The following is a 57,488-nucleotide window of genomic DNA, read 5'->3' as shown; positions in this document are numbered from 1 at the left end:
TCAGGCCGGTCTCCTGACCTCCGCGTTCGCGGTCGGAATGGTCATCGGCGCGCCGGTGATGGCCGCTAGCGGCCGGAGGCTATCGCCGCGGTGGACCATGACCGGGTTCCTCGCCGTCTTCGTGGTCGCACATGTCGTCGGTGCCGTCACTGGGTCGTTCGTCATTCTCATCCTGACCCGGTTTGTCGCTGCGTTGGCGAACGCCGGGTTCCTTGCCGTCGCTTTGTCGACGGTCGGCCAGATCGTTCCCGCCCACCGGCGCGCACGCGCCCTGGCTGTGATCCTCGCTGGCACCACGCTCGCGCTGATCGCCGGTGTTCCTCTCGGGGCTCTTGTCGGTGAGGCATTGGGATGGCGCACGACCCTGTGGGCCATCGCTATCATCTGCGTACCCGCACTTATCGCGGTGGTCACGGCGACGCCGACCCGGCCTGACCCGACTGCAGTAGCCACCGCACCGACAACGTTGGGTGCAGAGCTCTCGGTCTTGCGTCGGCGCCCGCTACAAGTCGTCGTGGTCCTGGCGATCTTGGTCAACGGAGCGACGTTCTGCACGTTCACCTACTTGGCTGTGATCGCCGCTGGACCGGGTGGCATCGGTGACCGGGCGGTGCCGGCGCTCCTGGCATTGTTCGGCATCGGCGCCTTTGCTGGTGTCACCTTGGCCGGCCAGCTCGGAGACCGTCACTGGCGCCCGCTGATCGCGATAGCGAGTCCGCTCCTGCTTGTCGGCTGGGCGACTCTCGCCCTGGCACCGACGAGCCCCGCTCTGCTGTGGGTTCTAGCCTTCACACAAGGCGCTCTTTCCTTCACCGTCGGCAGCGCGCTGATCGCCCGGATCATGGCCGAGGCGGAAGCAGCCCCAACGATGTCTGGGTCGTTCTCTACTGCGGCACTCAACATCGGGGCGATCATCGGCCCCATTGCTGGCGGTCTCGCCCTCAACCTCGCCGGAACACGCGGCATCGCTCTGACCAGTGCCATATTCGTCGGCCTCGCTCTGCTTCTGTGGTGGTACCGCACGAGGGCGCATCGGGAGCGTGTCAACTAGGACGGTGGGTCGTCGGACGACACGCATCACTGGGATTCGACAGCGTGATGTCTCCCCGTCGCAGTGGAGCACTCTGGTTCGAGCCGGTCATTGCTCGAACCAGAGTGCTCCGTGCTGCCGTCGTACCGTCGGCCTATGACTGTGTGACCATAACGATCGTCCGTGACGGCGGCGCGGTCTTGGTCGGTGAGTTCGGGAAGCAACTAGTCAATGCCGGTGACGTGATCCTGCTCGGTCCGAACACGCTGTGCGGTGGTGAGCCCGAAGGCCGTATCACGATGACGACAATCTATGCCGACACCGACTATGTGGTCGATCAAGTGTTCTGGCAGTACGTCGGGATGCTGCAAGATCGTCTCGATGCGCAGGTTTTTTACGCCGCCACCTATGTTGAGCCCGCCCAGATTCTTCGACTCGGCGAGGATCGGGCGGAGTCGTTAACGCCGTGGCTGGACGAACTGGTCGCGCTAAGTATCGAAGGCCGGCCAGTGGAGAACTTCTACCGAATGCAGGCGCTCTGGTTCTCGATCACGCACGTCATCGCCCCCTTCATCAAGACCTCTCCGATCCGAACATCCTCAACGCAGCAAGCGACAACGTGGCCCACGTTGCCTCGGCATCGCCGGTTCACCCCGCTGCGCATGGAGGCGCGGAGAGCCGCGGAACTGCTGCGCGCGGACATTGAGCGCCGTTGGTCGGTGTCGGACCTTGCCGATGAAGTCCATTTGTCTAAGTCGCAGATGGGGCGGGTGTTTGTGGAAGCGTACGGCAAGTCGCCCATCGCTTACCTAACAATGCTCCGCACAGAACGGATGGCTCATCTTCTCCGCACTACCGACCGGCCACTTTCCGCTATTGCTCGCGAAGTCGGCTGGCGTGATTCAGACTTCGCTGCGCGACAGTTTCGCCGCGGTATCGGCGTCACGCCAAATCAGTACCGGAGCATCGAACATGCTAAGTCTGCTCGATTGGTAGTCGGGTGACGTGCGGCCACAGGTGCTCATTCACAGACTCGGCGTCCGCCGCCCGACAGCCACAGGCCGTATCTGCTCCGTCGTGGTGCCCTCGATCGTGGCGGCGCGGGCGCGGTTCAGGGCGGCGCGGGCGCGGATCGCGTCAATCTTCTGGCTGGTGCTCTCCGGGTCGGGGCCGAACGGGGTGCGGTCGTCGGTGATGCCGTAGCGGTCTCGGTATGCGGCGATGGTGCGGGCGGCGCGCCACCATGCCGCCTGCTGCTTCTTGTCCTTCGGTGCCTGGCCGAGGCTGGCCGTCCACGGTTCCTTCTCGGTGAGCGCGGTACGGAGTATGGCGTCGGCGCGGGCCTCGATCAGCTCGCGGCGCTCGTCCAGGGCTTGGCGCATGTCCTCGGCCATCTGCCCGCCGGCGTGCGGGATGAGCCCGACGATCAACCGCGGGGGCTTGCGTGTGCGTCCCGATCCGGCAGGCCGGACGGTGGCACGAGCGACGCGGGCGTGAAGGACGGAGGCGATGTCGTCGGCATCGCGCAGGCCCCGCGCGGCCACCAGCTTGGGCAGCAGCACGTCGAGGTCGTGGTGGTTGGCCTCGGCGTGGCGCAGCTCGGCCGACAGAGCACCGTAGGCGTCGGAGGCGAGCACGTCTTCGACCTGCTCGACAGTGAGGCCGGAGGCTTGCAGGAAGGTGGCCCAGCGGTCGTGCTGCGCGGCTTGCGCGATCGTGTCGTACTCGGCTGCGAGCTGCGCGATCGAGCCCCAGCGGTCTTGCTCGGCGGCGATCGTCTCGTGCGCCGACAGCTCCGCGCCGATGTGCTGCAACACGCCGTAGAGGATCGAGCGGGCGGTGACGTTCGGGTTGTCGCCGGGACGCGGCACCGCGTGCTCGGCGTCCTCACGGTCGACGGCGACGTAGGCGTGGTTGTTGGTGGCGCCGCGGGTCATGGAGACGTAGCAGTTCTCCCGCGTCGTGGTGGCGGTGACGACCGCGTGCGCGGTGTCGGTGGTCACGCCTTGGGCACGGTGCGCGGTGATCGCATAACCGAGGTCCAGGTGCTCGGCCACATAGTCGGCCGGCAGCACGATCCCGCCGCCGAACCTGCGCCCGGCAGGGCGGATGCTGACCGACCCGTCCTCACGGACCCCGGTGACGATCCATCTGGAGCCGTTGCGGACCCACGTTCGGCCGTTGCGGAGCCGCCGGTCGTTCTCGCGGGTGATGACCAGATCACCGTCCGAGACCGCGGTACCGTCGTGCAGGGCGAGTTCGCGGGTCGGGTTCACGGCGCCGTCGATGATCCGATCCGCCCGCGCCCTGGCGTTCAGCTCGGTGACGGTCGCGTGCGTCTCGGTCACGAGGATCGACGCACGCCCAGCGGCAACATCAGCCCGCCACGCGCGATAGGCGGCGTCGATCATCGCTTCCTCGTCGCCGCCGGTGATCCGGCCGTGCTCGATCAGGGTGTCGATCGCCTCGGCGCGGCCGTGGCGGAGCTGGAGCGAGGTGGTCTTCTCCCACTCGTGGGTGAAGCGGTGCAGATCGGTCAGCTCGGGGGCATCCTCACGGGCGTGCACGAGCATCGCGAAGCTCCCGCCGGCGCCCGGTGATTGGAGCTGGCCCCAGTCACCGACCAGGAGGACTTTCGCGCCCGCCTGCTCAGCCTCGTGGGTGAGCCGATCCAGCGACATGGTGCCGGCCAGACTCGCCTCGTCGATGATGATGAGCTGCCCAGCCGCGAACGTGGTCCCGTGCATGAGATGGTTCTGCCACCACTTCGCGGTGTTCTCCGTCGCGATGCCGAGGTCATCGGCGAGGACCTGCGCCGCCACAGCAGAGGGCGCGAGTCCGATCACCGACCCGTTGCCGTGTTCCTTCTCCCACGCCCTGCGGAGCCCGTTCATGGCCGTGGTCTTCCCGGCACCGGCCGGGCCGACCAGCACGTCCACGATCCGACCGGAGACTGCGATAGCTGCCAGGGCCGCGGCCTGATCCTCGCCGAGCACCCGCCCGCGTGCGTCGGGCTTTCGGGCGATCCTCTCGACCGTCTCCAACGCCACGACCGGCCCCGTGGTGGTGGACGCTCGGGCCAGGAGCCGGTCTTCGGCGGCCAGCAGGACTTCGGATGAGAACAGCGTCGAGGAGTGCGGCCGGAACCGGGAGGTGCCGTCCACGCGGCGGAACTGCAACGGACTCGACGCCAGCTCCGGCGGCGTCAACCGCAGCGAAGCGTGCTCGGCCGCGTCGACCACCAGGCCAGTGATCGCCTCCCGATCCTGCATGGTGACGAACCGCCACCCCATCAACTGCCGGGATGCCTCGGCATGCAGGTTCCAGCGGGTCCAGGTCGAACGCTTCTCACCGACCGTCTCCATCACGGTCTGCCCGACCTCACGCACCACGTCCAGCGGCACATCGTCGGCACGCAACACCCGCGGCGCCCGCGCGTTCGTCACGGTGAGGGTGCGAGCCCAGCCGTTCGCGTCCTTCCCGAGCACTCGGCTGGCGCGCTGCCGCCACTCGCGGGTGAGGTCGGCCAGCGACCGAACCTGCTTCTCCGGCCGGGTAGCGAGCGTCGCCTGTGCCCGGAGTTTCAGCACCGTCCGCGCCGAAGGCTGGCGCCCGTGCCTGGCGACGTACTCAGCGATCAGGCGATCCTTCTCGGCCTTGATGTGTCGCGACCGGGTGGAGAACTCAGTCACCAGCTCGTCGGGCACGCCCTCGATTTCCCATGCCGGGTTCCGGTCCCGGCCCCGCTCTCGCGCCTCCCACTCCACGCCGAGGACGCGGGTGAGCTGGTCCGCCAGAGCGGCGTTGTAGAGCTCGGAGACGGCTACGACGACCGAGTGCATCGGCCGGCCAGCGAGGGTTCGCCAGCGCCCGTCCTGCACGGTCAGAACCTTGTTGCTGATGACGACATGCGTGTGCAACTGCGGGTCGCCCGCGCGGCTGTCGTAGTGATCGAACGCCGCCGCCACGACGCCGGCGACATCGACGTGCGCAACCGCGCCGTCCGGGCCGGTTGCACCGACTCGGGTTGTCGCAACCTCTCGTTCGAGGAACGCAACCAGCTCTGCAACCGCCGCATGGTGGGCGTCTGCGATCAAGGCTTGGGTGCCCGCGTCTGCAACCGCCCAGATCGTGGAGACGGATTTCGGCACGGAGACGGTGAAGTCATAGCCCGCCACGGCGCGGCGGGTTCCGCGCTCAGCCTCCTCCGCTTCGATCGCGGCTACTTGTTGAGCTCGAGCGGCCGGCCCCAGTTCGGGGTCGAGGGCGTCGACGCGCTGCGTGATCCGCTCCGCGACCGACGCGAACTGCTGGTAGGCGCGGCCCAGCGGATCGCCCGTGATCGGGTCATGGCCCATCCCGATCAACAGCGCGAGCTGGGCTTCTGCGACCTGGGCTCCCTCGACCAGCTCGCCGTGCCCGAGCCGGCCAAGTCCCGAGCCCATCCAGAAGCCGGGCGGCGTTCCTGCCTCTGCGTAATACCGAGTCAGCGGCGTGGACAGCGAGCGGTCGCCATCGCCCGCGGCGATGGACTTCAGTAGGTACTTGTACCCATCGCCCGCGCTCATCACACGCATCGAAACCGTCACCTCGGCTGCCCCTTCCGCTAACCGCTCGGAGAGCAGGTGATCCCGCAAGCCCGGTCGCATCAGATGCGACTCGGGACCCTCGCGCCTCGTCTGAAAGACGTGTGGCAGCTCAGAGACGGGGCGAGCCAAGGGCGGCGGCAGGCCGTCGCAAGGTCGTTCGAGTTGGAGACGGGAGGTGCGGCGAGCACTTGGCGGGTAACCAGCCCGGCATCGAGTTCACGATCGGACTCGGCCGGGGATCACCGATCTGCCGGAGTCCTCATGCGCCTGCCGAACGACGAGACCCAGGGCCGTCGTCTACGGATCGGGTCACTGTTCTCTGGCTACGGCGGACTCGACCTTGCCGTCGAGGAAGTGTTCGACGGCGAGACGGTGTGGTTCTCAGAGTTGAGCCCGGCGCCGGCGCGGGTGTTCGCCTATCACTGGCCGGGCGTGCCGAACCTGGGCGACATCACGACGATCGACTGGAACGCGGTCGAGCCCGTCGATGTGATCTGCGGTGGGTTCCCCTACCAGGACGTGTCCACCGTGGGACGCATGGCCGGCCTGCACCCTGGCACCCGCTCGGGGTTGTGGGCGCGCATGGCCGAGGCGATCGACGTGCTGCAACCGGAGTGGGTCGTCGCCGAGAACGTGCGCGGGCTGCTTTCGGCTACCGCGACGCGCCCGACACCGGAAGGAGAGGACCCTGATGGACGCAACCCCGCCTCTGCAACCCCCGAGCCCGCAACCGCAATCGAGGGGGCGGCCGTTCGCGGTGTGGAATCCGACCCGTGGCATCTGGGAGACCAGCCAGCTCGACCTCTACGGGCTCTTGGCGCCGTACTCGGCGATCTGGCCGACCTCGGGTACGACGCGCGCTGGCTCGGCCTACCCGCTTCCGACATCGGCGCACCCCACACCCGCTTTCGCATCTTCATCCTCGCCCGCCGCGCTGTTCCGCACGCCGCTGGCCTCCGACGCCGCCCGCGGCGGGGAGAGCCTGGAACGAGTACGCGCGCGGCGCGGCACGATCGCCCTGTCCCATCAGGTCATCGACCTGGCGCTGAACGGGCCGGACGGTTCGCGGCCGCATCGGGATCCGGAGCTTCTGTGGCCGCTGATCGGGCAGCTCTTCGACGCTGGGGACGTTACGCCCTGGCAATCCGACGATGGGAACACCTCACCGGACGAGGCGCCCCCTCACCAGCCCTCGTAACGGACGAGGGGCAGTGCCGGCCCGCGCCGCGCTTCGTGGAATGGCTGATGGGCCTACCGGACGGATGGGTGACCGATCCCAACCTCGGGCTCACCCCGCCAGAACAGCTCACCGCACTCGGCAACGGAGTCGTACCCGCCCAAGCAGCGCACGCGCTCCGCGCCCTTCTAGCGATCGCGTAGCTAGGCGGAGGGCACGTCGGCTTCGTGCGGTAGGGTGGTCGTATGCATTTGTACTTCCTGTGACGGCTGAGTAGGCCCACCGCGCTCGTTGAGTAATCCGAGACTGCGGCGGCCGCTCGTTTCTGACCCTTCCTGGGTCGCCGTCATTTGCGTACCTATCTGCCTGTCTGTGGCTGGTGGTGCGTCGTCTCGAAGGACTTCAATGCTTACCCCGACGAACCGTCATCCGGCGCGCCATCGCGCGCAACTCATCACTTCCGACGTGTCTTTGATGCGCGGAGCCACACCCGTTCTCCATCATGTAGACCTCACCCTCACTTCCTCATCGCGTGTCGCGATCGTGGGAGAGAACGGGCGAGGGAAATCGACCCTCCTGCAGGTTCTCGCTGGCGTCCTGGTCCCGGACAGCGGAACAGTCCAGCGCATCGGCACGATCGCTGTGGCCGAGCAAGAGATGACCGCCGCTGACAGTCGAACTGTTGGGCAGGCGGTCGCAGAGGCGATCGCCGAACCACTGGCCGCGTTGGCGGCGCTCGACGCGGCCGCTCTCGCTCTCGCGGACAACAAGGACCGGACGGAGGAGCAGTACGCGGCCGCGTTGGAACATGCCGAAGCGCTCGATGCGTGGGATGCCGAACGGCGCGTGCAGATCGCGCTCGAAGCACTCGACGCGGAGACGGACTCGACCAGGCTTCTCACAGACCTCTCGGTGGGACAGCGTTATCGGGTACGGCTGGCGTGCCTCCTGGGCGCCGATCACGACTTCCTCCTGCTTGATGAGCCCACCAACCACCTCGACCGAAGCGGGCTCGAGTTCCTGACCGCGCAGCTCCGAGCGCGGAGCGGGGGTGTTGTCGTCGTCAGCCACGATCGCGCGCTGCTGTCCGACATCGCGGAGACCATCGTCGACCTGGACCCGACGCCGGACGATCGGCCGCGCGTGTACGGGAACGGCTATGCCGGCTACCGGGAGGGACGTCTGGCCGAGCGGGAACGCTGGGAACAGGACTATGACCGCCAGCAGGCCGAGCATGCTCGGCTACAGGACAGTCTCAGCGCAGCGCAGAACCGACTCGTCTCGGGGTGGAGACCAGAGAAGGGCACCAACAAGCATGGGCGCGCCACCCGGGCCGGCGGGCTTGTGCAGAACGTTCACCGACGCCAGGAAGCACTCGAAGCCCACGCCGTCACCGTGCCGGAACCGCCTCAGCTCTTCCGGTTCCCCGAACTCCCCACACGAACTGGCGCGGTTCTCCTCAGCGTCGATCACGTCAGCGTCGCCGGGCGGTTGAGCCAGCCAGTGTCGTTCTCACTCTCCCACCGCGGCCGTCTCGTTGTGACCGGCCCGAACGGTGCCGGCAAGTCCACACTGCTGGGCGTGGTCGGTGGTGAGCTATCGCCGGACACCGGAGCGGTTCGGATGCCTCGGAGCACGCGCCTCGGCTTTCTCCATCAGGAGACGACCCTGCCGCCTGATCGGAGAGCGAGCGAGGTGTACGCCACGCACGTCGGCGCGCTCGTGTCCGAAGGCACCTTGCGGGAATCGGATGCGATCGGCCTCTCTCAGCTTGGTCTCCTTCGCCCGCGCGAGGCGGGCAAACGAGTGGGCGAGCTCTCGATGGGGCAGCAGCGCCGGCTCGATCTGGCACTCGTGCTCGCGATGCGCCCGCATGTGCTCCTCCTGGACGAACCCACCAACCACCTTTCAATCGCGCTCGTTGACGAACTCACCGACGCGCTCGGAGCGACTGCAGCGGCGGTCGTCCTGTCAACGCACGACCGGCAGCTGCTCCGTGACGTTTACGAATGGCCGAGCCTCGAACTGACTTCGATGATCGAAGGCGAGGCGCTGGTATGAGCGAGAAGAACCTCAACCGGATACGTGCCCTGCGGCCACTGGCTTCGCGGGACTATCGGCTCCTGTTCGCCGCAGTCGGCATCGAGGTCTTCGGCACCGGGATGTGGACCATCGTGATGGTCTTCCAAGTCCTCGCGCTCGATGACAGCCCGCTCGCGCTCTCAGCGGTCGCGACAGGGATGAGCTTGGGCTTGTTCGCCTTCTCGATCCTGGGTGGCGTTGTCGCCGATCGGTTCTCCAAACGCCGCATCATCATCACCGTGCAGGGATGCACCGCGGCCGTGATGACCGTGGTGGCAGTGCTGTCCCTCACCGGGACGATCGAACTGTGGCACGTCGGCGTCGCCTCCTTCGCGATGGGCGCAGGAAGCGCGTTCTTCTACCCCGCCTACAGCGCGTATCTGCCCCAGGTGCTTCCGCCTGAGCAGCTCCTCGCCGCGAACGGGCTCGAAGGCGCTCTCCGACCCTCAATGGGGCAGGGTCTGGGTCCCGCCCTCGGCGGAATCTTCGTCGGCATGTTCTTTCCCGCCATCGGGGCCGTGATCGTCGCAGCGTCGTACGCGATCGCGTTCATCCTCACTCTGTTCCTCAGTCGGCGCGACGAACTGATCACGGTCACTTCTCCGGAGCAGCGCACGAGCGTGTGGGGCGACCTTCGAGCAGGCGTGAACTATGTGGCTCGCACTCGCTGGTTGCTCTGGACTCTGATCTTCGGCTCCTCTCTCGCCCTCATCATCCAGGGACCGATCGAAGTGCTGCTGCCGTTCATCACCCGCGACAGGTTCGAGGACGCCGAATCGACGTTCGGTTTCCTCCTTGCCGCATTCGGCATCGGCGGGGCGATCGGCTCACTCGTTGTGTCATCTCTGAAACTGCCGCGCCGCTACCTCACATTCATGATCGCCTGCTGGGGCGGCGGAACCCTCCCCCTTGCGGTCATCGGCGTCGCCGACAACCTGATTCTGATGCTCTCAGCACTGTTCATCGTCGGCGCGGCGACCGGAGCCGGTGTCGTCATCTGGGGAACCCTGCTGCAACGTCTGGTGCCGCTCGACATGATCGGCCGAGTCGCGAGCCTCGACTTCTTCGTCTCGATCGCCTTCATGCCGGTCTCGATCGCCATCGCAGGCCCGCTCTCACTGCTCGTGCCTATCCCCGTGATCTTCATCATCGCCGGCATCGCGCCACCCGCCCTTGCGCTGATCGCTCTGCTGGCGGGACGGATGCGCGAAAGCGAGATGGAACGCTCACTGGACGAACGCTGAGACGCGACTGTCCGGGTCAAGAACATGTTGGGATTCGAGGCAGACGAACAAGGCCTGCGCTCACCCATCACGGCATTGACCCGTACCGAGCATCGTCCGATCGGTCCGGTGGCATATGACTGCATCAAGATTGTCATCGTCCGCTCTGGGTCCGCGGTGCTGTTCAGTGAGTTCGGACAGCGACCCGTCTGTATTGGCGATGTTGTCGTGCTCGGCGCGAACGTCCTGTGCGGGAGTGAGCCAGAAGGCCACGTCACGACGACCACCGTCTTCGCGAACACCGATTACCTGGTGGACCAGGTGTTCTGGCAGTACGTCGGCTTTCTGCAAGATCGACTTGAAGCACAGGACTTCTTTGCGACGACTTATGCCGAGCCAGCCCAGGTTCTCCGACTTGGTGAGGACCGGGCGGGGATGTTGATGCCGTGGCTGGGCGAGCTGGTCGCGCTGAGTGTTGAGGATCGCCCGGTCGCGAACTTTCATCGGGTGCAGGCGTTGTGGTTCTCGATCGCTCACGTCCTGACTCCGTTCGTCACGACGACACCGGTGCGCGAGTCCTCCACGCAGCGCGCGACGACGTGGCCTGCTCCGCCCAGGCGACGGGGATTCGCGCCGTTGCGGGCCGAGGCGCGGAGGGTCGCCGAGCTGCTGCGGTCGGACCCGGTGCGTCGGTGGTCGGTGACGGACCTGGCGCGCGAGGTGCATCTGTCGAAGTCGCAGCTTGGTCGTGTGTTCGTGGAGGCGTACGGGAAGTCGCCGATCGCGTATCTGACGATGTTGCGGGCGGAGCGGATGGCGGGTCTTCTACGCACGACGGACACGCCGATCGCGGTGGTTGCTCGTGAGGTGGGGTGGAGTGATCCTGATTTCGCGGCGCGTCAGTTCCGTCGTAGCGTCGGTGTGACGCCGAGCCGCTACCGGGCGATCGCCCGCTCGCGTGCCACCCCGTCGTCCGGGTGAAACGCGCATCGAGCCGGGTCATATCCGCAGGATCGCGGGCCGCGGCCCCACGGCTTTCGGGGGTTCCGGTAGTCCGGTAGGGACTCGTCGGGTTCATCGCGGAGCCTGGCGGTCGCCAGTCTCGTTTCCGTCGTCCGCCTTGTCTTCCTGATCCGCCCGGCGTACCTCGTGGTCGCAACGGCTGCTCCCACTCGGGGCGGCCACGGCGGAGGGAGGTCCTGCGATGGCGATGAGGAGCGAGACGCGGGAAGCGAAGCTCGAAGCTCTCGAAGAACGCATCGTGCGCTCGGTCGAGGAGCTGGTCTCAGGTGAGGACTGGCGGCGGGCGATGGAGTTCGCCGCGCGGTTCCGATCGCGCTCATTCAACAACACGCTGCTGATCTGGGCTCAGCACCTGGAAGCCTACGAGCAGGGCCGGGTGCCATCCCCGACGCCGACATGGGTGGCCGGGTTCCAGGACTGGAAGAAGATGGGCCGCTGGGCCGAGGCCGGCGGCGGCTATGAGATTCGCGCCCCGGTCCGAGTGCGTTTCGCCACGGCCACGCCGAAGGACCCGGCCTCGTGGCGACGCCTGACGAAGGGCGAGAAGCCGCGCCCGGGTGAGGTCGTGCAACGGCGGATCGTCAGCGTCGTCCCCGCTCATGTGTGGGATGTGTCCCGGACCCACGGTGCCGACCTGCCGGAACTGCCAAGCCCGAAGCTGCTGAGAGGCGAGGCGCCCGCCGGGCTGTGGGAGGGGCTGGCCGGGCAGGTCGAGTCGCTGGGATTCGAGGTGCTGCGGATACCCGACGCCGACGCGATCCGCGGCGCGAACGGCATGACCGACTACGAGACCCGCCAGGTCCTGGTGCGGACCGACATGGATCCGGCCGCGCAGGTGAAGACCCTCGCGCACGAACTGGGCCATGTGCGTCTGCATGGGCCGAACCAGCAGGACGCGCGCCAGCATCGCGGGATCGGTGAGGTCGAGGCCGAGTCGGTGGCGCTGATGATCGCCGCAGCGCATGGCATGGACACCAGCGACTACACGATCCCCTACGTCGCTGGGTGGGCCGCGAACGTCGACGGCACGGACCCGGTGCAGGTCATCCGCGACACCGGCGAGAAGGTCCGCCGCACCGCGACCGAGGTCCTGGGCCAGCTCGACACGATCCAGCTCGGCAACGGCAACCCGACCTCACTGCGACTCGACCGACCCGAAGTCGAACAGTCTGGACCTGCGCGGGCGCCGGAGGCGGGACCGGGGGCCGAGCCGTTGCCGGTGCGTGAGCCGCGGACGGTGCAGGCGGTGCCGGAGCGGGGGCTGTGATGGTCGCCCCCTCGGCGTTCGCCGCCGTGTTCGACCGGCTCGACGGTCTGCCGTTGCCGGTTGCAGCACGCGAGCTGGCACGGGCCGGGGTGGCCGTGTTCCCGTGCGTGCCGGGCGAGAAGACCCCGATCGTCGCGTCCGGTTTCCGGCGCGCGACAACCGACCCGCACCAGGTCGCGCAGTGGTGGCGGTGGCAGCCGAGCGCGAACATCGGCATCCCGACCGGCGCCGTCTCGGGTCTGGTCGTGATCGACGTGGACGTGCACGGCGTCGACGGGTACGCGGCATATGCGCGGGCGGCTCGCGCGGGTCTGATCCCGGCGCCGCTGGCGACGGTGACCACGCCCACCGGGGGTCGGCATGCCTACTTCCCGGCCGTCCCGGCCCGGGTGCAGCGGTCGTGGGCGGTCGGCAAGGCCGGCGTGGATTGCCGCGGGGACGGAGGCTACGTCATCGCGCCCCCCTCGACGCTGCGACTGGAGGCTACTTCGGTCTCGTACCGGGTCGAGCAAGTGGCCGCCGGTGCGGTCGCGCCGGTGGATGCGGTGCGGCTACGTGACTTCCTCGATCCGCCACCGCCACGTCGCCCGGGGCGGGAAGGCGGGCAGGCGTCGGGGCGGGAGAACGCGGACCGGCTGGCGGCGTGGCTGTCCCGGCAGATCAAGGGCGATCGGAACTACAAGCTGTTCTGGGCCGCGTGCCGCCTGGCTGAGGGGAACGTGCCGGTCTCCGATGCCCTGGATGCGCTGGTGCGTGCCGAGCAGCCCGACTTCGCCGAGCGGGAGATCACCCGCACCGTCTACAGCGCCTACCGCAGCGTCAACGCGGGAGCCGCCCGCCGAGAACGCTCCGCCTCAGCGAGCACGCCGGCGGGTGGGTTCGCTCGACGCGACCCCGGGTCGTGGGCGGGCGCGGTGAGGGGCCTGGGATGAACAGGGTGCGGGGGCGGAGCTGGGCCGTGGTCACTTCCGTTGCTGGGACGGTGTTCATCGCCACCGGAGCGTTCTGGCTGTCCTTCACCGCGCTGGCTGACCTGGCCCGCCGCTCCGGGATAGGGGCGGGGCAAGCGTGGGCGTGGCCGCTGATCGTCGATGGCGTGATCGTGGTGTCCACGGTCGCCGTGGTCGCGCTCGCCGGTGAGAAGGCGGCCTGGTATCCGTGGACGCTGCTGATCGGCGGCGCGGCGGTGTCGGTGACGGCGAACTCCCTGCATGCGGTCGTCGCCGCGGACGCCGACGTGCCAGGCCCGCTCGCGGCTGCAGTCGCCGCGGTGCCGCCCGTGGTGCTGCTGGCGATCACCCATCTGACCGTCGTTCTGACCCGCGCTGCCGCCCGTCCCGCCGAACCGCCAGAGACAGCGGGTGAGGTGCCGCCCGCCACGGTCACCGTGGCAGGCATCGAGCCCGAACGACCCGCACCCCCGCCTGCCACGCCCGGCCCCTTCGAGGCGGGTGAGGACGCTGGTTCGGATCGTCGGGCGCAGGCGGCGCAGCTACGGGAGCGGGAGTGGTCGAACAAGGCCATCGCCCGACACCTGGGGGTGCATCCCTCGACAGTCGGCCGGTGGCTGCCCCGCCCCGAGCGTCCCGACGCTCACCACAGCCATGAGGCCGGCCCGCCCGGGTCCGAGCCCATAAGGGAAGGAGTCACGCCATGAGTGACCAGGACCAGACGAACCCGGCCGAGCAGTACCGACGGCATCGCGTGCCGGACGACGCCCCACGAACACCGACCGCGCCGACCGAGGATGCGGAGGCGACGAGGACGCCGGACGCGATCAGGGACGCCGCATCCCGCCGGGCCGCGAAGGAGAAGCTGGCGCAGGTACGGGGCCGGGGCGTGGACTGGGTGCGCCCGACCGACCTGTTCGCCCGCGCCGGCGGGGCGCTGTCGCGCGGCGGCATCGACCTCGCCGCCGCGGGGAGCCGCCGTCTGCGCGCCCCGATCGAGAAGGGCGCGCAGAGGGCGAGCGAACGTGCCCGGCATCTGCCGCCGGTGTCGGCGTTCGGGCGTCGCGGCGGCACCGACCGAGCCCAGGTCCGCTCCGGGGTCGGGATGCGGTAGCCGGGAGCGGTGATCAGTGGTGGACGCCTGGCTGGCGGAGGTCAGACCCGCAGGGACCTGCGGGCGCACCTGCCCGCCAGGAGGTGCCCCAACCATGACCGACGACACCAAGACCACCGGCACGACGAACAGCGGCGAACGGGCGGAGGATTACCGCAGCAGCGAGGGGCTGCGCGCGCTGCTGCACCGGCTCCACGCCGCGGGTCGTGGCGCGTGGGAGCAGGACCCCGTGGCGGGTGAGCTGATGGCGTTCGCGGCCGAGAAGTACGCGGCCCTGGCGCACAAGCACCGGCTCGACCCGTGGGAGGCCGCGTCAGCGGCGTTCGACGTGATGCGCAGCAAGGCCGCCCGCACCGCCGATGACCCGTGGGCGGTGGTCACTCACGCGGTGCGGATCACCTGCATCGCCGAGGAACGCGGCCAAGGGCTGCTGTGCTCGACCCACCAGGCGCGCCGGCCCCGCTACTCGGTGTTCCACGACCCCGAACGGCTCTCCGACCGGGAGAACCCGCTGGACGACTACCACCCCGCCTTCCAGATCACCGACCCGCACGACACCACCGGGCACGGCGAGGAACACGGTGACGAGGCAGGGCGGGACGGGTCGGAACCGACGTCGGCGACCGCGGCGGTCGAGGATGCGATCACGCTGCTGGTGCTGCTGGGCTGGCCTGCGGGGACCGCGCGGGCGGCGGTGGAGCATGTCTGCGGGACGCTGACCCGGGTCGGGAACCGGCACACCGCCTACGAGACGCTGCGGCGTGACAAGCACGCCCGCGCGTTGCTCGACATGCCGGGCCGGACCTGGGCGGTGCTGCTGCGTGCGCTGCTGGGCAGCCCCGCGGCGGAACTCGCGACGACCGGCGCCGGACGGGGCATCCTGCTGCGGCTGCTGATCGGTGAGACGCTCCCGGTGCTTTTGCGCGACGACGACCTCGTGCTCACCCTGTCGCTGGCGGCACCCGGCACGAACGCGCGCGGCACCGACACGTCGCGAGGTGCCAGATGAGTACCCCGGACGGGCGGATCGAGCTGGAGCGGACGGTGGACTCCATCACCGTCGGTCGCCGGCACCGCACCGACCTGGGCGACCTCGACGCTCTGGCGGCGTCGATCGAGCGGGAGGGCCTGTTGCAGCCGCCGACGATCACCCCGGACGGGACGCTGGTGTGCGGGGCGCGGCGGCTCGCGGCGATCAAGCAGCTCGGGCACCGCCGCGTCAGCGTGTGGGTGCGCTCGGGCATCTCGGACCGGCTCGGTCATCTGCTCGCTGAACAGGACGACAACCAGCTCCACAAGTCCCTCACCCCGATCGAGGCGGCCGGGCTGTACCGGGAGATCAAGGAACTCATCGCCGAGGACGCCGCCCGCAGGAAGGCGGCCACCCAGTTCCAGGACGGCCACGAGCCCGGGAAGCATGGTCCCGCCGATTCGGCGGGACCACCAGCCCCCGGCCCGCTCGGCGATGCCCGCGCGCAAGCAGCGCGGATGGTGACCGGCTCGTTGTCCTACACGCGGCTGGAGCAGATCGGGTTCCTGCAACGCCTGACCGACGACCCTTCCGTCTCTGAGGCGCTGCGCGGCCAGGCCCGCGACGGGCTGGCGCGGATCGAGGCCGGCGCGCCGGTCAACCCGATCCTCCAGCGTCTCCGGGACGCACACTCCGACACCGGCGCTGAGCGGGACCGGCGGCTGCACGAGCTGGCCGACGAAGCACTCGCCCGCGTCCATACCACCCGGCGCGGCAAGGCTCCGAAACGGGCCGTATCCGAGGCGCGACCCGCTGACGGGGACGCGGGTCCGGCACGGTTCTCGGTGCGCGCGTTCGTGCTGACCTGGGGCGGGCTGGACGCGTGGTGGACGCACTACGACGTGGACGAACTGGCGACGGACCTGACCGACGAGCAGATCGAGGTGTTCTTCGCCGCCGTCGAAGGCACGATGGCCTTCGCTGACCGGCTCCGCACCGCCCGCACCACGACCCAGCCCGACCAGCCGCTGCTACGCGCACTCTGAACTACTCCGGGTCCCGGTGTGTCACGGGCGGGCGCACCTGGCGGGTATGAAGACGAATCTCGCATCCTGGTCCCGTGGCCGGCTGATCGCCGTGATCGCCGCCGGGCTCGCCCTGCTGCTCCTCGTCGGTGTCGGCGTCTACGGGCTCCTCACCGGCCCACGACCACCCCGTGACGGCGCACCCGCACCGGCGCCGACCGTCACCGCGCTCGACGAGACCGGCCCGGCGGCGCCGGGGCCACCGCGAGTGTTGCCCTCGCACGACCCGGATCAGTTCGCCCGCAACGTCGCGGAAGCGCTGTTCGGGTGGGACACCGGCTCCGGGCTGATGCCGCTGGACTACTCCGCCGGAATCTTGGAGGTCGGCGACCCCTCCGGCACCGAGCAGGCCGGACTCGGCTCGGACATCGCCGCCTACCTGCCCTCCCGTGAGACGTGGATCGAGCTGCGCCAGTACGCCACCACCCAGCGCCTGGTCATCGACCGCTCGTTCGTACCGGAGGCATGGGATCAGGCGGTCGAGCAAGCCCAGCCCGGCCAGCTCGCGCCTGGTGCCACCGCGGTCACGATCGAGGGCACCCGCCACCGCGCGGGCGTCTGGAACGGCGAACCGGTCACGGCTGAGCAGTCGGTGTCGTTCACGGTGTTCCTGGCCTGCCCGCCGCCGGCGCCGCAGTTCCGCACCGGCCTGTGTCATCTGCTGCGCCTGTCCCAGCTCGACAACCCGCTCCGATAGCCACCGGGTCCTGCCGTGTTGAAGAAGCTCACCGCCGCCATCCTCGCGCTGCTGCTGCTCGGCCCCATGCTGGGGCTGGTCGGCATCGGCGTGCTGATGAATCCCGCCGCCGCGAACTGCGCGACTCCCGGCGGATCGGTGACCGTCGGGACGGTCCCGGAGTCGCTGACGGTCACGACCGCGAACGGTGAGACGTTCACCCTGAACCGGCAGCAGCTCACGCACGCGGCCACCATCATCACGATCGGCGGCGGGATCGAGGGCGTCGGCCGGCCCGGCATCACGATCGCGCTGATGGCCGCGCTGGCCGAGAGCACGCTGCGGCAGTTGGCGAACACCGGCGCCTACCCCGACAGCGGGAACTACCCCAACGACGGCAACGGCTCGGATCACGACTCGCTCGGCCTGTTCCAGATGCGACCGCAATCCGGGTGGGGCACCGTCGCGGAGCTGATGGACCCGAACTACCAGGCGCGGGCGTTCTTCGGCGGACCGGACGGCCCGAACTACCCGAGCCCGCGGGGGCTGCTGGACATCCCGGGCTGGCAGCAGATGGACCCCGGCGAAGCCGCCCAAGCCGTCGAAGTCAGCGCCTACCCGGACCGCTACCGCAACTACCAGCCAGTCGCCGACGCGATCCTTGATGCCCTCACCGGCGCCGCCAGCGACGGAACCGACGCATCCGGCTCGGCCGGTCCGGCGAGGTCCGCGGTCGCGGCGGGTCCGGTGGCACAGTCCGCGCGGGTGGTGTTCCCGCTGCCGGAGGGAACCTGGGTGCTCACCAGCGAGTTCGGGCCACGAGTCCACCCGATCACCGGAGAGTCGTCGTTCCACACCGGCACCGACCTCGCCGCCCCCGACGGCACCCCGATCCTCGCCGCCGCGGACGGCACCGTGACCGTCGCGGAGTTCTCCGGCGGCTACGGCGGGCTGATCGTCATCGAGCATCAGATCGACGGCCAGACGGTGGCGACCGCCTACGCCCACATGTGGGAATCCGGCCTCCACGCCTCAGCCGGTGACCGGGTGGTCGCCGGGCAGCACATCGGCGATGTCGGCAGCTCCGGCAACTCCACCGGACCGCATCTGCACTTCGAGGTCCGCCCCGGCGGCACCCACGGCGAGGCCGTCGACGCCGCCGCGTGGCTCAACGCGCACAACGCCGCCGACCTGCCCGAAGCCGCCGTCGGCACCCCCGCCGGCTGCGACACCCCCGGCGGCACCGCGGGCGAACCCGCCCCGGTCGACGGCGACCCCGACCGGCTAGTGGACGACCCCACCAGCGACGGGCAGATCACCGCCCGGATGGCGCACCTCGTGGCCCAAGCCCGCGCAGGGTTCCCCGACACCGGCTGGGCCTGCTACTCGCCCCGGCCCGGCACCACCTCCGAGCACCCGCTGGGACGCGCCTGCGACATCACCTTCGGCAACCGCATCGGGACCTATCCCACACCCGCGCAACTCGAGGACGGATGGCGGGTGACGAACTGGATGAAAGACCACGCCGAGACCCTGGGCGTGGAGTACCTGATCTGGCAGGGCCGCATCTGGTCGGTCGCCCGCGATGGGGAAGGCTGGCGCGACTACGACGGCGGCGGAAGCCACGACCCCGGTGACGTGACCGGCGGACACTTCGACCACCTCCACGTCACCGTCAAGGCCGGTGCGTGATGGACGTGTTCCCCGACTTCGACGGCCTGGCCGGGATCGGTGACCTGGAACAGGTGATCGGTGCGCTGCTCACGATCGTGCTCGTCGTCGCGGTGCTGATGATCGTCGTCTCGGCGATCTGCTGGGCGCTGGGCGCGTCGCACGGCAACCACTCGCTGGCCTCCAAGGGCCGGGTCGGGGTGCTCGTCGGGGCCGGTGCCGCCGTGCTCGCCGGTGCTGGGGTGGCGTGGGTGAACTGGCTGATCGTCCTCGGCCGCCAGCTCTGACCCCCGCGCGCAGGCAGACGCGGCCCTCAGGGGGCAACTGGCTCACCTCGCCGCTGAACCAGCCATCCGCTCAGCGAGGGAGTAACCGCCGTGATCGACATCGACCCCAACAGCTCCGGCCTGCCCGGCATCGAACAGCTCCGCGCCATCGTCGGCGCCGTGATGACGGTCGGCCTCATCCTGTCCGTCCTGGCGCTGATCGTGTCCGCGATCGTGTGGGCCTACGGCGCCAACAGCTCCAACCCGCACCTGTCCGGGCGAGGGAAGCTCGGCGTGCTGATCTCCTGCGGCGCCGCGGTGATCTGCGGCGCCGCAGTGACGCTCGTCAACTTCTTCTGGGACGTCGGCCAGGCCGTCTGAGGCCGGCCCCGACACGACAGGAGATTCACGATGGGTGTCTGCGATGTGCCGGTCATCTCGTCGGTGTGCGATGTGGCCGGGGAAGCTGCCGCGACGGTCGTGGCTGCCCCGTTCGACTGGCTCGCCCAGGCGATGGGCGGCGCGGCCGGCTGGCTGATCGAGGCGATGTGGGCGGTGTTCGACACGACCACCCTGGTCGACGTCCAAACCGATGGGTTCACCAACGTCTACAACCTGATCTTCGGCATCGGCGTGTTCCTGGTGCTGATCTTCTTCTGCCTGCAACTCATCACCGGGCTCATCAAGCGCGACCCGACCGCACTGTCTCGTGCCGCGCTCGGAGCGGCGAAGTCGGTGCTCGGCGCGTTCGTCGTGGTCACGCTGACCGCGCTCGCGCTGGAGATCGTGGACCAGCTCTGCATCGGCATCATCCAGGCATCCGGGGAGACCACCGAGACGATGGGCGACAAGATCATCCTGCTCGCCGCCGGACTGACCGGCATCAACATCGCCGCTCCCGGTGTCGGCGCGATCGTCACGATCTTCCTGGCCGGGCTGATGATCGCCGCGGTCTTCATCGTCTGGTTCTCGCTGCTGATCCGCAAGGCGCTGCTGCTGGTCGGGGTCGTGCTCGCGCCGATCGCGTTCGCCGGCGCCTCGTGGGATGCCACCAAGGGGTGGATCGGCAAGTGGGCCGCGTTCGTGATCGCTCTGATCGTGTCCAAGCTCGTGCTCGTGGTGATCTTCCTGCTGGCGATCACCCAGATCGCCACCCCCATCGAGGCGGACATCACCGCGGTCACCGAGCCGATCACCGGGATCGTGCTGATGGGAATCGCGGCCTTCGCCCCGTACATGGCCTACCGGTTCGTGTCGTTCATCGGCTTCGACCTCTACCAGCAGATGGGCACCGAGCAGGAAGCCAAGAACGCCCTCAACCGTCCCCTCCCGCTGCCCTCCAAGACCCCCGGCGGCGGCGAGCCGAAGAAGGTTCTCGATGACCCCCAGGGCGGCGACCCGGGAGGCGGAAAGGTGTCCGGCGGCGGACCAGGCGGCAGCCCGTCGCCGCGCACCCCGGCACCGGCCGCCGCCAGCGGCACCGGCAGCGCTGGCACCGCTGGTGCCGGCACCAGCGCAGGGTCCGGTGCGGCGGCAGGAGCGGGGGGCGGTGCTGCGGCGGCGGGTCCGGCCGCGGCGGTCGTCGTCGGAGCGCAGGTCGTCAAGGGCGCGGCCGAATCCGGCCCGAAGGCAGGCAAGGCAGTCGCCGGACAGGCCGAGACCGCCGCCAGCGGCGCCGAAGGCCAAGCCGGTAGCGGCCAGACCGCGCCGTCCAAGACACCGCCCCCGCCGTCCGCACCCCAGCCGCGCACCCCGGCACCGTCCCAGCCAGCGCCGCCGCAAACCGGAAAGGAGTGACCGGCCATGCCCGCCACGACAGATCAGAAAGCGCCGGGCAGTGAGCTGACGCCGGTGAAGTTCTCCCGCCTCACGCGCCGGGGTGTGCTGCTGGGGCTCTCGATCTCACAGCTCATCACCCTCGGCATCGGCGGCCTGAGCGTGCTGGCGGCGTTCTACGGCGGGGCCGGGATGCTGCTGGCCTACACCGCCCCGATCTGGGTGCTCGCCGCGGTGCTGACCTGGGTGCCCGTCGCCGGGCGGCCGATGGTCGAATGGCTCCCCGTCGCCTGCTGGTGGCTGTGGCGCTCCACCGGCGGGCAACTGCTGTACCGGCGGCGGATCGTCACCCCGCGCCCGGCCGGGAACCTCGCCCTGCCCGGCGACATGGCCCGGCTGCGCGAGCATCTGGACCCCGAGACCGGGGCCTGCATGATCCACGACCCCCGCCAGTCCACCCTCACCGTGGTCTGCGAAGTCACCCATCCCGCGTTCGTGCTGCTCGACCCCGGCGAGCAGGAACGCCGGGTCACCTCCTGGGGACGGGTGCTCGCCACGATCTGCCGGTCCGGGCGGATCGCGACCCTGCAGGTCCTGGAGCGGACGCTGCCGGACTCCGGGACCGGACTGGCCGAATGGTGGGCCGAGCACGGCACCGCCGACGACTCCTGGGCCGCGACCACCTACGCCGAGCTGATCGAACGGGCCGGTCCCGCCGGGGAACGGCACGCCACCACGATCAGCCTCTCCCTGGACATGAAGACCGCGGCCCGGCAGATCAGGACCGCCGGCGGCGGCATCCGGGGCGCCGCCGCGGTCCTGCGCCAAGAGATGGCGACCCTAACCGCCGCGCTGCGGTCGGCGGACCTGACCCCGGTCGGGTGGCTCGGCCCCGGCCAGGTCGCGGTGATCCTGCGCTCGGCCTACGACCCGGCCGTCGCCGCCGCACTGGAACGGCACGGGAAGCTCGGGCAAGACCTCGCCACCGCCGGCCCGGTCGCGGTCACCGAGACCTGGGGCAGCCTGCGCACCGACTCGGCCTGGCACACCGTCCTCTGGGTCGCCGAATGGCCCCGGAGCATGGTCTACCCGGGCTTCCTCGCCCCTGTGCTGCTGTCCACCGGCATCCAACGCTCGGTCTCGCTGCTCTACACGCCGATGCGTTCGGATCAGGCCGCCCGCGACATCCGCAAGAAGAAGGTCGAACACCTCTCCGATGCGGCCCAGCGGGCACGGATGGGACAGATCGAGGACGCCGCCCAGACCGCCGAGTACCACGACGTGCTCCAACAGGAAGCCGACCTCACCGCCGGACACGGCGTGCTCCGCGTCTCCGGCCTCATCAGCATCACGGCACCCACCCTCGACGACCTGGAAGCCGCGATCGCCGCGATCGAGCAGTCCGCGATCCAAGCCTCCTGCGAGACCCGCCGGCTCGTCGGCCAGCAAGCCGCAGCCTTCACCGCGGCGGCGCTCCCGCTGTGCCGGATCGTGTGACCGCTGGCCTACCTGGCAGGCGTCGAGACCCTGCACAGATGGAGGCCAGTGATGCCCACGTTCGCCGATCCCGGCCGCGACGCCGCCGAGGCGTCCGAAGCGTTGCGCGGGCTCGCGCACGCCACCCGCAGCTTCGCCGACCCGGCCGACATGTACGCGGTGATCGGTGACCTGCTGGGCGGGGTGCGCTCGCTCCGGCAAGTCCTGGACCAGCTCGCCACCGCCCACCTGAACCAGCAGCATCAGCTGGCCGACGAAGCACGCGACCCGGCCGGCGGTGCGGTCGAGGCGGTGTCGGCGGCCGACGAGCTGCACCGGGCCGGCACGCTCATCGACCGGGCCCACGACCGGCTCAACGCCGCGATGAGTCATTCCGGCCGGATCGTCTGGAACCCACCGACGCAACTCGTTGAACAGTGGGTGGGGGTCGTGTTCCTGCAAGGCGAGGACGCCGACCGGGTTCTCGACCTCATCGACCGTGACGGCGTCGAGGCGGGGATCGAGCATCTGTCCGGCTGGGACTACGGCGACGAGACCACCGACGCCGCCTTGGAGAACGGCGATGTTCACGACCACGGCCCTGTCTGTGCCGGGGATCGGCCGGCCGAGACTGGCGACTATGCGATGACCTACAACCCGCAGGCCGGGCACGTTGCCCTCTACCGGCGGCACCTGATCCCCGCCGACCACGCGACAGACCCGCCCGACGACACCCCCGTCCCACCCTCGGACCGCGAGACCGGGCGCGATACGGCGAGACGGCGCAGCGGAGTCCGGGACGGAAGCTGGTTCGAGCATCCCGGCGTCGCCGCCGTCAAGCAGGCCCGGGGGCTCTCGTGGTGAGCCGGGACGAGAAGCTGCACACCGCCGTCCTCGTCGCACCGGCCTCCGAACGACGGCGGCTGCGAAAGCAGCGGCGACAAGCAGCCGCCCGGCTCGTCGCCGAGCAGCGGCAGGCGGAGAAGGCCACGGCCCGCGCGAAGCTGGAGGCTGAGCGTGCCGAACGGCGAGCCACGGTCTACCTGTCCTCGGCCGGCGAGCCAGGGCCAGCCGCGCTCCGTACTCCGGGGAGGTTCCGGCTGCCTCGGCATCAGGACACCAGCGCCGTCTTCGCCGGCCACTACCCGTTCTTGGCCGAAGCTGGTCTCGGGCCGCAGGGGATGTTCATCGGGCAGGATCTCTACTCCGGGTCGTCGTTCGTCTACGACCCGTGGGTGCTGTACCGGCGGGGCATTATCACCGCCCCGAACCTGATCCTGGCCGGGATCGTCGGCTCCGGGAAGTCCTCGCTCGCCAAGAGCCTCTACACGCGCAGCCTGCCGTTCGGCTACCGCGTCTACGTTCCCGGCGACCCCAAAGGCGAGCACACCGGTGTCGCCGAAGCGGTCGGAGGGAAGGCGATCATCCTCGGGCACGGGATGGGCAACAGGCTCAACCCGCTCGATGAGGGCTACCGTCCCGGTGGCCTCTCGGACCGGGAGTGGGCGACCACGCTGGCTGCGCGGCGCCGGGACCTACTGGGCGCGCTCACCGAGACCGTCCTTGCTCGACCGCTCGCGCCGTTGGAACACACCGCGATCGATACCGCCCTGGCCGGCGCGGTGCGCGACACCGAGGTGCCGATTCTGCCGATGGTGGTCGACCGGCTGCTGCGCCCAGACCCGGCCGACGATCCAGACGGCCGACTTGCTGAGGATGGCCGTCAAGTCGGGCACGCGCTGCGGCGGCTCGTCGCTGGTGACCTGGCCGGGCTGTTCGACGGCCCGTCGACGGTGAGGTTCGACCCGACGCTGCCGATGGTCAGCCTGGACCTGTCCCGCGTCACCGAGAACTCCACCTTGATCTCGGTGCTGATGACGTGCTCGTCGGCGTGGATGGAAGCCGCCCTCCTCGATCCGAACGGCGGCCGACGCTGGGTCATCTACGACGAGGCGTGGCGGCTGATGTCGCATCCGGCGCTGCTGCGCCGGATGGACGCGCACTGGCGGCTCGCCCGCCACTACGGCCTGGCGAACCTGCTCGTGTTCCACAAGCTCACCGACCTGGAGAACGTCGGTGACCTCGGCTCAGCGAACCGTGCTCTGGCGAACTCGCTGCTGGCGAACGCGGAGACCCGGATCGTCTACCGGCAAGAGACCGACCAGCTCGGCCCCACCGCCACCGCGCTCGGGCTCACCGGCACCGAGCAACGTCTCCTGCCGGGACTGGGCACCGGGCAAGGGCTCTGGCGCATCAAGGACCGCAGCTTCGTCGTCCAGCACCAACTCCACCCCGCCGAACTGGCCGCGTTCGATACCACTGCCCGCATGAATGGCGATCCATCGCATGCTCTTGAGCCGTGAACGGGACGCCAGGCCTTGGCGGATCGAAGCTGTTCCGGGCATCACCGTCGCTCAGGTGCGAGTCTGGTCGTATGGACCCCTCCATCCGCCTGCACCAGCTCCTTCCCCTGGTCGAGCGGCAGCACGCCGTCATCGAGCAACTACGCGCACGGCATCCGAAGCTCACCACTGCGAACCAGCTCGCCGACCTGGTTGGGATCAGCGCGCGGACCATCGAGCGAGATATCGCCAGGCTCCGACAAGCCGGCATTCCGGTTGAAGTCGTCAGGGGTTCACGAGGCGGTTACCGAGTCGCCGCTCGGGAACAAGCGTGCCAGGTCTCCCTCACGCCCGGCGAGGTGTCCGCCCTGCTGGCGGCACTGGTCGCCATCGGCCCCTACAGTTCCTCAAGCGCACGAAGCGTTTTCGAGAAGCTCACCACCGCACTCTCGCCTGAGACGGTGGCGTAAAACCGTCACAGCCTTGTCGGCATTAGCTCGTATCGTCGAAGTATGAGCATCAGCCACGAACAGATCGACGACTACCTCACCCGCTACGCCGCCACCATGACCGACCTCGACGCCGAGTCCGCGGCCGACCTCTGGACGACGCCAGGCCTGATCGCAGACGACCGGTTCTCCGGGGTCCTCGAATCGCGAGAGGCGATGGTGCAGGGCTTGAAGCAGTCCTACCCGCTCTACCAGAAGCTCGGCCTCCACTCCGTGGGATACGAACTCTTGGATCAGAACCACCTCACCGGCCTACTCGTGCTGATACGAGTGCGGTGGGAGTTCTTCGACGCCGCCGGTGAGTTGCTCACAGACAGCACCGCCTACTACCTGCTTCGCAGCGAGGAAGCAGGCCTCCGCGCGACCGTCTGTGTGCAGACTGACGATGCCGAGAAACTCCAAGCTCTCGCTACATCACGCGGCATCGAGCTGACGCCGCCCAGCGAGTAAGCCGCGCGCGGGCCGAAACGTCAGCATCTCGCGGCTGCCGGTCTGGGCGGGACGAAGGTATCGCTGGTTCACCTCGCCGCTATGAGGAGAGTCGAGCCCGAACCGGTCCCGGTGTCTATTCCGTTCGTCGTGCTCGACGTGCGCGAGGACGGCACCGTGGCCGTCACCGTCGACGGGATACGGCTGGACCCCGAGCCGTTCGCGCCGCCGTGGCGGCGTTCCTCATTCGGGCAGATCATCGACCGTGCCACGGATGACCGGACGACACCGGCGCGGGTCGAGGTCCGCGAGGCAGACGGGACGACCTTCACCGACATCATCGCGGCTCAACGTCGCCGAGCACCCGACCCGACGCCTGACCCCGAGAAGCCAGCCTCGCGGCCGGTATTCCAAACCGTTGAAGGCGACGGGTTCGTTCCCGGCGAGGACATCGCGGTCGCCGTCGTCACCGGGCACACCGACGCGTCCGGTACCGGTACGGCCCGTGCCCTGATCGACCCCGGCCGGCTCGGGTCGGATGCTGCGGGCGGGGTTGTGGAGGTGGTGCTGGTCGGCCGTATCTCCGGCGCCACGATCGTCCGGCGGCTGCCATGAACAGTCAGGGTCGGCAGACCGGCTCGTTCGGTGATGAGCTGACCAACGCGGCCATGATCGGACTGGTCGGCCTGTTGGGCATCGCCTTGGTGCTCCGCGGCGCCGGGTCCGTCGCGGCATTCGTCACCGGCACGAGCCAGCCCGCCGGTGGTCCTGCGTCCGGGATCGGTGTGCTGTTCGATCCGGGCGATCCCGCTGGCGCCCTGGACGCGCCCGGCATGAGCCCGGTCGTCTACTGGCTCGTCACGAGCCTCCTGCTCGCCGTGCTCATCACCGGCGGCGTGTGGGTCTGGTCGCGGCTGCGCCGTCACACGCACCGAGTCGAGCAAGACCCGCGCCGGATGGCGGGCATTGCCACGAGGCATGAGGTCGCTGCCGCCGCGTCCGAGAAGGCGCTGCTGCGTCGCGCCGGGAACCTCCGCCCCGGGCTGGATAATCCACGCCCGCAAGATGTCGGCTACCGGCTCGGCGCCTCTAAGGGCACCGGGGTGTGGGCGTCGGTGGAGGACTCGATCATGGTCATCGGCCCGCCCCGCTCCGGGAAGGGCCTGCACCTGGTGATCCCCGCGATCCTCGACGCCCCCGGTGCCGTCGTGGTGACCTCGACCCGGCCGGACAACCTGACCGCGACCCTGCGCGCCCGCAGCCGGGTCGGGCCGGTCGCGATCTTCGACCCGCAACACCTCGCCGAAGGCTTGCCCGCGGGGATGCGGTGGTCACCGATCCGGGGCTGTGAGTCCCCGCAGACCGCGATGATCCGCGCCACCGGGCTCGCCGCCGGAACCGGCCTCTCATCCGGCGGCGTCGACGGCGGCGGGTTCTGGGAGGGCAAGACCCGCGCCGCACTGCAAGCGCTCCTGCACGCCGCCGCGATCGACCACCGCCCACCGGCCGAGCTGTTCCGCTGGACCCTCGACCCGACCGCAGCCGCCGACGCGGTGGCGATCCTGACCGGCTCGACCCGCGCGGCGACCGGATGGGCCGAGTCGCTGGAAGCGATGATCGACTCCGACCCCCGCACCCGCGACTCCATCTGGCAAGGCGTGTCCCTCGCCCTCGGATCGCTCGCCGACCCCCGAGTGCTCGACGCCGTCTCACCCGGCCCCGGTGAAGGATTCGACCCCGAGCACTTCATCCAGAACCGCGGCACCCTGTTTCTCCTGGCCACCGGGTCCGGTGCGGGAGCCAGCGCCGCACTGGTCGCGGCGCTGGTGGAAGACCTCATCGAGACTGCCCGCCGTCTCGCCGCGCGCTCACCCGGTGCGCGGCTCGATCCGCCGATGCTGCTGGCGCTGGATGAGATCGCCAACCTCTCGCCCCTGCCGTCGCTGCCGACGCTGATGGCCGAAGGCGGCGGGTCGGGCATCACGACGATGCCGGTGCTCCAGTCCCTCGCGCAGGCGCGGGACAAGTGGAACGAGCACCAGGCCGGCGCGATCTGGGACGCGTCGATCGTCAAGGTCATCCTCGGCGGCGCTTCCAACAGTCGCGATCTGCAAGACCTCAGCGCCCTGGTCGGGGAACGCGACGAGTACACCGACTCCGTGACGCTGGGTGACCACGGCACCCGCTCCAACCAGCGCTCCGTCCGGCGGGTGCCGATCTTCCCGCCCGACCGCATCCGCCGGCTACCGTTCGGCACCGGGATCGTGCTGCTGCGCTCCGCGCCCCCGATCGTCACCGACCTGCACCCGTGGCCAAAGCGCCCCGACACCACCCAGCTCACCGCCGATCGTGCGCAGATAGAGGCCCTGCTGCGCCGCTCTGACACCTGAGCACACGCCAGTCGCCTCCGCGCCCACCTGCCTGCCATAGAAAGCCCCGGCATGACCGGGGACCGCGAGAGCAGACAGGAGCACACCATGTCCGACGATCCCCGCGACGATGACGCCACCACGGGCGACCTGCCCGGCCCGGAGCTGGACGGCGACGAGGGCTTCGAGGACCCGCTGATCGCGGAGCCGCCGCACCCGATCAACTGGAACCTGCTGAACGCCGACGATGCCGAGGTCGAGTGGCTGGAGCTGAACCGGTGGGTGGACTGGCTGCGGCACACCTACGGTCTGCCCGCCGCGGTGATCCCGCCCGCCTGGTACGCCCACTCTGAGCTGCTGTGGGAGCTGTCCGCGCTGCACCTGCACTGGCTGTGCGCCTACGACCCCGAGCAGAACGGCTCCGCGCCACTGGGCTGGCACCGCGACTTCGCCGACGCCCGCCAGCGGCTGCGCGAATGGGTCGCTGCGTCCGGCACGAAGCTCGACCACGACCGGCCCACCAGGCAGACCGTCTGGCCCGGTGAGGAACCCGCCGACCCGATCCAGGACCTGCCGATCATCGACCGCGACGCCGAGTTCGTGGAGTTCGTCATGGCCGACGTCCAGGCTCGCCGCGACGCCGAGGAAGCGTTCTACCGCACCCTCGACCCCGACACCGGAGAACTGTCATGAGCGACGAAGGGACGCTCGTGGTGTCGCCGCTCATGCACAGCCGCGAGGTCGCGGCGTACTTGAAGGTCTCGGAGTCCACCCTGTCGCGGTGGCGGTCGGCGGGCACGGGGCCGCCGTTCCTGCGCCTGGGCGGGATCGCCCGGTATCGGCTCGACGCCGTGGATCGCTGGCTGGCGGAGCTGGAACACGACCATGCCCCGGAGAGCTGAGCCGCAGCCGACCGCTGAGCCCAAGCCGGTCCCGCCGATTGGTGTGAAGGTCTCCACGGACATGGAGCGCCGCTCCTACGGCATCCGCGCCCGCGCCCGGTGGACGGACCCGACCACCAAGCGCCGGGTGATCCGCTCGGAGATCGTGCGGGACGAAGCGGCCGCGCACGCGTTCTTCGACCAGCTCCGCAACTCCTCGACCAAGGGCATGGACGTGTCCATGACGCTGCTGGAGTTCGTCACCTCCATCGGCGACCGGTGGGCGCGGGGCCTGGACCCGACCTCCACCGGCGAGACCTACGGGTACGGGCTGAAGCTGCGGGTGCTGCCCGCGCTCGGGCATCTGCCGGTCACCCAAATCACCGCGGGGATCATCGACCGCACCATTGATGAGTGGGAACAGCGTCACGGCGCCTCAACTATCAAGAACACTATCGCCCCGCTCGTGCGGGTGCTCGATGAAGCCGTGCGGGACGGGCTGATCCAGATCAACCCCGCGAAGAACCGTGCCAAGCGGAGCCTGAATCGCAACGCCTTCCGCGGCCAGTCCGCCGAACACGCCTCCCCGCGGGCGCACGCGATCCCGGACATGAAGACCCTCAACCGCCTCGCGCGCGCATGCGGGAAGGTGCATCAGTCCTACAGCGACTTCGTGATGCTCGCCGCGCTGCTCGCGGCCCGGTCCTCGGAGGTGTCTGGGTTGCAGGTCGGGGATGTCGACTTCGACAAGAACCTCGTGGTGATCCGCCGGCAGGTGTTCCCCGGCAAGGGTGGCCTGGTCACGAAGCCGACCAAGAGCCGCAAAGAGCGACGCGTGCCGATCCTCGAACCGCTCCGGCCCGTGCTCGAACGCTTCACCGACGGCAAGGAGCCCGCGGACTCGTTGCTGGTCGGTCCGAAGGGCGGCTACCTCACCACTGCGACCGTCCGCGACGCCACGAACTGGGACGGCGTCGTGGCGAAGCTCGGGCTGCCTGACCTCACCCGGCACGGCCTGCGCCACACCGGGGCGACCTGGATGGCCGACGCCGGCATCCCTCTGCACGTCCTCCAAGACATCCTCGGGCACGCCTCGCTGGAGACCACCCGCGGCTACCTGCACCCCGACGACCGCCACCTCGCCTCCGCCGCTGAGCAGGCCAACGCCTTCCTCTCTGCCGCGGGGCAGCGTCGCCATGCGCGCCAGAGTCAGCCGCCCAAGCGCGGCATCTAGCTCCGCGATCGGGCTGGACTCGGGGCAAACCGATGCAGGCGGCAATGCTGGACGTGAACGACGGTGGCCTGTGTTATGCCGGGCTTGTGAGCTGGATGAGGTTTCCGCAGGTGTCGTCCAATACGGCGGTGACGACAGGCCCCATCGGTGTCGGTTCTTGCGTGAATCGGACGCCGCCAGCAACAAGCTGCGCATAGGTCGCGGCCACATCGTCAACGGCGAAGGAGGCTGCCGGGATGCCGTCGGCGACGAGTGCGGCTGTATAGGCGTTGGCCGCAGGGTGCTGATTGGGCTCCAGCAGCAGCTCGGGGCCGTCGGGTGCGTCAGGTCCGACCACGGTCAGCCAGCGGAACTCGCCCAGTGGCACGTCGTTCTTGGGGACGAAGCCGAGCTTGTCGGTGTAGAAGGCGAGTGCCTTGGCCTGGTCGTCAACGAAGACGCTCGTGACGTTGATTCGGATGCTCATGAGTCATTCCTTCGGTTCGGTGAGCCAGCGTTCGGTGATCTCCCGCAGCGGCTCGGTGTGCAGGGAGAGGAGTTTCGTCCGCCCAGAACGTTGCGAGCTGACAAGTCCCGCTTCTTCCAAGACGGTCAGATGCTGGGAGATCGCCTGCCTGGACGACGCAATGCCATGCCGCATCGCCAGCCGGCCGCACAACTCGAACAAGCTCTGCCCATCGCGCTCGGAGAGCTCATCGAGGATGAGGCGCCTGGTCGGATCGGCGAGTGCTTGGTAGATGTCTCCCACGCCTCCACAGTAGGCAAGTGGCTACTTGCATATCAAGCCTCGGTTCACGCGAGCCGCTCTCGCCCGCGTCCGAGAGAAGCGGGGACTACCGAGTCCTCACGTCCATCCGATAACAGCCGGGCAGGGGGGCGAATGAGGCCGGGAATCGTTCTGGTCCCCTTTTGGTCCCCTTATCCACAGGGAAGGGGTCTCGGAGGGCCCATCTATCCACAGGCAGCCCGAGCGTGCGCGGGTCCAGGGGGACCAGAGGGGGACCAACAAAAACCCTCCCAAGACATGACGAAGCCCCGGCGAGAAACATGCTCTCACCAGGGCTTTTACGTCGGGATGACAGGATTTGAACCTGCGACCCCCTGACCCCCAGTCAGGTGCGCTACCAAGCTGCGCCACATCCCGTTATTCAATTTTTGAGCCAACCAGGAGGGGTAAACCCCTTGACCCCCAGTCAAGTGCGCTACCAAGCTGCGCCACAGCCCGTGATCCTCGGAAGGATCCCGTGGTCCTCGCTGAGGAGGACCGTCATCGATAGTAGACCGAGATGGGCGTGCAGAGCGAATCGGAGCGGGCGTGACCTGCCCCACGGCGCTCCAGCGGGGTGTGGGAGAGTGGGCTGGTCAGCACCCCTGAGCACCTTCGCCGCCTCCGGGCGGCCCGTCGGACGGAGACCTGATGGATCAGCATTGCGAGGGCACGGATCGGCGCAGCGACCAGCACATCGACCCCACGAGCCTCCCCAGCGATCGCGCGGAGCGCGGCGGCACGGAGGCACCGTGGCGCGAGATCCTCGCTCGGGCGCTCGAAGAGGGAGGCCGCGGAGCGGCCAGTGGCGTGAGGGATGAGGAGACGCCTTGGCGCTTCGAGCAGGCCGCCGCCATCCTCTGCCAGGTCTCGCATCACGTGCTCGCCCTCGGGGCGGAAGCGGGGGAGATGCTCGCGCGGATAGGCCAGGACGTCCCGCAGGACGCGGCTGCGACTGCGCGACCGGGAGACGAGCTCGATCGGCTGCGCGCCGCGCTCGAGGAAGCGGGCGTCGAAGTCGCGGCGCATGACCCTGTAGCCCCGGGCGCGTCCTTGCCGTTCGCTCCCGAGCGCTTCGATCTCGTGCTGTGCTCGCACGGCGCGTTCGACCCGCAGGAGGTGCGGCGGGTCCTCGCCCCCGGAGGCATCCTGCTCATCCAGCAGCGTGCAGAGGGCGATCTCGCGGAGCTGCGCGGCGACGACCAGGATCCGTCGGCCGCGACGGAGACCCTGCAGTCCCAGGCCCACCGTCTCACCCAGTCGGGCTTCGCGATCGAGCGCTCCGAGGTGTTCCACGGCCGCACCGAGTTCGCCTCCGCATCGGCTCTCGCCGGGAGCGTCGGCCGGGCACCGTGGGCGGCAGATGCCGACGCCGCTGCTCTCGAAGAGGCGATCGCATCCCTCGAGCCCCGGTTCGCGCAGGGTCCCGTGGCGCTCTCCACCTCCTCGTTCCTGATCCAGGCCCGCATGCCTGCCGCCCCGGAGCCCGGGCGCGTGGACTTCTCCCAGCTCCTCGACGAGCAGCCCGAGGTCCCGAAGGTCTGATCTGCAGGGCGGGGGTCAAGTGATCGTCAAGTCTGGACAAGTTCCACTGGTCCGGGCGGTCACGGCCGCGCGGGCGTGCGAAGATACGGGGACCACGAGTGAAGGGGTGCGACTGTGACCGAGAATTCCGGGGGCGGCTACGAGAGCCTGGACCAGACCTCGACCCTTCACGCCATCACGTTCTCCGAGACGATGGAGGAGCCCGAGCACGGGCTCAACCAGCAGGACCGCGCCGCGATCGAGAACCTCCCCGAGGGCAGCGCTCTGCTCATCGTGCGCAAGGGCCCGAACCTCGGCGCCCGCTTCCTGCTCGATGCCGACAAGACGATCGCCGGTCGCCACCCGCGCAGCGACATCTTCCTCGATGACGTCACCGTCTCCCGGAAGCACGCCGCATTCCTGCGCCGGGGCGACGGCTTCGCGATCCGCGACCTCGGCTCCCTGAACGGCACTTACGTGGAGATGGAGCGCGTCGACGATGCCCAGCTCCTGTCCGGCCAGGATGTCCAGATCGGCAAGTACCGCCTGACCTACCACCTCAAGCCCGGGAAGGCCTGAGCAGTGCCGGCCTCCGCGTCGCGCAGGCCGAGCCCCGCCGCAGGCGCGAGCCTCAGCATCGGCCAGGTCCTCGACCAGCTCCGCGAGGAGTTCCCGGAGCTCAGCCACTCCAAGCTGCACTACCTCGAGGCCGAAGGCCTGATCGATCCCGAGCGCACTCCGAGCGGCTACCGCAAGTACTCCCGCACGGACGTCGACCGGCTGCTGTTCGTGCTGCGTGCGCAGCGCGACCGCTTCTGGCCGCTGCGCGTCATCAAGGAGCACCTTCTCGAGCACGGCATCGAGCCCGAGGTCACCTCCATCGCCTCGCGCCCCGGCCCCAGCTCCCAGCTCCAGGCCGTGCGACTGGACCGCCGCGGGCTGCTGCAGGAGGCGCGCGTGGAGGAGGAGTTCCTCGCGGAGCTCGAGCAGTACGGGATGCTGGAGGAGGGCTCGCTCTTCTTCGGAGCCGCAGAGCTCGAGATCGTGCGCGCCGCCCGCTCTCTGGCCGACGAGGGCCTGCACCCGCGCCACCTGGTGATGGTGCGCACCTCCGCCGATCGCCAGGCCCATATGATCCGCTCGGTCGCTCAGCCCCGCTCCCGACCCTCGGATGCGGCGGCCCGCGGTCAGGCGGAGAGCATCGCAGAGGATCTGGGAGAGGCGATGAACACCCTCCACAGCGCCCTGCTGCGCCGACGGATCCATCGGCCCTGAGCGCAGATCCGGGCCCAGTTCGATCCCGGATGCCGGGGCGATGCGGCGCGGCGGGCCCTGCGGGGGCCTACGGGGCGCTACAGTGTGGGAAGCGCTCTCAACCTTCCCCGATGCAGAGCCCATGATGGAGGCGAATGTGAACAGCGATCCCCACGCTGACCGCACGGCCCAGTCCACCGTCCCCGCCGTCCGTGCGCAGGGAGTCCTCTTCGAGGACATGGTGGATGCGCCGGCTGAGGTCGGCTATCGCGGCCCGGCGGCCTGCAAGGCTGCCGGAATCACCTATCGCCAGCTGGACTACTGGGCTCGCACGGGCCTGGTGGAGCCGGGCGTGCGCGCCGCGAGCGGCTCGGGCAGCCAGCGCCTCTACGGGTTCCGCGACGTCCTCGTCCTCAAGGTCGTCAAGCGCCTCCTCGACACCGGCGTCTCCCTGCAGCAGATCCGCGTAGCCGTCTCGGCCCTGCGTGAGCGCGGCATCGAGGACCTCGCCCAGATCACGCTGATGAGCGACGGCGCCTCGGTCTACGAGTGCACCTCCGCACAGGACGTCTTCGACCTGGTCCAGGGCGGCCAGGGCGTGTTCGGCATCGCGGTCGGCCGCGTGTGGCGCGAGGTCGAGAACGAGCTCGCAGTCCTGCCCAGCGTCGATCCGGCCGACGATGCCGCGCTCGCGCTCCAGGACGAGCTCGCCCAGCGCCGCCGCCAGCGCCAGGCCGGCTGACCAGGCTCGCACACCCCGGGGGAGGGGAGGAGCAGCCCGGCTGCTCGCGGCGGCCGGGCTGCGAGGTGATCAGCTGTGCTGGCGGGAGTCCAGGACCGTGCGCAGCAGCGCGTCGAAGTCCTCGGTGAGTCGCGGCCCGCTCGCGCCCTGGTAGCGGTGCAGCGGCACGGCGCCGCCCTGCGCCTGCTGCAGGCCGACGCGCTCCTCGATCACCGGATCCAGGACGAGGTCCCCGAACAGCTCGCGCAGCTCCGTCAGGCGGTACTGGTGCTCGACCGAGCGGGGGCGGTAGCGGTTGACGACGAGACCCAGCGGCTGCAGCCGGGGCGCCATGTCGTCCTCGCGCATCTCCATGGTGAGCTTGAGCGCACGGTCCGCGGCGGTGACGGCGAAGAAGCCGGGCTCGGCGACGACCATCGCGCGATCCGAGGCGGCCAGGGCCGTCTGGGTCAGCCCGTTCAGCGAGGGCGGGCAGTCCACGAGCACGAGGTCGTACTGGTGGGTGCGCTTGTCGAGGGCCTCGCGCAGGCGGCGCACATCCTTGCGGTTCGGCGCGGGGGAGTCCACGAGCACCGAGCGGTGGCTGCCGGGGATGATGTCGAGGTGCGAGGCCGCGCCCTGGGACCACGGGGTCTGCATGATGGCGCGGTCGACGGTCTCCGTGCGCGGCGAGGAGAGGACCTCGGCGACATCGGGGCCGTTCGCCGGTTCGCCGAGGAGCCCCAGGGTGGCATCACCCTGGGGATCGAGATCGATGACCAGAGTGTTGACACCCTGATGCAGCGCCGCCGAGGCGAGGCCCAGCGTCACGGACGTCTTGCCGACGCCGCCTTTGAGGGAACAGACACTCACAGTGAACACGCCTGCAGTCTACCGACGGGCGGGCCCGGTTGCTGACAGGCGCACCGGGATACAGTGGCGGGCCCGCCCCGGGCCGCAGCGTTTCGTCGCCGCCCGGTCCCCATCGACTCCGCCCCGCCCGAGGAGAACCGTGACCGCACCTGCCGCACCGGCGCATGACATCGTCCTCGAGGTCCTCGAGGGATGCGCGCCCTTCGCCCGCGCGGAGGCGCAGCAGCTCGGAGAGGCCAATCTCGTCGGCCCGACGGAAGTGCGGCTGCGCACCGCTGATCTCACGGGCGTGAAGTCGCTGCGGCGCGTCGTCGCCGCCTACCTCGTGCTGCGCATCCCCGCCCGGCGCCCGACGGAGCTGCTGGAGACCTCGGTGCAGCAGGAGATCGCCGAATCGATCGCGCTGATCCGCCGCAGCGCCCCGAAGCCGCGCTTCACAGGAGTCCGGCTGCGGGCCGCCGGGGCGGACACCGCTCCCATGCGCCGCCTCGAGAGCGAGATCGCGGCCGGAGCCGACCTGCCCGTGCAGGAGGACGGGGACCTGGTGGTGCGCGTGCGCAAGGCCAAGGATCTGCTGGTCTCCGGCCGCAGCGCCCTCGCGCCCGCGCTCCCTCCCGGCCCGGCCTGGGAGCTGCTGATCCGCCTGACTCCGAGGCCGCTCGCGACCCGCGCCTGGCGCACGGTGAACTATCCGGGCGCGGTGAATGCCGCGATCGCGGCGAGCGCGCTCGACATCCTCGACGTGGGCGCCGAGGACTCGCTGCTCGACATGACCTGCGGCTCCGGCACGTTCCTCATCGAGCAGCTGCACGAAGCGGTGCCCGAGCGGATCGTCGGAGTCGACCTGAGCGCCGAGGCGCTCGCGGCGGCGAGCGCGCATCAGCGGGCGGCCCGCCGCCGCGGGCGCATCGACTGGCTGCAGGGCGACGTGCTGACGATGCCGCTCGAGGGCGGGTTCACGCGCCTGATCAGCAATCCGCCGTGGGGAACGCTGCTCGGTGAGCACGAGACGAACGAGGAGCTGCTGCGGGCGCTCCTGGGCCGGGCCGAGGAGCTCGCAGCGCCGTCGGCCCGTCTCGCGATCCTCACTCACGAGATCGGACGGATGGAGTCCGTCATCGCGGGCGGGACGGGCTCATGGAGCCTGCTGCAGGAGCACCGCTTCTTCCAGAAGGGCCACCATCCCAGGCTGTTCGTCTTCGAGCGGACGCAGGGCTGAGCCGGAGCGCAGCCCTGCGCACGCTCAGAAGCCTCGCCGGCTCCGGCGCAGCGCGAGGAGCGACTGCGGGTCTCCCTCGACCTCGAGATCCGTGACCTGATCCCGGCCGTACGCCCACAGGAGCAGCTCGCCGGGCGTGCCGTGCACCAGCACGGCTCCGGTCGCGTCGGCGCCGCGGCGGGTCTTCGCGGGGATCCGGATCCCCCCATGCGTGCTGACGAGGGTGACGTCGACCTCGGCGCGCACGAGCATCCGAGCCATCGTCCGCAGGCGCGACCAGAGCTCGGACTCGTGGGCCGGGCTCAGCGCACGGGCCTGCCAGCCGGGGCGCGCACGGCGCAGGTCCTCGTGGTGCACGAAGTACTCCACCGTGTTCGCCACGGAGTTCAGCGGTCGCATCGGGGACAGTCGCGGCGGGCCGGCGCGGAAGCGCGCGACCTGCTCGGACCACGGGGTCTCCCGCAGCTTCTCCAGGGAGCGCTCGGCGGCGCGCGCCAGGGGAGCGATCGGCAGCTTCGGACCGACCATCAGGTCCTGTCGGCCCTCGCGCACCAGGAGATGCTCGAGGAGGTCGGAGGCGTCCCACCCCTCGAGGATCGTGGGGGCGTCGGGGCCGTAGGAGATCAGGTCGTCGGCGAGGGTGCGCCGCTCGTGCTGGACGAGAGTCTCATCAGTGTTGTGCATGGGGCGAGGCTAGAGCCTTCAGCCGTGCGATTCCTCCGAGGGCCCCTGATCGCCCTCGTCGAGACCGGCGAGGAACTGCTCGACCTCTGCGGCGATCTCCTCGGCGCTGGGGACCTCGGCCTCGGCGGCGTCGGCGAGCTGGAAGCGGTCGGCGTTCTCCTCGAGCGATCGGACCATCTCCTGGAGCTGATCGTTCCCGGCGACCTGCGCGTCGATTCCCTCGCGCACGGCGCGCGCGATCACCTCGAGCTCGCCCGGAGCGATCTCGGGCCCGCCCTCCTCGCGCACGGCGCGCAGCAGCGCGAGGGCGGCGACGGGGTACTCGGTCTCGTGGAGGTACTGGGGGACCTGCGCGGCGAGGCCGACGACGGGATGCCCGCTCTCGTGCAGGCGCAGCGTGAGCACGCTGGTGAAGGTGGAGCGCAGCCGGAAGACGGCGGGCATGGGGCGCGGGAACATGATGTCCTCGCTCGCCCCGCCGTAGCGCGTGATCGGCAGCTCGCGGGTGTGAGGGACGGGCGCGGGGAAGCTCTGCACCAGAAGGGTGCGCTCGACCCCGAGCTGCTCGATCACGTGGCGCAGCGCGGAAGCCAGGCGCTCCCACTGGAAGGACGGCTCCGGGCCCGTGAGCAGGAAGAAGGGCTCGCCGTCGGCGGCGACCACCTCGTGCAGCAGGATCTCGGGCTTCTCGTAGTCCTCGAAGTGGTCGCGGTCCAGCGTGATCTCGGGGCGGTGGCCCGTGTAGTCGTAGACCTGGTCCATGTCGACCCGGCCGATGATGCGCGAGTCGAGCAGCTCGAGGATGTGCGTGTCGAGGAGGTGCTGGGCCGCTCCGGCATCGGTGAAGGCGCCGAGAGTCACCACCAGGGTGCTGCCGCGCAGGGTGCGGGCATCGATGTGGCGCTCATAGGTGAACACGGTGCTGGGATCCACGGAACCTCCTGCAGGCGGGGCCGCTCACGCCGCGCGGGTGCGCGCGGAGCGGTCGTACTGCAGTCCAACGCCGGGCCGGCGGCACGTATTCCGCGTCCCGCTGCCGTCCAGCCGGGTCGCGCGCAGCCGCCCTCAGCCCTCCAGCAGCCGGGCGATCTCGGGGCTCAGCAGAGCGCCGGTCGGATCGACCCGGCGCCGGACGGCCTGCGCATCGGCGAAGCGGGGGTAGAGGCGCGAGAGCTCCGCGGCGCCGAGAGTGTGCCGCTTCCCCCAGTGCGGGCGGCCCTCGAACTGGGCGAACACGGGCTCGATGGCCCGCAGCACCGGGGAGAAGGGCTCGCGATGGAAGCGGTGCACGGCGATGTACACGGTGTCGCGGCCCGAGGCGGTGCCGAGCCAGGTGTCATCGCCGCGGGCGATCCGCACCTCGAGAGGGAAGGTGACCTGCTCGCCGCTCGAGCGGATCGCCCTCTCGACCTCGCGCACCGCCTCCCCGAAGCTCTCGGCCGGCACGGCGTACTCGCTCTCCTCGAAGCGCACGCGACGCGGCGCGCTGAACACGCGATGCGAGTGGTCGGTGAAGTCGCCGCCGGCCATCAGCCGCGAGGCGATGTCCCGCACGGCCGGCGCCACCCGCGGCGCGCGGGAGGTCCCCTCGAGCAGAGCGCCGTAGACGACGTTGCCCAGCAGCTCCCGGTTCACCAGGTGCGAGATCCGGCCCATCGGCGACAGGGGTGCGTCATGGGGCAGGCGGCGGTTCGTCTTGACCGTCGCGCGGGGCGTGCCGGGGAACCAGAAGAACTCCACATGGTCGGTGGTGCGCGCGCGCTCCGGGAAGGACTCGAGCACCGCCTCGATGGGCTCGGTGGTCTCGTGGGCCGACAGCGCGAATGCGTCGACGCAGCGGATCCGCACGCGCGTGATGATGCCGAAGGCGCCGAAACCCGCTCGAGCCGCTTCGAACAGCTCGGGGTCGTGCTCCGCATCGACGTCGACGAGGGTGCCGTCGGGCAGTGCGAGGCGCAGTCCCGTGACCATCCCCGAGAAGCCCGTGAAGGCGAGGCCCGTGCCATGGGTCGCGGTGGAGACGGCCCCGGCGATGCTCTGCACGTCGATGTCGCCCATGTTCGCGAGCGCCAGGCCCCAGGGTGTGAGGAGGGTGGCGATCTCGCGCAGCCGGGTCCCGCCCCAGAAAGTCGCCTCCTTGGTCTGGGCATCGACGCTGATCAGCCCGCTGAGGCGATCCGCGCGCAGCAGGACGTCATCCGTGCGGGCGATCGGCATGAAGGAGTGGCCCGCGCCGATGGGCCGGATCGTGCGCCCGTCGGCCGCGCGCTGGGCGAGCGCCGAGGCGAGCTCCGCCTCGGTGGCGGGGGAGAGGTCCTCGCGGGGCGCGAAGCGCACCGATCCGGACCAGTTGGCGAGGGTGCTTCCGTGCGCTCTGCTCACAGCGTGCTCAATCCTTCTCCGCGATAGGTGGGCCACTGATCGATCACCTGCAGCGCACCGCTCACCCGGCGCACCACGGCGTAGCTCTCGGCGTGCTCGGCGAGCTCACCGGCCTTCGCGTGGCGCAGCCACACGACGTCCCCGACGCGCAGCTCTGCTGCCGCTGGGCCGACGAGAGGGGTCTGCACCTCGCCCGCGCCCTCGTCGCGCGCATAGCGCAGTCCGCTCGGCCAGGCGATCGTCGGCAGGCGATCGGCGCCGGGCGCGCCCGAGGCGATCCACCCGCCGCCGAGGATGGTCGCGACCAGCGGCCCCGGCCGCCGCACGACGTCCAGACCGAAGTGCAGGGCGGGAGCCGGGCGGAACGCGGTGTACCCGTCGAAGAGTCCGGGGCCGACGATCCCGGATCCTGCGGCGACCTCGGTGACGGCGGGCTCGGCGGCGCTGGTCTCGATCGAGCCCGTGCCTCCGGCGTTGACGAACTCGAGGTCGGCCATCGCGCGCAGGGCTTCCGCCGCCGCGCCGCGGCGCTCGGCGATCTCGCGCGCCGAGCGGATCTTCATCGCGCGCACGGCTCGCGGGAAGGCGCCGCGGCCGACGTCGGCCACCCCGGCGATCTGCCCCTCGTACGCCATCATGCCGACGATCCGGAAGCCCGGGCGGGAGAGCGCCTCGGCGGCGAGGGCGCGCAGCTGGGCGGGAGTGCGGACGGGGGAGCGCAGCGCCCCGAAGCGGAGCCGCGCGAGCGGCGCGTAGGCGGCGTCGAGCTCGAGGGCGATGCGCAGCGGCGGGTGCCCGGGGGCGGCCGCCGAGATCAGATCCAGCTGCGCGGACGAGTCGATCATCAGGGTGATCTGCTCCCGGGCGCGCTCATCGGCCGCGAGAGCGCGGATGCGCTCGCGGTCGGCAGTGGGGTAGGCGAGGACGATGTCGTCGATGCCGCGCGCGCACAGGTGGAGCGCCTCGGCGAGAGTGAACGCGAGGACCCCGGAGAATCCGGGCTCGGCGAGGGCGTGGCCGATGAGCGAGCGCACGCGCAGGGACTTCGAGGCGACGCGGATCGGTGTGCCGCCCGCGCGGCGGCGCAGGTCGGCGAGGTTCGCATCGACGGCGTCGAGATCGAGCACCACGACGGGCCGCGATCGCAGTCCCGCGTCCTCGAGGGCCCCCAGATATGACTGGGCGGTCACGTCATCCATAGCCGGGATCGTACGCCAGCGCGGGCGGTGAGGAGGCGCTGAGACAGCTAGGGTCGGAGCCATGCGCTCCACCCGCCGCTCCTCAGCACATCGTGAATCCTCGGCTCTGCTCGCCGGCCGTCTGATCGTCGTCACGGGCGCCTCGGCCGGGATCGGCGAGGCGATCGCGCGACGGCTCGCGGCCGACGGGGCTCGCCTCGTGCTCATTGCGCGCAGGCGCGATCGCCTGGAGGAGCTCGCCGCGACGATCGGCGGGGGAGCGCTCGCGATCCCGGTGGACCTCGCGGATCCGGACGCCGCCGCGGCTGCGTGCGCACAGGTGCTCGAGCAGGCGGGAGTGCCCGACGCGATCATCAACAACGCCGGCGCCGGCGCCTTCCAGTCGCTCGAGGAGTCCACCGTCCAGGACGTCCACGACCAGATGGACCTGCCCTACTTCGCGGCGGTGCACACCACGATGGGCTTCCTGAGGCCGATGCTCGCGCGGGGGAGCGGCGCCATCTTCCAGATCAACTCGCCGGTCTCGGTGGTCCCCTGGCCGGGGGCAGTGGGCTACGCCGCCGCCCGCTTCGCGCTGCGCGGGTTCACCGAGGCGCTGCGCGAGGACCTGCACGGCAGCGGGCTGGCGGTCGGCTCGCTCACGCCGACGCGCGTGCACAGCGACTACTTCACGGCGAACCCCGGATCGGTGGAGCGCGTGCCGAAGGTCGAGGCGCTCGTGGGCACCATGCGGCCCGAGGAGGTCGCCGAGGCGCTCGTGCGCGCGCTCGTGGAGCGCCCGGGCAAGGACACGCACGTGCCGTGGCGCTGGGGGCTGATGCAGCCGCTGGCCCGCGCGTTCCCGTCGGCGCTGACCGCGCTGTATCGGCGCACGGGGCACCAGCGCGCCTGAGCTTCGGCCGCCAGCACGGCGACTTTCACGTGAGGAGCCGAGAGGCCGGCATCTCGGCTCCTCCCACGCATCTCGCGGAGCGCACGGACCAGCCGCGCTAGCCTTCGGGCATGGTGGATCGAGAGCTGGTGACGCGCCGCGTCGTCGCACAGGAGCTGGTCGGCGCCCGGCGCACGGGCGCGGCAGACGTGGCCCGGGCGTTCCTCGCCACGCAGGGGCAGGATCTCACCGGTGCGGTCTCCTCATTGGCGCTGCGTCTCGCCCTCCCGCCGGGCGCTGCCGTCGCGGAGGTCGAGCGCGCCTTCGCGGACGGGGAGATCGTGCGCGGATACCCGATGCGCGGCACGGTGTTCATCACGGCCGCTGAGGATCTGCGCTGGCTCACCCAGCTGTGCGCTCCGGCCGAGATCCGAGGCTCGGCGATGCGACGCGAGAAGCACTTGGGCATCGAGGAGTCCACGATGCACAGCGCCCGGGCGGTCCTCGAAGAGGTGACGGGGGAGAGCGGCATCCCCCGCAGCGAGCTGCTGGCGCACTGGACCGAGCGGGGGATCGCGACCGAGCAGGCGCATCGCTATCACATCCTCAAGCACTTCCTCATGACGGACATCGCGGTCTACGGTCCGCTCGCCGGCCGGGAGAACCTCGTGGTCGCCGGGGATCGCTGGCTGCCGGTGGGATCCTCGCTCCAGGAGCGCTTCGGAGGCGATCGCACTCAGGCGGCCGCCGAGCTGCTGCGCCGCTACCTGACGAGCCGCGGTCCGGCGAGCATCCGCGATGCCGCCTGGTTCTCGAAGCTGCCGATCGCGCTGCTCACCGCAGCATTGCAGCAGCTCGAAGACGAGGTCGTCCCTGCGGGGCCGGATGCGCGCGGAGAGATGCGGTACGAGCGGCCGAGCCTGCAGGCCGAGTGGGAGCAGCACGGGGGAGCCGCGCTGAAGGGGATCCTGCTGCCGCCGTTCGACGAGATCGTGCTGGGGTATCCGGACAGGCTGGCGCTGATGACGCCCGCGGCGCATGAGGTGCTGGTGCCCGGGAATCGCGGGGTGTTCCTCGGAGGCTTCCTGCGCCGGGGCGAGATCATCGCGCGCTGGCGGCGAGCCGGCACCGCAGCGCGGCCGCGCCTCGAGCTCGCGGCGCTCGAGGACCACCGGAGACTGCCGAATATTGCTGTCGCAGAGGCTGACAGCCGTTTCCGTGCGTTCCCGGTCTACCCGCCGCGGTAGCGGATAGGAGAGGGCGGCAGGGGCCCCCTGCCCGTTGTACTTTACATAACGTGCATTATCGGCGAAGCGTGCAGTTGAGCACGGATCCACGGCCTGTGACCGAACTGTGATGCATTCGCGCCGGATGCCCGATGCGCAGCCGCGCGTCGGTCGGCGTTCACCCCGGGGTCGCTGACGCGAAGGTCGCGCAGCGCCGGCGGAAGAGTTCGGATCCGGGTGCGCGCCTCGCGCCAGGCACGGCTGGCTGCAGCCGCGAGGATCCGGCCGATCCGGCAGGTGAACCCCGTGTGGCCTGCAAGTCCTTGCCGCCGGGTGACCTCAGCCTCTGCTGTTCACCGCAGCGCCACCGGAGCGCCCCGGAGGTTCATCCGGGCCGGTCAGAGTCCTTCTCGTGAGTGCACTCGGCATACCCGGCATCGATCGGGACGACGCGATCCCCGACCCGCCCCGACGGCGGCGGCGGGCGACGAACTGGCGCCATGCGGCCCTGGCGGCAGTCCTCGTGCTGCCGAACATGGCGCTGCTGTTCCTGTTCACGTATCGCCCGCTGATCGACAACATCCGCATCTCGTTCTACCACTGGAACATCTCCAGCCCGCGGATGACGTTCGTCGGCCTCGACAACTACACGCGCTATTTCAGCGACCCCGAGAGCTGGCAGATCATGCTGCAGACTCTCCTGTTCACGGGCGCCGCCGTGATCGGCTCGATGGTCATCGGCCTCGCGCTCGCGCTGCTGCTGGATCGGGCGCTGAAGGGTCGCAATCTCGTGCGCGCCGTGGTGTTCGCGCCGTATGTGATCTCCGGTGCCGCGATCGGCGTGGCATTCCAGTTCGTCTTCGACCCGAACTTCGGTCTCGTCCAGGACATCCTGGGATGGTTCTCGATCGCTTCGCCCAATTTCTACCAGCACCGCTGGTGGGCTCTGTTCATGGTGACCTTCACCTATATCTGGAAGAACCTCGGCTACACGTTCGTGATCTATCTGGCCGCTCTGCAGGGGCGCCGCTCGGATCTCGATGAGGCCGCCGAGATCGACAAGACTCCCCCGTGGCGCCGCTTCTGGAGGATCACGCTGCCGCAGCTGCGCGGCACCACCGTGTTCCTCTCGATCACCGTGCTGCTGAACTCGTTCCAGGTCTTCGACATCATCCAGGTGATGACGGCCGGCGGGCCCTACGAGACGGCGACCACCACGATGGTCTACCAGGTGTACCAGGAGACGTTCGTGAACAGCCAGGCGGGTTACGGATCCGCGGTCGCCACGGTCATGTTCGTGGTGGTCCTCATCATCACGGTCGCGCAGGCGCGCCTGCAGAAGGAGAACTGACCATGAGCACCGCCCTCTCCCCTGCCGCCGCCTCCCCCGCCGCGGTCCCGTCGGCCGCTCCGAAGGCGCTTCCGCCGACCCCCGGCACCCAGGCCGCCGGCGAGCCGCCGATGAACGCCCGGCAGTCCGCCCGGCGCCGCGCGATCAGCGGGGACGGAGGCTCCCCCGTCGGGCGGGCCTTCGGATACGGAGCGATGGTGCTGACGGCCCTCGTGTTCCTGCTCCCCCTGTACTTCATCCTCATCACGTCGCTGAAGACCCACGGGGACATCTACTCCGACCCGATCAGCTGGATCCCGGATCCGTTCGCGCCGGAGAACTTCTCCACGGTGATGAACAATCTGAACTTCGGGACGTACCTGCGCAATTCGATCATCATCACCGCGATCCTCACGATCGTGGAGGTGACGCTCGGAGTGCTGTCGGCCTATGGCTTCGCATTCCTGCGCTTCCCCGGCCGGGATCTGCTGTTCCTGCTGCTCATCGGCTCCCTCATGGTGCCGAACCAGATCACGATCATCTCGAACTACTCGATGGTCGCGCAGTGGGGATGGCGCAACACCTTCGCCGGCATCATCGTGCCGCTCGCGGGAGTCGCATTCGGCGCCTTCCTGATGCGCAACCACTTCCTCTCGCTGCCGACGGAGATCATGGAGGCCGCGGAGATGGACAGCGCCGGATTCTTCCGCACCCTCTTCAAGGTCGTGCTGCCGATGTCCTGGCCGACCGTCAGCGCCTTCGTGCTCATCACCGTGGTGACCGAGTGGAACCAGTACCTATGGCCCTTCCTCATCGCCAGCGATGACAGCGTCATGCCCCTCCCCATCGGGCTGACCCAGCTGCAGAACAGCGAGGGCATGACGAACTGGGGCCCGGTCATGGCCGGCACCATCATCACCACCCTGCCGATGCTCCTCGTCTTCATCCTGCTGCAGAAGCAGATGATCAAGGGCCTCACGGCCGGAGCCGTGAAGGGCTGAGATCCGCCCAGCTCCCCTGCACCGCCGCGCCGCCTGAGCCCCGCGCCCGCGCTCGTCCCGGCGCTCCTGCTCCCCCGCTCCCCCGCTCCCCCGAATGCCCCATCCACCGCAGTCCCTCTTCACAAGGAGAAACCCCATGACGTTCACCCGCCGCAGCTTCATCTCCCTCGCCGGTGCGACCGCCGCGACCGCCTCTCTCGCCGCCTGCGCCGGCGGCAGCGGAGCGGGAGCCGGGGCCTCCGACGGAGGCGACGGCGCGATCGAGTTCTGGTCCAACCACCCGGGCGGCTCCAAGGACCTCGAGGAGGCCATGATCGCCGCCTGGAACGAGGCGAATCCCGACACTCCCGCGACGCTCGTCACCGCCGGAGCGAACTACGAGGAGATCTCCCAGAAGGTGAACGCGGCGCTGACCGGCGGGCGCCTGCCCGACGTCTTCATCACCTCCGACGTCACCTGGTTCAACTTCGCGCTCAACGAGGCCACCACGCCGCTGGACGAGCTGTGGACCGCGAACGACGTCGACTCCGACGACATCGTCGACACCCTGCGCGAGGACTACCTCTTCGACGGCAAGCACTACGGCATGCCGTACTGCCGCTCGACCTGCCTGATGTACTTCAACTCCGACGTGCTGGCCGCCGCAGGGCTGCCCACGGATCGCGGACCGGAGACCTGGGAGGAGTTCGCGCAGTGGGCCCCCGCCCTCGTCGCCGCGAACGGCGGCAAGCCCGCGCTCGTCGTCCCCGACGGCTCGAACTACCTCGACTGGTACTTCCAGGGGATGGCCTGGGCCTTCGGCGGCGCCTACTCCGAGGAGTGGACTCCCACCTTCAGCTCCCCCGAGACCGTGGCCGCCGGCCAGTTCCTCAAGGAGCAGGCCGCCGCGGGCCACATCGCGGTCGACGCCAACGCCGACAACACCTTCTCGATCGGCGGCGCCTCCGGCCTGCTGCAGTCCACGGGCTCCCTCGGCGGGCTCACCGAGGCCGCGGCGTTCCCGTTCATCACCACGTTCCTGCCCGGCCCCTCCCCTGCCTGCCCGACGGGCGGCGGCGGCCTCGCGATCCCGGCCGGAATCTCCGAGGAGCGCAAGAACAACGCGATGCGCTTCGTCGACTTCATCACCAGCACCGAGAACACCATCACGTTCTCCCAGGGCACCGGCTACATGCCGATGCGGAAGTCCGCGCTCGAGCACGCGGATGAGGTCGCGTTCCTGACCGAGAACCCCAACGCCCAGACCGCGATCGACCAGCTCGCCGCGAACACCGCATCCCAGGACTACGCGCGCGTGTTCGTCCCCGGCGGCGGCGCACGCATCGGCGGCGGTCTCGACCGCATCACCATCGGCGGCGAGGAGGTGGCGACCGTCTTCGCGTCCTTGGACAAGGAGACGCAGGACGTCATCGACCGCGACATCACGCCGCTGCTGCCCTGATCGCATCCCGAGGGCTCTGAGCCCTCCCGTCTCGACACCTCGCTCGAGGTCCCGGCGCACGGAGCTTCCGTGCGCCGGGCCTCGACCAGGAAGGACCACCATGGCCACCGTCGCGTTCCAGCAGGCTTCGCGCATCTTCGACAGCTCCCGCCCCCCGGCGGTCAACCGGGTCTCCCTGGAGATCGCGGACGGCGAGTTCCTCGTGCTCGTCGGCCCCTCGGGCAGCGGAAAATCCACTGCGATGCGCATGCTCGCCGGCCTCGAGCCCGTGGACGAGGGCGCGATCCTCATCGACGGCAAGGACGTCACCGAGATGCGCGCCCGTGACCACGACGTGGCGATGGTGTTCCAGTCCTACGCGCTGTACCCGAACATGACCGCCCGCCAGAACATGGCCTTCGCCCTGGAGAACCTGAAGCTCCCGAAGGACGAGATCGCACGGAAGGTCGAATCGGCCGCGCGGATGCTCGAGCTCGAGCCGCTCCTGGACAAGAAGCCCTCGGCGATGTCCGGCGGGCAGCGCCAGCGCGTCGCCATGGGCCGCTCGATCGTGCGCGACCCGAAGGTGTGGTGCATGGACGAGCCGCTGTCGAACCTCGACGCGAAGCTGCGCGTCTCCACGCGCGCGCAGATCGCGGCTCTGCAGCGGGAGCTCGGCGTCACGACGGTCTACGTCACCCACGACCAGACCGAGGCGATGACCATGGGCGACCGCGTCGCCGTGCTGGAGGACGGGGTCCTGCAGCAGGTCGACGAGCCCACGCACATGTACGAGAACCCCGGCAACACCTTCGTCGCCGAGTTCATCGGCTCCCCTTCGATCACGCTCCTCGAAGGCGTGCGGGTGGACAGGGGCCGGGCGCTCCTCGGCGAGGGGCACACCCTGGACCTCGGCATGCCGGCGCAGTTCGCTGCGAAGCTCGACGGGGACTCGGTGATCGCAGGGGTGCGGCCGGAGAACTGGGAGATCGTCTCGCGGCAGTCGACCGACCGGGAGGATCAGTGCGTCCCCCTGCAGGTCGAGATCATCGAGAACCTGGGGGCGGAGGCGTACGCCTACTGCACCGCGCTGATGACGCCCGACTCGACCGTCTCCATGCGGCAGAAGCGCATCGCGGTGCGGCTCGACTCCGCGAAGGACGCGCAGATCGGCGACACGCTCTGGGTGCGTCCGCGCGTCGGAGCCTGCGTGTTCTTCGACCCCTCCTCGGAGATCAACCTGCGCTACCTCTGAGCCGCGCTCCCCCGCCCGGCGAGGACGTAGCACAGCACCGAGATCGCGGTGCCTGCGACCATGGCGATCGCCATCGGCAGCGCGGTGCTGTCCCCCGCGATGCCGACGACCGGCGCCGCGAGGGCGGCGGCGAAGGAGAAGCCCAGGCCCAGCATCGCCGAGCCGGTGCCGGCGAACTCGGTGGCCTGCTGGGAGGCCATGGCGCCGCCGTTGCCGAAGATCAGGCCCTGCGGGGCGACGGTGAAGAAGAACGCGGGCAGCACGATCCACGCGGGCGTGTCCAGGAACAGCGAGCCGATCAGCAGCGTGAAGGCCGCGAGGCTCACCAGTGTCAGGCCCACCCGCATGATCCTGCGCGGGTGGATCGAGCGCGTCAGCCGGGCCGAGAGGAACGACAGGCTCATCATGCCCAGCGAGTTGATCGCGAAGGTGATCGAGTAGGCAGTCGGCGAGAAGCCCAGCATGTTCTGCACGACGAAGGACGAGGCCGACACGTAGGACATCAGCGCGAAGGCGCTGAAGGCGTTCACGAGCATGTACGCCACGAAGATGCGCCGGCCCAGCAGAGTGCGGCAGTTGCGCGCGAAGGTGCGGAATCCTCCCGCGTGGCGTCTCGAGGGCGGGAGCGACTCGGGGATGAGGAAGATCGTGCCGATCAGGGAGATCAGCGACATCGCGGCGATCACGAAGAACACTTCGCGCCACTGGCCGACGATCAGGATCAGCCCGCCCAGCAGCGGGGCGACGATCGGGGCGATGCCGCCGATTCCCTGCATGATGTTCATCGTCCGGAACAGTTCCGGACCGTCGGTCATGTCGATCAGCACCGCACGGCCCAGCACCATCCCGAAGCCGCCGCCGAAGCCCTGCAGCAGGCGCAGCACCAGCAGCGCGGTGACATCCGGCGCGAGCGCGCAGCCGATCGAGGCGAGCAGGCACAGTAGGATCCCGGCGAGCAGCGGCCAGCGCCTGCCGACCCGGTCAGAGAGGGGTCCCGCGATCACCTGGCCGGTCGCGGTGCCGAGGAAGAACGCGGTGAGGGTCAGCTGCATCGCCGCCGCTGTCGTGCCGAGATCGCTCGTCACCTGCGGGAAGGCGGGGATGTACATGTCGGTCGCGAGAGGGCCGATGGCGCTGAGGGTCGTCAGCACGGCGATGACCAGCGCGGTGACCTTCCCCCGGGTGCGCGCGAGGTCGCTCTGAGAGGGCAGCTGCGCCTGGCCCCTGTCGGCCGCATCCTCCAGCACGGGGATGCCGGAGGTGATGGTGGGGATCGCGCCCGTCGTGGTGGGGATGCCCCCCGTCACGGGAGTGGGTTCGCTCGAGGCGGAGGGATCGTGGGCGCGCGAGGACACGGCAGCCTTTCGGATGAGGAGGGGGCCCTCCAGACTACCGGGAGGCCAGGCGGTCGCGATACGTGGGATCGGTCCTCTTCAGGTGCCGGATCACGGCCGCGGTGATGGGCATGACCGCGTACTGGACCGCGACCTTGTACACGAAGCCCAGCAGCGTGTACTCGAACCACTGGCGCGGGGTGGTGATGCCGATCGCGGCCGCGGCGATGGTGCAGAAGATGATCGTGTCCACGAGCTCCCCGGCCCCGCTGGCGGAGAAGAGGCGTGCCAGCAGGCCCCTCTCCCCTGTGCGCTGCTTCATGCGGCTGAGGATGAGCGAGTTGACGCTCTGGCCGGCGGCGAAACCGGCGAGACCGGCGAGGACCACGATCCACACGGGGCCGAGGGCCAGCTCGATGGCCGCCTGCTTGGCCAGCCCGTAATCGTCGGGGAAGGGCGGCAGCGCGATGATCACCCAGTAGCAGAGCGCGGCGAGGACGCTGGTCGCGAAGCCCATGATGATGGCGCGGCGCGCGGCGCGGGGCCCGTACAGCTCGGTGATGATGTCGCCGACGATGTAGGCGAGCGGGAAGAGGAAGAAGCCGCCGTCGGTGATGATCGAGAATCCGATCCCCGGGATGGTCCCGAGGTAGACGCCCTTGGCGGCGCCGATCCCGGAGAGGATCACGACGGCGCACATGATGACGGCGAGGATGTCGAAGTGCGAAGTCCCCCGGTCGGCGTACACGGCGCCGGCCGGGCTTCCAGAGAGGGGTTCGGCGATCAGATCGGTGGAGGGCATGAGGGCTCCTTGAGGGGTGCGATCAGGGGTGGGGGTCGTAGGTCTCCGGCTCAGGGGCCGAGCGGGAGCATGAAGGCGCGGATGGTGCGCAGCAGCGTGACGGTCGCGAGGTCTCGCACCTCGATGCCCTCGAGCTGTTCGCGCACCATGAGGTCGACGAAGATGCTCATCACGAGCTGGGCGAGGTCCTCGAGGCTGATGGCGAGCTCCAGCCGGGTTCCGGCTGCCGCTTCCGCCGCCTCGAGGCTCTCGCGCAGGGCGCCCGCGATCACGGTGCGCAGGCGTGCGCGCTGCTCGGTGACCAGCTCGCGCGCCTGCGGGGAGCGCAGCGAGGTGGAGACGGCCTCGGAGTGCAGGAGGAACCACTGGCGGCCGTACGGCCGCACGGCCTCGAAGACCTCCAGCATCATCAGGGTGTCCTCGGCGGAGCCGGCGGCGTGCGCCGAGACGATCCTGCCGTGGAAACCGCGCCAATAGTCCATGCGCTCGGTCATGATGCGGATGATCTCGTCGGTCGCGAGGGAGAACGCGGCGCCGAACAGCTCCTCCTTCGTGGAGAAGTTCGAGTAGAACGCACCGCGCGTGAATCCCGCGGCCCGCACGAGATCGTCGATGGTGGCGCCCTCGAGACCCTTCTCGGCGAAGACGGGGACGGATGCCTGGAGCAGGCGCGAGCGCGTGTTCTCCTTGCGCCGCCGCTCATCGCCGCCCCCGGATCGGGGCAGGAGATCCGTCACGCGATCACCGCCTTCTTCGTCTCGGGTTCCAGCGGTACCATCATACCGATACATTCGTGTGTCGAACCCGCGCGTGCGCCGGATCTCCGGGCATCGGCGCCCGCTCCTGAGATCGGAGATCTGCGTGTCCTCCTCCCTGTATCGATTGGGCCGCGCCATGGCCCGAGGCCGCTGGAAGGTCATCGGCGCATGGCTCGCGCTCCTCGCCCTCAGCGGAGGTCTCGCCTTCGGGCTCAGCGGCGCGTTCTCGAGCACCTTCGAGATCCCGGGCACCGAGTCGCAGCAGGGGCTCGACGAGCTCGCCCAGCGCTTCCCCGAGATGGGAGGCACCGCCGGCCAGCTCGTCTTCGTGACGACCGACGGCCAGGACGTCGAGGCGCACCGGGCCCAGATCGAGACCGTCATGGACGAGGCCGGCCAGGTGGAGAGCGTCGCCGCGGCCCCGAGCCCCTTCGACGAGCTCTCCCCCGGCACCCGCACGCCCGACGGCGACGCCCTCATCGGGAACGTCCAGATGTCCGGCGGCATGGGCAGCTTCCCCGAGGGCTCGATCGACGAGCTCAGCCGCATCGCCGCCGAATCCTCGACCGACGGCCTCGAGGTGCACCTGGGCGGGCAGATCCTGCAGAGCGCCGAGATGCCCATGGGCATCTCGGAGGTGATCGGCATCCTCGCCGCGCTCATCATCCTCGCGGTGACCTTCCGGGCCGTTCTGCCCGCCGTCATCCCCATCGTCAGCGCGATCGTCGGAGTCGGCGTCGCGATGCTCTCGGTGATGGCGCTCTCCGCAGGCGTGGAGATCCCCTCGGTGACGATCTCGCTGGGAGCGATGCTCGGCCTCGCCGTCGGCATCGACTACTCGCTGTTCATCCTCTCGCGCCACCGCGATCAGCTCTCCGGCGGCATGGAGGTCGAGGAGTCCATCGGCGAGGCGACCGCGACCTCCGGCAGCGCCGTCATCTTCGCGGGCATGACGGTGATCATCGCGCTGCTGGGCCTGTTCGTCACCCGCATCCCCTTCATCACGATCATGGGCGTGACCGCCGCGGCGACCGTCGCGATCTCCGTCGTCGTCGCGCTCACGCTGCTGCCCGCGCTCATGGGGCTGCTGGGCGAGCGCCTGCGCCCGCGCCGCGTGCGCCGCCTGATGGCCGAGAACGGCGGCGTGCTCCCCGCGCCCGCCGACGGCGAGAAGCCGAAGAAGCCGTTCGGCACCACCTGGGTGCGCGCGGTCACGAAGATCCCGGCGCTGACGATCGTCCTGGTGATCGTGGTGCTCGGCGCTCTCGCGCTGCCGATCAAGGACCTGCGGCTCGGACTGCCGGATCTGGGCACCGAGCGGCCCGACACCGAGGCCCGCCAGACCTACGACCTCATCGCCGAGAAGTTCGGCGCCGGGTACAACGGCCCGCTTCTCATCACCGCCGACATCATCAACTCCACCGATCCTCTCGGCGTCGTCGGCGAGCTCGAGGACCGGGTCGCCGCGCTCCCGGGCGTCCAGGAGATCCAGCTCGCCACCCCCAACCGCGGCGCCGATCTCGCGGTCGTCGTCGTGATCCCGACGGGCTCCCAGACCGACGAGTCCACCGCCGATCTCGTGCGCACCCTGCGCGAGGACGCCCCCGCCTGGGAGAAGGACCTCGCGATCTCCGACATGCGCGTCACCGGCTCCACCGCCGTCGCCATCGACATCTCCGCGCTGCTCTCCCAGGCTCTGCTCCCCTTCAGCCTGCTCGTCGTCGGGCTCTCGCTGATCCTGCTGATGATCGTGTTCCGTTCCATCTGGGTGCCGATCAAGGCCTCACTCGGGTACCTGCTCTCCGTCGGCGTCGCCTTCGGCGTGGTCGCGATGATCTTCGAGTACGGCTGGGGCAACGCGGCGCTGAACATCCACGTCGTCGGCCCCGTCATCGCGTTCATGCCGATCATGTGCATGGGCATCCTGTTCGGACTCGCCATGGACTACGAGGTCTTCCTCGTCTCGCGCATGCGCGAGGAGTACGTGCACACCGGGGACGCCCGCGGATCCATCGAGCGCGGCTTCACCGGCAGCGCGCCGGTGGTCGTGGCGGCTGCACTCATCATGTTCAGCGTGTTCGCCTCGTTCGTGCCCACCGGCACGTACATGCTCCAGCCGATCGCCATCGCGCTCGCCGTGGGCGTGTTCGTGGACGCGTTCGTGGTGCGGATGACGCTTGTGCCCGCAGTCCTCGCGCTGCTCGGCGACCGCGCCTGGTGGCTGCCGGCCTGGCTCGACCGCCTGCTGCCCACGATGGACGTCGAGGGAGAGGGCCTGAAGGCCGTCCTCGAGCACCGCAGCTGGACCGCGCAGCACGGCCGAGCCGCCGTGCGCCTGGAGGACGTGCGCGCACCCCTCGCCGGCGGCGGCGAGATCGGCCCGCTCACCGGGTCGATCGCCCCCGGCACGCTCCTGGTGGCGCGATCGGACGACGATCCCGCCCGCAGCGCCTTCCTCGATCTCGTCTCGGGGCGCCTGGCCCCGCTCACGGGGATCCTGGCGGTCCACGACCGCCTCGCCCCCGATGACCTCTCCGCCATCCAGTCCCGTGCGCACCGCATCGGAGCGGGAGAGGACGTCACCGCCCGGCTGCAGCAGATCGCCGCGCGAGGCCGCTCCGGCCAGCTCATCGTGATCGAGGACGTCGGCGATCTCGCCCACGCCGTCACCGTCACGGACGGCGGGATCGGCGCGCAGCTCGAGGAGCTCCTCGAGGGCGGCGCCACGATCATCACCGGCTCCCGGGCGGCGGCCGCCCTCGGCGCCACCCAGACCGAGCAGCACGTCATCGACGCCCTGCCCGATCCCTCCCGCCACATCGCCCTGCGCCTCGAGCGCGCGGGCGATGCGCAGGACAGCACCGAGCAGGACCACGCATCGCAGGGCTCCACCGCCGTCTCCGCTGAAGGAGCACACGCATGAACACCCTCCGCCGCCATCCTGCGGCTCTGATCGTCGTCCTGCTCCTGCCGCTGCTCGTCGCCGGGATCGGCCTGTGGGCCCTCACCGGCCGCATCGACAACGTCGATCGCGTCCCCGCGGCCGTCGTGAACCTCGATGAGGGCACGACTATGGTCGTGGACGGCGAGGAGCAGCAGGTGCCGCTCGGTCGCATGCTCGCGGGAGGGCTCACCCAGCCTTCGACCGTCGAGGGCGACGGCGCTCCCGAGACCACCGGCTTCGACTGGCGCCTCACCTCCGAGGACGATGCCCGCGCGGGGCTCAAGGACGGCACCTACGCGGCGATGATCATCATCCCTGCAGACTTCTCGAAGAACCTCGCGAGCATCGGCACCCCCGGTGCGACGAAGGCCGAGATCCAGGTGATCAGCAACGACGCCTCCGGCCCCCTGAACGGCCTGATCGGAAGCGCGGTCGCCCAGGTCGCCACCGCCACCATGGGCGGGCAGTTCACCGAGCAGTACCTCGACGGCATCTACGTGGGCTTCAACGATCTCCAGAGCAGCTTCTCCGATGCCGCGGGCGGCGCCGAGGATCTCGCCGACGGCGCGAACGGTCTCGCCGATGGCGTCCAGCAGACCAGCGACGGCGCTCACCAGCTCGCGGACGGATCCCAGCAGCTCGCCGACGGCACCCAGCAGCTCGCCGACGGCACCGCTCCCCTGGCGGACGGGGCCGACCAGCTCGCCGGCGGCACCCGCCAGCTCTCGGGCGGACTCTCCCAGCTCGCGACCGGGGCCGACGGGGTGGCGGGCGGCACCCGCCAGCTCTCGGGCGGGCTCTCTCAGCTCGCGACCGGGGCCGACGGCGTCGCGGGCGGTACCCGCCAGCTCTCCGGCGGTCTCTCCCAGCTCGCGACGGGTGCCGACGGGGTCGCCAGCGGCAACCGGCAGCTCGCCGGCGGGCTCGACCAGCTCGCCACCGGCGCGGACGGCGTGGCCGGGGGTCTCGCGGGGATTCAGGCGGGCCTGCGCCACGGCGATGGCACCCCGCAGAATCCTGGCCTGGTTGCCGGTGCCGACCAGCTCGCCGCCGGAATGCAGGGCGACGGCACGGCGCAGAACCCTGGCCTCGTGGCGGGGACCGAGGCGCTAGCGGGCGGGGCGGACCAGCTGGCGGGCGGACTCCACGCCGCATACGAAGGGGCCGGGGGTCAGCCGGGTCTCCGCGACGGCGCCCAGGGCCTTGCCGCTGGGTCTTCGGAGCTTGCCGACGGAGTGCAGCGGCTGTCCGACGGCCTCGCGCAGAGCGGGGCCGGCGTGCAGGATCTGAGCGATGGCGCGCAGCGTGTCAGCGACGGCACCGCGGCTCTGGCCGCTGGCCTCGAACCGAGTACGGTCCAGGGTCAGCCGGTCCCCGGCATGCTGGATGCTGCCCGATCGAACCGCGACGCGGTGTGCGCCCTCGCCGACGCCGATCCCTCGCTGGCGGGCCTGTGCGCGAACGCAGAAGTCCTCCTTCAGCAGTCCCAGGGTGTGGACGCCGCGCTGAACGGCGACGGCACCGAGGCGAATCCGGGCCTCGTAGCCGGCACCGCAGGCATCGCGGGCGGCGTCTCGGGTCTCGCCTCCGGCTCGGATGAGCTGGCAGCAGGCGCCGAAGAGCTGACGGCGGGCGCCGATGCGCTCGCTGTCGGCGCGCAGGCGAACGCCGACGGGATGGAGCGCGCCTTCGAGGGGTTCGAGAACCGTGAGGTGCTCGATGTGAACGGCGACCCCGTGCACGTCCCGGGCCTCCTCGAGGGCGCGGACGCGCTGTCCGAGGGCACCCGCCAGCTCGCCGACCAGATGCCTCAGCTCGTCGGCGGCGCTGTGCAGCTCGCTGGCGGTGTGCACCAGCTCGCGGACGGCGTGGATCAGCTCGCACCCGGAGCCGCCCAGCTCGCTGCGGGCGCGCATACCAGTGCCGACGGCGCAGACCAGCTCGCCGGCGGTGCCGACCAGCTGGCGGGCGGGGCGCGCTCGAGCGCTTCCGGTGCCGATCAGCTCGCCGGCGGCGCCGATCAGCTCGCCGGGGGCGCTCGCTCCAGTGCGAGCGGCGCCTCCCAGCTCGCGGACGGAGTGGGACAGCTCGCTGCGGGTACGCACGCCAGCGCCGACGGCGCCGGCGCGCTCGCCGGCGGCGCGGACGCGCTGGCCGACGGCACCCGGCAGCTGGCGCAGGGGGCCCAGGGTCTCGCTGAGGGTACGCAAGGCCTGGCAGACGGCACGAGCCAGCTCGCAGACGGCACGACCCAGCTCGCCGACGGCGCCGGTCAGCTCGCGGACGGCACGACGCAGCTCGCGGACGGGCTGCGTCAGGGCGCGGACCAGATCCCGACGTACACCGAGGCGCAGCGCACCTCCATGGCGCAGATGGGTGCGCAGCCCATCACGACCTTCTCGGAGTCCGAGAACACATCCGCGGGGGCGGCGACGACCACCTTCCCCTTCGTCACGGTGCTCGCGCTGTGGCTCGGGGCGTTCGGGATCTTCCTGCTGGTCCCGGCGCTGTCCCGGCGCCTGCTCGATGCGGCGATGCCGATGTGGCAGGTGGTGCTGCGCTCGCTGCTGCCCGCCCTCGCCGTGGCGGCGGTGCAGACCCTCGCCGTGCTCCTCGTGCTCGCGTTCGTCGGCATCGCCCCGGTCTCCCCGCTGGCCGTCGGGCTCATCTCCCTCACCGGTGCGCTGATGTTCTCGGCGTTCCACCAGGCGCTGCTGGCCCTGTTCGGCGACCGGGTGGGCAGGATCCTCTCGATCGTGCTGATGGTGCTGCAGGCCGTGGTGCTGGTGGGAATCCTCCCGGTGCAGACGGCCCCGCCGCTGCTGCAGTCGATCAGCGGGTTCATGCCGATGCCGATCGTCAGCCAGGGCCTCGTCCACGCGGCGCTCGGCGGCTCGGTCACCTCCACGACCGCCGCGCTGCTGTCGATCCTCGCCTGGTTCCTGATCTCGGTGGGAGTCACCCTCGTGGTCTCCCGCGGCGCCCGCACGGTGCGCCCGTCCCGGATCGCCGGCGCGGGCGGGCTTGCCGCCGAGGCCTGAGGTCCGTCTATGGCCGAGCGGGCCGGGTCGCCGTCTGGCGGCCCGGCCCGTTCGCTTTCCCTCTGCGGCCTCCCCTGCCCACCGCGGCATCCCGTCGGCCCCTGCGCGCTAGGGTCCTGGAATGGACGTGCGCTTCCCTGCTCCCCTGTCGCCCGGCGATGTCGTCGGGGTCACCAGCCCCTCCTCCGGCGTGGCCGACGCTCTTGCGGCGCGCCTCGAGTTCGCCCTCGAGACCGTCCGCAGCGCCGGGTTCGAGGCCAGAGTCGGTCGCTGCATGGACGGAGAGCGGCATATCAGCGCGAGCGCCCGGGAGCGGGCCGACGAGCTGCAGGACATGCTCCTGGACCCTGCCGTGCGCGCGATCGTCCCGCCCTGGGGCGGGGAGACCGCGATCGACCTCATCGGCCTCCTGGACTGGGACGCCATCGGCCGCGCTGAGCCCACCTGGGTCGTGGGCTACTCCGACATCTCGACGATCATCACGCCGCTCACCCTGCTGACAGGCTGGGCGAGCATCCACGGCCAGAACCTCATGGACACCCCGTATCGCTCCCCTGCAGGACTCACGGACTGGCTCCGGATCGTCCAGATGCCCCCGGGTGAGACGTTCACGCAGACCTCCTGGGCTGACCCCGTGATGTAGGTCCAGTCGTTGTGTGAGTCGTCTTGATGCTCGCTGCTGCGGGCAGGAAGACTGGTCTCATCATGACGAACACGAGGAAGCGGCACACGCCTGAGCAGGTCG

General features: G+C 70.1%; 52 protein-coding genes and 1 tRNA gene (1 of these 53 running past the window's edge). 41 read left to right on the top strand and 12 right to left on the bottom strand.

Translation table 11 applies throughout. The features are described 5' to 3' along the window. Both Bequi_RS08115 and Bequi_RS08110 read left to right on the top strand, forming a co-directional pair. Positions 1-1,051: the 3' portion of a Cmx/CmrA family chloramphenicol efflux MFS transporter gene (locus tag Bequi_RS08115; protein WP_128277088.1), read on the top strand. 113 nt of this gene lie to the left of the window's left edge; the window shows 1,051 of its 1,164 coding nt (coding positions 114-1,164); its start codon lies off the left edge, out of view; it ends in the stop codon at positions 1,049-1,051. Positions 1,052-1,194: 143 nt separating this feature from the next. Then, positions 1,195-2,034 carry a helix-turn-helix domain-containing protein gene (locus Bequi_RS08110; protein ID WP_007926549.1) on the top strand — a complete coding sequence of 280 codons (840 nt, stop codon included), beginning with the start codon at positions 1,195-1,197 and terminating at the stop codon, positions 2,032-2,034. A 21-nt stretch (positions 2,035-2,055) separates the two neighbouring features. On the opposite strand, the gene mobF is transcribed toward Bequi_RS08110, so the two are convergent. Next, the gene (mobF, locus tag Bequi_RS08105; protein ID WP_040881054.1) at positions 2,056-5,607 is read right to left on the bottom strand and encodes a MobF family relaxase; all 3,552 of its coding nucleotides are present in this window, start codon (positions 5,605-5,607) and stop codon (positions 2,056-2,058) included. A gap of 273 nt (positions 5,608-5,880) precedes the next feature. On the opposite strand from mobF, the gene Bequi_RS08100 reads away from it, so the two are divergent. The 25 genes from Bequi_RS08100 (at position 5,881) to Bequi_RS07980 (ending at position 30,139) form a co-directional block, all read left to right on the top strand. Further along, complete coding sequence (locus Bequi_RS08100; protein WP_249737440.1) at positions 5,881-6,999, top strand: DNA cytosine methyltransferase; 1,119 nt, start codon at positions 5,881-5,883, stop codon at positions 6,997-6,999. Positions 7,000-7,201: 202 nt separating this feature from the next. Further along, positions 7,202-8,857, top strand: coding sequence for an ABC-F family ATP-binding cassette domain-containing protein (locus Bequi_RS08095; protein WP_007926546.1), 1,656 nt, complete (start codon positions 7,202-7,204; stop codon positions 8,855-8,857). Beyond that, positions 8,854-10,122 (top strand): MFS transporter, encoded by a 1,269-nt coding sequence (locus Bequi_RS08090; protein ID WP_007926545.1) that lies wholly within the window; start codon positions 8,854-8,856, stop codon positions 10,120-10,122. Before Bequi_RS08095 ends, Bequi_RS08090 begins: the two co-directional genes overlap by 4 nt. A gap of 24 nt (positions 10,123-10,146) precedes the next feature. Continuing rightward, positions 10,147-11,082 carry a helix-turn-helix transcriptional regulator gene (locus Bequi_RS08085; protein WP_249737439.1) on the top strand — a complete coding sequence of 312 codons (936 nt, stop codon included), beginning with the start codon at positions 10,147-10,149 and terminating at the stop codon, positions 11,080-11,082. A 223-nt stretch (positions 11,083-11,305) separates the two neighbouring features. Beyond that, complete coding sequence (locus Bequi_RS08080) at positions 11,306-12,391, top strand: ImmA/IrrE family metallo-endopeptidase (protein WP_007926543.1); 1,086 nt, start codon at positions 11,306-11,308, stop codon at positions 12,389-12,391. After that, positions 12,391-13,323 carry a bifunctional DNA primase/polymerase gene (locus Bequi_RS08075; RefSeq protein ID WP_007926541.1) on the top strand — a complete coding sequence of 311 codons (933 nt, stop codon included), beginning with the start codon at positions 12,391-12,393 and terminating at the stop codon, positions 13,321-13,323. Before Bequi_RS08080 ends, Bequi_RS08075 begins: the two co-directional genes overlap by 1 nt. Before the next feature lie 26 nt (positions 13,324-13,349). Beyond that, the gene (locus Bequi_RS08070; RefSeq protein ID WP_007926539.1) at positions 13,350-14,048 is read left to right on the top strand and encodes a helix-turn-helix domain-containing protein; all 699 of its coding nucleotides are present in this window, start codon (positions 13,350-13,352) and stop codon (positions 14,046-14,048) included. Next, a complete protein-coding gene (locus tag Bequi_RS08065) occupies positions 14,045-14,455 on the top strand; it encodes a hypothetical protein (RefSeq protein WP_007926537.1) in 411 nt (136 codons plus the stop codon). The genes Bequi_RS08070 and Bequi_RS08065 overlap by 4 nt, the downstream gene beginning before the upstream one ends. Before the next feature lie 94 nt (positions 14,456-14,549). Continuing rightward, positions 14,550-15,464: a hypothetical protein gene (locus Bequi_RS08060; protein WP_007926536.1), complete on the top strand. Its 915-nt coding sequence runs from the start codon at positions 14,550-14,552 to the stop codon at positions 15,462-15,464. After that, positions 15,461-16,471, top strand: a complete 1,011-nt coding sequence (locus tag Bequi_RS08055) for a ParB N-terminal domain-containing protein (protein WP_249737438.1) — start codon at positions 15,461-15,463, stop codon at positions 16,469-16,471. The genes Bequi_RS08060 and Bequi_RS08055 overlap by 4 nt, the downstream gene beginning before the upstream one ends. 46 nt (positions 16,472-16,517) lie before the next feature. Beyond that, a complete protein-coding gene (locus tag Bequi_RS08050; RefSeq protein WP_007926532.1) occupies positions 16,518-17,207 on the top strand; it encodes a hypothetical protein in 690 nt (229 codons plus the stop codon). A gap of 15 nt (positions 17,208-17,222) precedes the next feature. Further along, positions 17,223-18,878, top strand: a complete 1,656-nt coding sequence (locus tag Bequi_RS08045; RefSeq protein WP_165583642.1) for a VldE C-terminal domain-containing protein — start codon at positions 17,223-17,225, stop codon at positions 18,876-18,878. After that, complete coding sequence (locus Bequi_RS08040; protein ID WP_007926523.1) at positions 18,878-19,144, top strand: DUF6112 family protein; 267 nt, start codon at positions 18,878-18,880, stop codon at positions 19,142-19,144. The genes Bequi_RS08045 and Bequi_RS08040 overlap by 1 nt, the downstream gene beginning before the upstream one ends. A gap of 90 nt (positions 19,145-19,234) precedes the next feature. Further along, entirely contained in the window at positions 19,235-19,504 is a 270-nt protein-coding gene (locus Bequi_RS08035; RefSeq protein WP_007926521.1) for a DUF6112 family protein, read from the top strand. 30 nt (positions 19,505-19,534) lie between these two features. Next, the gene (locus tag Bequi_RS08030) at positions 19,535-20,920 is read left to right on the top strand and encodes a TrbL/VirB6 family protein (RefSeq protein ID WP_128277085.1); all 1,386 of its coding nucleotides are present in this window, start codon (positions 19,535-19,537) and stop codon (positions 20,918-20,920) included. 6 nt (positions 20,921-20,926) lie between these two features. Further along, positions 20,927-22,396 carry an SCO6880 family protein gene (locus tag Bequi_RS08025; protein WP_040881164.1) on the top strand — a complete coding sequence of 490 codons (1,470 nt, stop codon included), beginning with the start codon at positions 20,927-20,929 and terminating at the stop codon, positions 22,394-22,396. A 51-nt stretch (positions 22,397-22,447) separates the two neighbouring features. After that, the gene (locus Bequi_RS08020) at positions 22,448-23,239 is read left to right on the top strand and encodes a hypothetical protein (protein ID WP_007927131.1); all 792 of its coding nucleotides are present in this window, start codon (positions 22,448-22,450) and stop codon (positions 23,237-23,239) included. Next, entirely contained in the window at positions 23,233-24,738 is a 1,506-nt protein-coding gene (locus tag Bequi_RS08015) for an ATP-binding protein (protein ID WP_430623104.1), read from the top strand. Before Bequi_RS08020 ends, Bequi_RS08015 begins: the two co-directional genes overlap by 7 nt. A gap of 71 nt (positions 24,739-24,809) precedes the next feature. Further along, complete coding sequence (locus Bequi_RS08010) at positions 24,810-25,187, top strand: helix-turn-helix transcriptional regulator (protein ID WP_128277084.1); 378 nt, start codon at positions 24,810-24,812, stop codon at positions 25,185-25,187. 42 nt (positions 25,188-25,229) lie between these two features. Next, positions 25,230-25,676 carry a DUF6841 family protein gene (locus Bequi_RS08005; protein WP_007927125.1) on the top strand — a complete coding sequence of 149 codons (447 nt, stop codon included), beginning with the start codon at positions 25,230-25,232 and terminating at the stop codon, positions 25,674-25,676. Positions 25,677-25,805: 129 nt separating this feature from the next. After that, positions 25,806-26,270 (top strand): hypothetical protein, encoded by a 465-nt coding sequence (locus Bequi_RS08000; protein ID WP_347271983.1) that lies wholly within the window; start codon positions 25,806-25,808, stop codon positions 26,268-26,270. Further along, complete coding sequence (locus Bequi_RS07995) at positions 26,267-28,045, top strand: TraM recognition domain-containing protein (RefSeq protein WP_249737436.1); 1,779 nt, start codon at positions 26,267-26,269, stop codon at positions 28,043-28,045. Before Bequi_RS08000 ends, Bequi_RS07995 begins: the two co-directional genes overlap by 4 nt. Positions 28,046-28,132: 87 nt before the next feature. Next, on the top strand, positions 28,133-28,717 hold the full coding sequence (locus tag Bequi_RS07990) for a hypothetical protein (RefSeq protein WP_007927118.1): 585 nt from the start codon (positions 28,133-28,135) through the stop codon (positions 28,715-28,717). Further along, complete coding sequence (locus Bequi_RS07985; RefSeq protein ID WP_007927110.1) at positions 28,714-28,926, top strand: helix-turn-helix transcriptional regulator; 213 nt, start codon at positions 28,714-28,716, stop codon at positions 28,924-28,926. Before Bequi_RS07990 ends, Bequi_RS07985 begins: the two co-directional genes overlap by 4 nt. Beyond that, positions 28,910-30,139 carry a tyrosine-type recombinase/integrase gene (locus Bequi_RS07980; RefSeq protein WP_249737435.1) on the top strand — a complete coding sequence of 410 codons (1,230 nt, stop codon included), beginning with the start codon at positions 28,910-28,912 and terminating at the stop codon, positions 30,137-30,139. The genes Bequi_RS07985 and Bequi_RS07980 overlap by 17 nt, the downstream gene beginning before the upstream one ends. Positions 30,140-30,212: 73 nt before the next feature. On the opposite strand, the gene Bequi_RS07975 is transcribed toward Bequi_RS07980, so the two are convergent. The 3 genes from Bequi_RS07975 to Bequi_RS07965 form a co-directional block, all read right to left on the bottom strand. After that, positions 30,213-30,605: a VOC family protein gene (locus Bequi_RS07975; RefSeq protein ID WP_007927100.1), complete on the bottom strand. Its 393-nt coding sequence runs from the start codon at positions 30,603-30,605 to the stop codon at positions 30,213-30,215. A gap of 3 nt (positions 30,606-30,608) precedes the next feature. After that, positions 30,609-30,887: an ArsR/SmtB family transcription factor gene (locus Bequi_RS07970; protein WP_007927099.1), complete on the bottom strand. Its 279-nt coding sequence runs from the start codon at positions 30,885-30,887 to the stop codon at positions 30,609-30,611. A gap of 322 nt (positions 30,888-31,209) precedes the next feature. Then, positions 31,210-31,283, bottom strand: a tRNA-Pro gene (locus tag Bequi_RS07965). A 273-nt stretch (positions 31,284-31,556) separates the two neighbouring features. On the opposite strand from Bequi_RS07965, the gene Bequi_RS07960 reads away from it, so the two are divergent. The 4 genes from Bequi_RS07960 to Bequi_RS07945 all read left to right on the top strand — a co-directional run bounded on the left by Bequi_RS07960 (position 31,557) and on the right by Bequi_RS07945 (position 34,425). Continuing rightward, the gene (locus Bequi_RS07960; protein WP_249737434.1) at positions 31,557-32,450 is read left to right on the top strand and encodes a class I SAM-dependent methyltransferase; all 894 of its coding nucleotides are present in this window, start codon (positions 31,557-31,559) and stop codon (positions 32,448-32,450) included. Between the two features lie 114 nt (positions 32,451-32,564). Further along, positions 32,565-33,008: an FHA domain-containing protein gene (locus Bequi_RS07955; protein WP_430623103.1), complete on the top strand. Its 444-nt coding sequence runs from the start codon at positions 32,565-32,567 to the stop codon at positions 33,006-33,008. A 3-nt stretch (positions 33,009-33,011) separates the two neighbouring features. Further along, on the top strand, positions 33,012-33,704 hold the full coding sequence (gene ftsR, locus Bequi_RS07950) for a transcriptional regulator FtsR (RefSeq protein WP_249737433.1): 693 nt from the start codon (positions 33,012-33,014) through the stop codon (positions 33,702-33,704). Between the two features lie 124 nt (positions 33,705-33,828). Further along, positions 33,829-34,425: a MerR family transcriptional regulator gene (locus tag Bequi_RS07945; RefSeq protein ID WP_283774848.1), complete on the top strand. Its 597-nt coding sequence runs from the start codon at positions 33,829-33,831 to the stop codon at positions 34,423-34,425. 69 nt (positions 34,426-34,494) lie between these two features. Here the strand turns inward: Bequi_RS07945 and Bequi_RS07940 are convergent, their stop codons facing one another. Further along, positions 34,495-35,286 carry a ParA family protein gene (locus Bequi_RS07940; protein WP_249737431.1) on the bottom strand — a complete coding sequence of 264 codons (792 nt, stop codon included), beginning with the start codon at positions 35,284-35,286 and terminating at the stop codon, positions 34,495-34,497. Positions 35,287-35,416: 130 nt separating this feature from the next. On the opposite strand from Bequi_RS07940, the gene Bequi_RS07935 reads away from it, so the two are divergent. Beyond that, a complete protein-coding gene (locus Bequi_RS07935; RefSeq protein WP_249737430.1) occupies positions 35,417-36,496 on the top strand; it encodes a methyltransferase domain-containing protein in 1,080 nt (359 codons plus the stop codon). A 24-nt stretch (positions 36,497-36,520) separates the two neighbouring features. Here the strand turns inward: Bequi_RS07935 and Bequi_RS07930 are convergent, their stop codons facing one another. The 4 genes from Bequi_RS07930 to Bequi_RS07915 form a co-directional block, all read right to left on the bottom strand. Beyond that, a complete protein-coding gene (locus tag Bequi_RS07930) occupies positions 36,521-37,180 on the bottom strand; it encodes a TIGR03085 family metal-binding protein (protein WP_249737429.1) in 660 nt (219 codons plus the stop codon). Between the two features lie 18 nt (positions 37,181-37,198). After that, a complete protein-coding gene (locus Bequi_RS07925) occupies positions 37,199-38,113 on the bottom strand; it encodes a PAC2 family protein (RefSeq protein WP_249737428.1) in 915 nt (304 codons plus the stop codon). A 132-nt stretch (positions 38,114-38,245) separates the two neighbouring features. Next, positions 38,246-39,562, bottom strand: coding sequence for a D-arabinono-1,4-lactone oxidase (locus Bequi_RS07920; protein ID WP_249737427.1), 1,317 nt, complete (start codon positions 39,560-39,562; stop codon positions 38,246-38,248). Beyond that, a complete protein-coding gene (locus tag Bequi_RS07915; RefSeq protein WP_249737426.1) occupies positions 39,559-40,761 on the bottom strand; it encodes an alanine racemase in 1,203 nt (400 codons plus the stop codon). Before Bequi_RS07915 ends, Bequi_RS07920 begins: the two co-directional genes overlap by 4 nt. 61 nt (positions 40,762-40,822) lie before the next feature. Here Bequi_RS07915 and Bequi_RS07910 point away from each other — a divergent pair, with 61 nt between their 5' ends. From Bequi_RS07910 to Bequi_RS07885, 6 genes are all read left to right on the top strand, one after another. Continuing rightward, a complete protein-coding gene (locus tag Bequi_RS07910) occupies positions 40,823-41,653 on the top strand; it encodes an SDR family NAD(P)-dependent oxidoreductase (RefSeq protein WP_249737425.1) in 831 nt (276 codons plus the stop codon). A 110-nt stretch (positions 41,654-41,763) separates the two neighbouring features. After that, positions 41,764-42,879: a winged helix DNA-binding domain-containing protein gene (locus tag Bequi_RS07905; RefSeq protein ID WP_249737424.1), complete on the top strand. Its 1,116-nt coding sequence runs from the start codon at positions 41,764-41,766 to the stop codon at positions 42,877-42,879. A gap of 391 nt (positions 42,880-43,270) precedes the next feature. Then, a complete protein-coding gene (locus tag Bequi_RS07900) occupies positions 43,271-44,209 on the top strand; it encodes a carbohydrate ABC transporter permease (RefSeq protein WP_249737423.1) in 939 nt (312 codons plus the stop codon). A gap of 2 nt (positions 44,210-44,211) precedes the next feature. Beyond that, entirely contained in the window at positions 44,212-45,189 is a 978-nt protein-coding gene (locus Bequi_RS07895; protein ID WP_249737422.1) for a carbohydrate ABC transporter permease, read from the top strand. Positions 45,190-45,325: 136 nt separating this feature from the next. Beyond that, on the top strand, positions 45,326-46,630 hold the full coding sequence (locus tag Bequi_RS07890) for an ABC transporter substrate-binding protein (RefSeq protein WP_249737421.1): 1,305 nt from the start codon (positions 45,326-45,328) through the stop codon (positions 46,628-46,630). A gap of 100 nt (positions 46,631-46,730) precedes the next feature. Beyond that, entirely contained in the window at positions 46,731-47,864 is a 1,134-nt protein-coding gene (locus Bequi_RS07885) for an ABC transporter ATP-binding protein (RefSeq protein WP_249737420.1), read from the top strand. Here the strand turns inward: Bequi_RS07885 and Bequi_RS07880 are convergent. The 3 genes from Bequi_RS07880 to Bequi_RS07870 are packed head-to-tail and all read right to left on the bottom strand — an operon-like array spanning position 47,855 to position 50,737. Next, a complete protein-coding gene (locus Bequi_RS07880; protein ID WP_249737419.1) occupies positions 47,855-49,219 on the bottom strand; it encodes a multidrug effflux MFS transporter in 1,365 nt (454 codons plus the stop codon). The genes Bequi_RS07885 and Bequi_RS07880 overlap by 10 nt on opposite strands. A gap of 34 nt (positions 49,220-49,253) precedes the next feature. After that, positions 49,254-50,000, bottom strand: coding sequence for a queuosine precursor transporter (locus Bequi_RS07875; protein ID WP_249737418.1), 747 nt, complete (start codon positions 49,998-50,000; stop codon positions 49,254-49,256). Positions 50,001-50,050: 50 nt separating this feature from the next. Next, positions 50,051-50,737, bottom strand: coding sequence for a TetR/AcrR family transcriptional regulator (locus Bequi_RS07870; protein ID WP_249737417.1), 687 nt, complete (start codon positions 50,735-50,737; stop codon positions 50,051-50,053). A gap of 124 nt (positions 50,738-50,861) precedes the next feature. On the opposite strand from Bequi_RS07870, the gene Bequi_RS07865 reads away from it, so the two are divergent. The 3 genes from Bequi_RS07865 to Bequi_RS07855 all read left to right on the top strand — a co-directional run bounded on the left by Bequi_RS07865 (position 50,862) and on the right by Bequi_RS07855 (position 57,386). Beyond that, positions 50,862-53,681, top strand: coding sequence for an MMPL family transporter (locus Bequi_RS07865; protein ID WP_249737416.1), 2,820 nt, complete (start codon positions 50,862-50,864; stop codon positions 53,679-53,681). After that, positions 53,678-56,743: a YhgE/Pip domain-containing protein gene (locus Bequi_RS07860; protein WP_249737415.1), complete on the top strand. Its 3,066-nt coding sequence runs from the start codon at positions 53,678-53,680 to the stop codon at positions 56,741-56,743. The genes Bequi_RS07865 and Bequi_RS07860 overlap by 4 nt, the downstream gene beginning before the upstream one ends. Before the next feature lie 121 nt (positions 56,744-56,864). Beyond that, the gene (locus Bequi_RS07855; protein WP_249737414.1) at positions 56,865-57,386 is read left to right on the top strand and encodes an LD-carboxypeptidase; all 522 of its coding nucleotides are present in this window, start codon (positions 56,865-56,867) and stop codon (positions 57,384-57,386) included. Positions 57,387-57,488: the final 102 nt, after the last annotated feature.

Source organism: Brachybacterium equifaecis, assembly GCF_023509525.1.
GTDB lineage: Bacteria > Actinomycetota > Actinomycetes > Actinomycetales > Dermabacteraceae > Brachybacterium > Brachybacterium equifaecis.
Note: the sequence above shows the minus strand (reverse complement) of the source record. Positions and strands in the feature narration are given on the sequence as shown.

What these genes read in the sequence shown, in the direction of transcription:
- mobF (WP_040881054.1), bottom strand. Translation starts at nt 5,607, where the DNA reads ATGCGTGTGATGAGCGCGGGCGATGGGTACAAGTACCTACTGAAGTCC.
- Bequi_RS08100 (WP_249737440.1), top strand. Translation starts at nt 5,881, where the DNA reads ATGCGCCTGCCGAACGACGAGACCCAGGGCCGTCGTCTACGGATCGGG.
- Bequi_RS08095 (WP_007926546.1), top strand. Translation starts at nt 7,202, where the DNA reads ATGCTTACCCCGACGAACCGTCATCCGGCGCGCCATCGCGCGCAACTC.
- Bequi_RS08090 (WP_007926545.1), top strand. Translation starts at nt 8,854, where the DNA reads ATGAGCGAGAAGAACCTCAACCGGATACGTGCCCTGCGGCCACTGGCT.
- Bequi_RS08085 (WP_249737439.1), top strand. Translation starts at nt 10,147, where the DNA reads ATGTTGGGATTCGAGGCAGACGAACAAGGCCTGCGCTCACCCATCACG.
- Bequi_RS08080 (WP_007926543.1), top strand. Translation starts at nt 11,306, where the DNA reads ATGGCGATGAGGAGCGAGACGCGGGAAGCGAAGCTCGAAGCTCTCGAA.
- Bequi_RS08075 (WP_007926541.1), top strand. Translation starts at nt 12,391, where the DNA reads ATGGTCGCCCCCTCGGCGTTCGCCGCCGTGTTCGACCGGCTCGACGGT.
- Bequi_RS08065 (WP_007926537.1), top strand. Translation starts at nt 14,045, where the DNA reads ATGAGTGACCAGGACCAGACGAACCCGGCCGAGCAGTACCGACGGCAT.
- Bequi_RS08060 (WP_007926536.1), top strand. Translation starts at nt 14,550, where the DNA reads ATGACCGACGACACCAAGACCACCGGCACGACGAACAGCGGCGAACGG.
- Bequi_RS08055 (WP_249737438.1), top strand. Translation starts at nt 15,461, where the DNA reads ATGAGTACCCCGGACGGGCGGATCGAGCTGGAGCGGACGGTGGACTCC.
- Bequi_RS08050 (WP_007926532.1), top strand. Translation starts at nt 16,518, where the DNA reads ATGAAGACGAATCTCGCATCCTGGTCCCGTGGCCGGCTGATCGCCGTG.
- Bequi_RS08040 (WP_007926523.1), top strand. Translation starts at nt 18,878, where the DNA reads ATGGACGTGTTCCCCGACTTCGACGGCCTGGCCGGGATCGGTGACCTG.
- Bequi_RS08030 (WP_128277085.1), top strand. Translation starts at nt 19,535, where the DNA reads ATGGGTGTCTGCGATGTGCCGGTCATCTCGTCGGTGTGCGATGTGGCC.
- Bequi_RS08025 (WP_040881164.1), top strand. Translation starts at nt 20,927, where the DNA reads ATGCCCGCCACGACAGATCAGAAAGCGCCGGGCAGTGAGCTGACGCCG.
- Bequi_RS08020 (WP_007927131.1), top strand. Translation starts at nt 22,448, where the DNA reads ATGCCCACGTTCGCCGATCCCGGCCGCGACGCCGCCGAGGCGTCCGAA.
- Bequi_RS08010 (WP_128277084.1), top strand. Translation starts at nt 24,810, where the DNA reads ATGGACCCCTCCATCCGCCTGCACCAGCTCCTTCCCCTGGTCGAGCGG.
- Bequi_RS08005 (WP_007927125.1), top strand. Translation starts at nt 25,230, where the DNA reads ATGAGCATCAGCCACGAACAGATCGACGACTACCTCACCCGCTACGCC.
- Bequi_RS07995 (WP_249737436.1), top strand. Translation starts at nt 26,267, where the DNA reads ATGAACAGTCAGGGTCGGCAGACCGGCTCGTTCGGTGATGAGCTGACC.
- Bequi_RS07990 (WP_007927118.1), top strand. Translation starts at nt 28,133, where the DNA reads ATGTCCGACGATCCCCGCGACGATGACGCCACCACGGGCGACCTGCCC.
- Bequi_RS07985 (WP_007927110.1), top strand. Translation starts at nt 28,714, where the DNA reads ATGAGCGACGAAGGGACGCTCGTGGTGTCGCCGCTCATGCACAGCCGC.
- Bequi_RS07980 (WP_249737435.1), top strand. Translation starts at nt 28,910, where the DNA reads ATGCCCCGGAGAGCTGAGCCGCAGCCGACCGCTGAGCCCAAGCCGGTC.
- Bequi_RS07975 (WP_007927100.1), bottom strand. Translation starts at nt 30,605, where the DNA reads ATGAGCATCCGAATCAACGTCACGAGCGTCTTCGTTGACGACCAGGCC.
- Bequi_RS07960 (WP_249737434.1), top strand. Translation starts at nt 31,557, where the DNA reads ATGGATCAGCATTGCGAGGGCACGGATCGGCGCAGCGACCAGCACATC.
- Bequi_RS07945 (WP_283774848.1), top strand. Translation starts at nt 33,829, where the DNA reads ATGGAGGCGAATGTGAACAGCGATCCCCACGCTGACCGCACGGCCCAG.
- Bequi_RS07930 (WP_249737429.1), bottom strand. Translation starts at nt 37,180, where the DNA reads ATGCACAACACTGATGAGACTCTCGTCCAGCACGAGCGGCGCACCCTC.
- Bequi_RS07915 (WP_249737426.1), bottom strand. Translation starts at nt 40,761, where the DNA reads ATGGATGACGTGACCGCCCAGTCATATCTGGGGGCCCTCGAGGACGCG.
- Bequi_RS07910 (WP_249737425.1), top strand. Translation starts at nt 40,823, where the DNA reads ATGCGCTCCACCCGCCGCTCCTCAGCACATCGTGAATCCTCGGCTCTG.
- Bequi_RS07905 (WP_249737424.1), top strand. Translation starts at nt 41,764, where the DNA reads ATGGTGGATCGAGAGCTGGTGACGCGCCGCGTCGTCGCACAGGAGCTG.
- Bequi_RS07895 (WP_249737422.1), top strand. Translation starts at nt 44,212, where the DNA reads ATGAGCACCGCCCTCTCCCCTGCCGCCGCCTCCCCCGCCGCGGTCCCG.
- Bequi_RS07890 (WP_249737421.1), top strand. Translation starts at nt 45,326, where the DNA reads ATGACGTTCACCCGCCGCAGCTTCATCTCCCTCGCCGGTGCGACCGCC.
- Bequi_RS07885 (WP_249737420.1), top strand. Translation starts at nt 46,731, where the DNA reads ATGGCCACCGTCGCGTTCCAGCAGGCTTCGCGCATCTTCGACAGCTCC.
- Bequi_RS07875 (WP_249737418.1), bottom strand. Translation starts at nt 50,000, where the DNA reads ATGCCCTCCACCGATCTGATCGCCGAACCCCTCTCTGGAAGCCCGGCC.
- Bequi_RS07860 (WP_249737415.1), top strand. Translation starts at nt 53,678, where the DNA reads ATGAACACCCTCCGCCGCCATCCTGCGGCTCTGATCGTCGTCCTGCTC.
- Bequi_RS07855 (WP_249737414.1), top strand. Translation starts at nt 56,865, where the DNA reads ATGGACGTGCGCTTCCCTGCTCCCCTGTCGCCCGGCGATGTCGTCGGG.